Here is a 57,671-nt window from a genome sequence, read left to right on the forward strand (position 1 = left end):
ATAAAATGATTGAGTTCACGGATTCCGAGCTGAACGTAAATCTCGCGGTTTCGCTGCATGCGCCGAACAACGAGCTGCGCACGCGGATTATGAAGATTAACCGGGCTATTCCGCTCGAGAAGTTAATGCCCGCCATCGATTATTATTTGTCCAGGACGAACCGCAAAATTACGCTCGAATATATCCTGCTGAAGGATGTAAACGACCAAAAGGAACATGCGCTCGAGCTTATTGAGCTGATCGGCGACAGGCGCGATCTCGCAACGGTGAACCTGATTCCCTACAATCCGGTCGATGAGCACAGCCAATATCAACGAAGCGGTCGGGAGACGATACTGGCCTTTTACGATACGCTCAAAAAGCACGGCATCAATTGCAGCGTCCGCCTCGAGCATGGAACCGATATCGATGCCGCCTGCGGCCAGTTAAGAAGCAAACAGATCAGGAAAGATACCGTTTTGCAGTAATTCTAATTGGATTGGACGGTGAAACAAGATGAGCAGCGCCCCGGTCGTAAAGGAATATTTCGATGCGTATCAAGCTCAAGTCGTCGATTTGATCCTGCACATTCAGCAGCAGGAATACGATATTCCGATTACAAAAGAGGACCAGCCGGATTTGTTCAACATCGAACGTTTTTACCAGACGGGCAGCGGCAACTTCTGGGTTGCGATTCACGACGATAAAGTTGTCGGGACAATCAGCCTGCTGGACATCGGCCATCATAAGGTTGCACTTCGAAAGATGTTCGTTGCCAAAGAATACCGGGGACCGGAGTTGAAAACCGCCTACCGGCTATTGCAGCATGCGATCGCATGGGCAAAAGAGAAGTCCGTCAAGGAAATTTACCTCGGCACAACCGCCCAATTTTTAGCTGCTCATCGCTTTTACGAAAAGAATGGATTTGCAAGCATTGAGCGCAGCGAGCTGCCGGACCGTTTCCCGGTGGTGCACGTCGACACCGTGTTTTATAAATATGTGGTTGATTGATTCGATTATCAACTGCAGATTCCGGTTTAATTATCGAATCGATATTTCATCGATCTACCCGCTTCGTACAGAGGCGGGTTTTTATCATTTTCTACAAATATCCCCTCTTCTCCCTTCTATTTCTTAAGGTTATAATAGATTGAATGTAAATTAATGTATTGAAAGGGCGAATTATGAATGGTGCAAAGATTTTCTCAAAGATGGATACTGATAGGCATCGCGGCAATGATAATATCCATCTTCTATAACGCCGTACCAGCCGCTCGTGCAGCCGCCTTTTCCCCGGTTGTGTCGGATGTATCGGTCGATGCGGGGTCATTGATCGATACGATGAAGATTGATGAGCAAAGAGGTTATCTTTATGCGTCTGCAAGAGATTCCAATGAGCTATTGTTTATCCGGACGGACACGATGCAGATCGACAAAAGGCTGGCTGTCGGTTCGCGCCCTAGGGGCATGGAGTTGGCGGGCAATAAATTGTATGTTGCGTTAAGCGGAGCCACCTACATTGCCGTCGTCAACCTGGATGACAAAACCGTAGAATCCACCATTCCCACAATTATACAGCCTTCGAAGGTTGCGGTGGATGGGAACAGCTTGTTTTACGCTGACGGAGACCAATGGAGCGATATCCATTGGAAAGACCTCACGAGCGGTATGGATTCCGTCATTGACTCCTACATCTTCCAACCCGAGTTGGCTGTCGACCGGACGGCTCACCGGCTATATGCGGGCGAAACGGGTATTTCCAGTTACCTGCTTAACGCCTACCAAACAACTTCCGGTGCGAAGCTGTGGTCTTTCGAGCCGGATAAGGGCGGTTATGCGTCTTCACTCTTTATCGATAACGGCGATATTTATTATGATAGGATCCGCGTAAATCCCGATTCGCGCAGCATTATTTCCACCTTCAACGGCGGAGTTTTATTTGCAGACTCTGCTTATGTGTATACGAAAACGGGAATTTATACGAAGAATGAAGGAACAACGGTTGCAACCTATGACACCCTGTATAATAATTCAACAGCCGTGGCGGATAGCAGCCGAAATGTATACAGCAATATTTTCGATTCACCCATTATCCATAAACAAGCCTTTAACCTTAATCCGTCTCCGAAAGCCATTGAATACGAGAACGTGGACGGTATGATCCATCTAAATCGCAATATTACTGCCTGGGCAATAGGAGAGAACGAAAAGTACTTATACGCAATCGCGCCAGAGGCGAACCGGCTGCTCCAGATCGATACGGAATCATGGACGGTTGCGGCCGACCGCTATGTCGGTTCCAAGCCTACGGATGTCGATATCCGTGACGGTATTCTATACATATCATTGGAAGGCAGCACGCATATTGCAAAGGTCGATACGAATCACGAAACCGACTTTATGGCGCCCATTACCGAACTGGAAGTCGGTGAGTTAACAGCGGATGTGGCGGCCGGTACGGAGAAAGTCTATTATACGAATACGGGCAGTTGGGGCCGTGTAAGTGTTTGGCAATCCGTCTACACGAACTATGCCGCCACCTACAGCGAGCCCAAGCTGACTATGAGCCCCGACGCTTCGTCATTGTGGATAGGAGAAACCGATTCATCCGGAAGTAACCTTTATAGGATGGACACGGCATCCGGACAGATTGTTCAGCATACAACCGGCGGATTCTATAGTTCGACTAAAGAAATCCTGCAAGATGACCCGTATGTTTATTATGCTGCAAGAAGATTTTCCTCCAGCGATTTAAGCCGGATTTACGGTGAGTATAAAGACGGTTATTATTACGCCCATTTATTGTTTGCGAAAGGTAATCTCGTTATCGGCAGCACCGCTTTTTACGACCGGGATACGTTCAACCCGATTTACAAGCTGCCTTTCCCGATAGGCAATGGCTACATTAAGGATGACGGATCGATTATATTGTACGGCGGAACCGGCTTACCGAGCGAAAACGGACCTTTCATCCTCTATAAATTCGATAGCCTAGAAGACATGAAATCCCAGGTAGAAGAGGGAATGAGACCGAAGGAAGCCGAATTCCTGGATGAGAATCCGGACACGTTGCGGATTGAAGGGAATATTACGTTTAGACCGGGACCGATGGATCTCTTGGTAGATCACTACGAAATCAATTATTATGATATTTCCAATCAAAGAGTAGCTGCGACACGTCGGGATTCTATTTATCCCTATCAGCGTCAACCGGACGGTTCTTATTCTTATTCCATTTGGCAGCAGACCCTTCCACCTGAAGTAAATAAAATCGGAATTGTACCGGTGACCAGAGATGGAATAAGAATGGAAGGCGCCAAGTTGCTTATACGGCTTTGGGATTTCCCTGCCTACTTTGTTGGTAATGCAATTTTAACGGATACTGATCCTGCACCGGGTGTGATCGAAGGCAAGGTGAGCTTTGCGCGTGCGGACGATGAGAGGGCCGGCGATCGCTATGCTGTCTATTTTGCTGATGAAAATGGTTTTCTCGGCGATCCAATCGGGTCGGTTGCCGCTTCCGGTAAACCCGGTTACGAACTTGGCATTCCGAAAGGAACAGCAGTACCGGAAGGGGCTTATATGCTTGCCATTCAGATGCTCGATCAGGATGGACTTGAAGCGCCAGGTTATGTTTTGACCGAGATCCCCGACCTGATGACCCTTGCCCCGGCCGCTGAGCAAATAACCGTCTTCAATGAACCGCCGGGAGCGTCCGATAAAATAACCGTAACCGGCCTTCATGCAGGCGACTTAGTCAAAGCGTATAAAGATAACGGAGAATTGTACGGTCAGGTTTCGGTTGCAACCGGAAGCACATCCGCTGTTATCTCGGGTTTAGCTCTTGATGAGAATGAAAGGCTGTTATATGTTACGGTTACAACGCCAGGCAAGAAAGAAAGCTTCCCGGTCTATAATACGTATCCTCCGTTTGGCGGGACGGGAGGAGGCGCGCCTGTAGTACCTGCACCCGGAGGAGGCGTGCCTGTAGTACCTGCACCTGTAGTACCTGAACCGGGAGTAGGTGGTCCTGTTACACCTGCGCCTGGAGGCGGAGCACCTGTTACACCTGCACCTGGAGGCGGAGCGCCAGTTACACCTGCACCTGGAGGAGGTACGCCGGTTACACCTGCACCTGGAGGCGGAACGCCTGTTACACCTGCACCTGGAGGCGGAGCGCCTGTTGCTCCTGCACCAGGTGGGGGCACACCTGTTGTACCTGTACCTGGAGGCGGAACACCCGACGGCGATCCTGGGGGAGATACAGGCGCGCAGGTTCCTCAAGCTCACGAATCCGGAACAGTTGCTCTAGTCAAGATGGGTAAATCCGCAGACGGAGCATCCTTGGCTGCGGTAACGCTTAACGATGCAGCACTCGATGCCGAATTGAAAAAAGGGAGCAGCGAATCAAATGAACTGAAGCTTAAGGTGAGCAATCCGGCGGATGAAATTCAAGTCACGCTGCGCGGCGATCAGCTGACCAAATTGATGCAATCGAAGGAAAAAGCGTGGGTTCATATTGAAGCCGATGATTCCGGTTTCGTTCTTCCGGCTTCGGCCCTGAAAGCAACCGGCATGAAGATCGACGGGGAAGACCGTGTTGTGGTCAGCATTCGAAAACTGACGGAAGCGGCTGCTGCCCATAAATCGCTGGATAAACAATCGTTTCAAGCGGTAGCCCCGCTGTTCGACTTCTCGATCCGAATCAAGAAAGCGGCAGGCCGTTTGATTGAAATCAACAATACAGCTGTCTATTTAGGGCATATCATCAGGTTCAAGTTATCAAGCGCGCCTGTCGAGACGTTATCGGCCGTCACCATCGATCCGGTCACCGGCACCGTATCGCCCGTCCCTGCGACATTCAAGCAGGAAGGAGACATTGTAACGGCGACCATATATCGCAAAGGCAACTCCGTTTATTCCATTGTTACCAATAAAACCGGGTTTAATGATTTGAAGCCGTCGGATTTCGCCCGGAATGCCATCGATAAAATGGCCACCCGCATGGTCATTCGCGGTTATACGGATGGTTCATTCAAACCTGATGGTTCTGTGACCCGCGCCGAGTTCGCTTCTATGTTGATCAAAGCGCTTGGCATTGTGCCTTCTGCCGAATCTTCCGCCTTTAAAGATGTGAAGAAGGGAGCCTGGTATTATGATGCCGTTTCTGCAGGCGTTCGCACCGGTCTCTTGAAAGGTTATACGGACGGTAATTTCCGGCCGAATCAAACCATCACACAACAGGAGATGGCAGTCGTTTTGTACAAGGCTTTAACCTATGGCGGTTATGAACAGCAAAGTTCGGGAACCAAGCAGTTATTCGACACAGACAAAGGTTATGATGCCTGGTCGGAGCAAGCCGTAGATACTTTGCTTCGGGAGGGTATCTTAAACAAGAGTGAACCATTTAAGATAGAAGCCGACAAGAAGTCGACACGCGCCGAGAGCGCGGAGCTATTGTATCGGGTGCTGAAGACGTTAAAGATGATTTAACGATATATGACGGATATCGGCCTTAAGTTTCGGTCGGTATCCGTTTTTTTATCCGGGAGTTGATTTAAAGGCTAAACGCTGCTTGACAATAGGATGTTCACCTTATCGTAATATCCATCCAATGGAAACCATTGTGCTAAAATAAAGAAAATCGAAAAGGGAAGCGGCTCGAAAGGAGGAAACGATGCTTTTTCTCACCAAATTTTTAATGCGAATCGTACGAATGAACAATAACTTTATTTTTGGCGTTTCCGTGCTCTTCATTGCCTGCAGTTCCTTATTGGCTTATGAACTGGAGCCGGAGACGTTTGGGAACCGCTTTAATGGCTTATGGTGGGTCATGACAACGGTGACAACGGTCGGATACGGGGACTACTACCCCCATACCGCAGCGGGCAAAATGTTGGGTATGGTCGTATACATATTTGGCATCGGGCTTATTTCCGTTACGATCAGCAAAATTGTGGATGCTATGTTTATGTACCAACGCAAGAAGGAGGAAGGCAAATTGCGGTATGTCGGGCAAAATCATTTTGTCATTATTGATTGGAGCAAGCACGCGGAGAATGCCATTAAAGAAATTTTGGACACGGATCCGCAGGCGGAGATTGTTCTGATCGATCTGCTTGAGAAATCCCCGCTTTTCCATGACCGCGTTCATTATGTTCAAGGGAACGCCATGCAATTGGAGACGTTAGAGATGGCCAACATGTCCAAGGCCAGGGCCGTCTTCATTTTTGCCGATGAGGTAACTCAATTTCAGGATACGGTGCGGGATCCATCCTTTATTGATGGAAAAACACTGCTGATCGCGACCATGATTGAACGAAATTTTGGCCATGTATATACCATTGCCGAGGTTAGAAATAAAGAAAATGTTCCGAATTTCCAACATATCCGGATCGATGAGTTTATTTTTGGAAGCGAAACGATCTCCCAATTGGCTGTACGCAGCGCATTTAACCCCGGGAGCTCGAAAATTCTTACGCAGCTGTTAACCCGTTCCTATGGCGAAGATCTTTACGAAATTTCAAAGGATAAGCGCTGGCTGACTTTTAATGATGCATTTCAGGATTTGCTGAGCAAAGGGGCGACATTAATTTCCGACGGCGAAAACCTCAACATCAGCAAGAGGCTTCATGAAGAGATTCCGGCAAATGCACGGTTGTTTGTGATTTGCGACAAGGAAACGTATCAACGGTTGACGTTATAATTCTGATTCCAAAAATTGCTTTAAAAAAAGATTGACACCTCGTTGCGCTAACTTTATTATAGTCTCAGAAGATGTAACCATTCAAGTTACAATGAAGGGGGGTGACGGTCATCAAGATCAGCAGCCGGTTTACCGTAGGCGTTCATATTTTATCGCTTGTTTCGATTCAGCAGTCCAAGGTGCTCTGCACATCCGAGTGGATCGCGGGTAGCGTTAATACGAATCCGGTCGTCATCCGCAAAATTATGGGAATGCTGAAAAAGGCCGGTCTGCTCGAAATACGCCGGGGAACAGGAGGCGCCTTTCTTCGCAAGCCGCTGAGTGAGATTAAACTGCTCGATATTTATAAAGCGGTTGAAGTGGTGGAGGAAGGAGAGCTGTTTCAGTTCCATGATCACCCCAATCCGGATTGTCCGGTCGGCGCCAACATTGGAGCGGTGCTCGAGATCGTGCTGCTGCGCGCGCAGGAAGCGATGGAACAGGTTCTGGCAAACATTTACCTGGATGATATCGTCACCTCCTTAAACAAAAAAATCGGCATCTGATGCCTATTTTTTTAATCGAGATGTAACTATAATGGGTACAACGACAATAAACCGGAAAGGAGATTCAACAAGATTATGTCATTGAAAATAAGCGTCTATTCCGATTATGTTTGTCCGTTCTGTTATCTGGCTAAAGCTCCTTTTGAGGAAGCGATTCGCGGAAAAGACGTGGAAGTGGAATGGAAGCCGTTCGAGCTTCGTCCAAGTCCCGCTCCGCAACTGGATCCGGTTAACGATCCCCAAAAACGGGCCGCGTGGGATTCCTATATCGCGCCTGCAGCTGCAAAGTGGGGCGTAGAGATGAAGCTGCCGAACGTTTCGCCGCATCCATATACCGGTTTGGCGTTCGAGGGGTTCCATTTTGCCGCAGCAAAGGGAAAAGGCGAAGCTTACAACAACCGGATTTTCAAAGCCTTTTTTCAGGAGGAGCAAAATATTGGAGAGCTCGATATTTTGACTCGACTGGCGGGAGAAATCGGTTTGGATGAAGCGGAATTTCGGCAGGCGCTGCAAGCAGGGACTTATCGGGACGCTCAGCGGGAGGCGCTTCAGCATGCCTTCGAGGAAGCCCGAATAACGGCCGTTCCTACCTTTATCATCGGCGAAGAACGATTGCAGGGCGCCGCAGGCAAGGACGTGTTCGAGCAAGTGCTCGCGAAGGAATTGAGCAAACGGACTGCGGATGCGCCGGCTGGCCTGAGCTGCGACGTGAATGGCAGCTGCTAACCGCAGCGGGCAATCTGTCGAATCGAGATGATAACCTGCTAACCGAATGACAATTGCTAAACCGTAACTGAAAACCGCAACCTATTTTAAATAAAATTGGAGGTTTTACGTATGAAAATCGGAATTATCGGAGCAAGCGGCAAAGCCGGAAGCCTTATTTTGAAGGAAGCGGTATCCAGAGGGCACGAAGTGACGGCAATCGTTCGGGACGCGGCCAAAGCGGATGCCGAATCGGCGGCGGTTCTCGAAAAGGATATTTTTGCATTAACGGCAGCCGATATTCAGCCGTTTGACGTGGTCGTCAACGCTTTCGGAGCGCCACTCGGGCAGGAGCATCTTCATGTCGAAGCGGGACGCGTATTAATCGGCGCGCTGCAGGGAGCACCCGCTACGAAATTGATCGTCGTTGGGGGAGCGGGAAGCTTATATGTCGACGAAGCGAAGATCGTCCGTTTGGTCGATACGCCGGAGTTCCCTGAAATATTCAAGGCAACCGCCACAAACCAATTAACAAATCTGGATGAACTGATCAGCTCGACCGGCATCAAGTGGACGTTTATTAGCCCGTCAGCCTATTTCAATCCGGAGGGCAAGCGTACGGGAACGTACACGAAAGGCAAAGACCATCTGCTTGTCAATGCGAAAGGCGAAAGCTACGTCAGCTACGCCGACTATGCCATTGCCGTCGTCGATGAGATTGAACACCCGCAGCACGAGAATGAACGATTCACGCTCGTTTCTGAAGCTGAATAGTATCATAGCAGCGACAAAGTACCAAATGATAAGCTGACTTCGACGGTAATCCATCCATCGAAAGTCAGCTTATTTCATTTTTATTTGGTTTCGTTCCAAGTCGTATCTCGTTGTCAGCCGCATCGCACCCCTCTCGTCGGAATCGGGTCACTGTTCAATAAACCCGCCGCAGGAGCACCCAGCCCCGGTAAGTCCAGCGTAAAAGCGGGTTAAAGATAGGCTCCTTGCCCGACCATCCAAGCTTCGATGTAATCGGCCACTTCTTCCCAGCCCGGCTGCGCAATGATCCAGTGCGTGCGGCCGGGGAATTCCTTGAAATCCGTCACGGCCCCGGACTTGTACAGACGATAATTTTTGCGGACCATCGCAGCGGGGACAATGCGGTCAAACTCTCCGGCGATGATCAGCAGCGGCCCGCGGTTTCCGTTATTGAAATTGACCGCAGCCGGACTTTTTGGACTGAGTGCCGACAGTGCGGCTTGAAAAAAGATCCGGCTCGTCTCCGGTACGACGTGCTGCTCGTAAGCCAGCTCCTGCTCAGCCTTCGGCAACGTATGGACAAAAGAGTACTTGAATTCCTTTAACGACAGCATCCCGGTTTTGCGCCACGGTTTGGACAGGATACTTCCTACCGATTTGACAACGGTCGGATAGGTGCCGGCGATGATGCCCCGGGGTGCGGCCGGGTCGATGGCAATTCCCATCAGTCCGAGATCCCGGTCCATGAGCAGCTGCGTCAGCAGCCCGCCGAAGGAATGGCCGATCAGAATCGGTTTTTCGGGCAGCGCGCGTATAATTTTGGCATAATGTTCCGTCAGCAGTTCCAATGTGATCCGGCTTAATAGCGGAGATGGATCTGCCCGCAGTACTGCCGGCTCTTGTTCATGAAACGGCCATGCAGGAGCCAGAGTAGGATAACCCTTTGCCGTAAAATAACGGATCATCGGATCCCAGGATTTGGGAGTCATAAAAGCTCCATGAATAAAAAGAATCGTCGGTTTTTTCATGTTAATCTCTCCTTAAAGTTTTGTGAAGTTAGGCTACTTGCCTGATCATCGCAACAAAAACTGCTTCGAAAGCATTCGCTTAAGTTTTTGTGAAGCTTGCCTGCATGCTTGATCATCGCAACAAAAACTGCTTCGGAAGCATTCGCTTCGCTATTTAACCTACTAGTAGGTAGGTATTGGTTAAAAAAAATATTTACTTCTCTTTACCGGAACGTGCCGCGTTTAGTTGATCTAATATTTGGCTGGAAATAGCCTGAAATTGGGTTCCGTCATTAAACGTTCTCGCGGCAAGCATTCCTCCGTGAACGGCGGCCAAAATCATCGCAGCATCTTCTTCAAAGGAGCGGCCGGATCGTTCATACTGCTTGGCCTCGGAAGCTTCCCGAAGCAAATTGGCAATCCATCCGGTTAATTCCTGGAAATGCGCTTGAACTTCGCCGCGGACTTCTTCCGGTAAAATCGGAATTTCGGATGCAAGCTGTGCGCATAGACAAATATCAATCGCCTTGTCCTGCAGACATGCGTTCCAATAGTTCAGGTAATGTTCCAGCTTCTTGCGCGGATCATCGGTTAACGAGTCAAGCTGCGATAAGTTGCTTCGCACCCCGCCGCGGTAATGCTGAACGACCTTCTGCACCAGGTTATCCTTTGAAGGAAAATGATAATGGATGCTGGCCTTCTGGATGCCGATGACATCCGCAATGTCCGCGTAGCTGAACGCGCTGTACCCCCTTTCAAGCATCAGTCGGTGAGCTACGCTCACGATTTGCTCCGCTCGGTTCATGTTTATCACCTCAAAGTCATTCTACTTACTGGTAGGTAGAATGTCAACCCTAATTTTTAGTTCGTTCTCGAAGCAGCTCATACGTTTTTCGGGCGATCAACAGCGCTTCATCTGCGGGAATGACAAGCACGCTCACGCCCGAGTCGGCCGAAGAAATGACTTGTTCCGCCGGAGCCGGCGGCTCGCCTTCTCCGAAAGGACCGGTCCCGTTCATCGCATCGTCGAGCCGGATACCGGCGTAGGACAGCTGCCGGCAAATTCGGGCGCGCATGGCGGCGCAGCCCTCTCCAACGTCTCCGGTAAATACGAGCGCGTCGATCCCGTTCATCGCCGCCGCATAGGCGCCGATATATTTGATTATCCGGTACTCATACATATCCAATGCAAGCTGTGCGGACGAATTGCCGCCGCCGGCCGCTGCGATTAATTCTGGAACGTCGCCGCTAATGCCGGAAATGCCTGACAGTCCGCTATGTTTATGGAGCAGGGAGCTGATTTCGTTCGCCGTCAGATCTTCTTTCCTCATCAGAAACAGAAGAACCGCAGGATCGAGATCGCCGGATTGCGTTCCGGTCATCAAGCCTTCCAAAGGCGTCATGCCCATGCTCGTATCGACCGAACGGCCGAACTCAACCGCGGTGCAGCTCGCTTCGTTCCCGATATGGCACGATACGATTTTCAATTGTTCCAGAGGAACGTTCAGCATTCCGGCCGCCCTGCGGCTGACGTACTCATGCGTGCTTCCGTGGAAGCCGTATTTCCGGATGCCGTGTTTGCGGTACAGCGCGTTCGGAATGGCATATCGATAAGCCCGGGACGGCATCGTTTGATGAAAAGCGCTATCGAAAACGGCGACCTGGGGCGTGTCCGCCAAATATTTTTGGACCGCGGAGACCCCTTTCATTTGCGGAGGATTGTGAAGCGGCGCAAGATCGTACAGCTGCTTAATCTTGATCTTCACATCTCCGTCGATCAGAACCGCCGATTTGAAAAATTCGCCGCCGTGCGCGATGCGGTGCCCGACAGCATGAATGTCATGCACGCTTTGAACGGCGCCGTCGGCCCGGTCCGATAACACGCGCAGCAAAAAAGAGACCGCCGCATCATGATCGGCCAGCTCCCGCGTTTCCATTCCGACTGCACCGTCACGCCGTTGTGAGGTATAGAGAGCGTCACCCGTACCGATGCGTTCGATGCTCCCTTTGACGATCCATGCCTCACTGGGCATATCTAACAATTGATAATGAAGCGATGAGCTCCCGGAATGAATGACGAGAATGTTCATAGCGGCTTTTCTCCTCCATGGCATAAAAGCAACCGGTACCGCTATATCGTGCTGGCAGGGGGCGATCGCCGGTTGATTTTATAAGATATAAGGTCTACTACTACAATTGAATTAAAAAAATGAAAGCGTATCCATTAAAGACGGGCGCGAAGTCGAAGGAACCGCCTTTCGATCGGTACAAATCGTCATGCGAAAAAACGGATTGGCGAACGTTCGGCAACCGTATGGAAGAATTATACATCTGCCCGTCGGCGGCGGTCAATTCCTGCGCTGCATGGCGGCTCTCAGATGTGACGGATTGTACTTCGCTTCCGGCAAAAAGAAGGTAAGCTGGTATCAACACCAACGAAGCGGAGGGAGTTCATATGGGCTTCGCGAAACCGGAACAGATCGCACAGCTTGCCGTGGAGGCAGGCGTCAAAAAAGCAAACATGCCGCTCCGCTCTCAAATCCCGCTCGGATTCGCAGCCGGCGCCTTTATCGCGCTCGGGTTTCTGCTCGCGATCCGCGTCAGCGCAGCTCTGCCTGCCGAATGGGGGGGCCTTAACAGCTTGCTCGGGGCCGCCGTGTTTCCGCTCGGTCTCATTCTTTGCCTCGCAGCCGGAGGCGAGCTGCTGACCGGCAACATGATGGCGCTGCCGATGGCCTGTTACGCTGGCAAGGTGTCCGTCAGGCGCTGGCTCGCCAATTGGGCGGTCATTACGGCCGGCAATTTTCTGGGCGCTCTGTACATCGCTTATTTATTCGGACATTTGGGCGGTATGACGGAGCACGGCCCCTACTTGGCGAGAACGGCGCTGCTGGCCCGCAGCAAGCTGGACGAACCGCTGGGCATCGCCTTCATCTCGGGGATCGGGTGCAACTGGCTCGTGTCGTCGGCGGTGTGGATGGCTTACGGTTCCAAGGATGGGGCGGGAATGATTGCGGCGGTCTGGTTTCCAACGATGGCGTTCGTGGCGCTTGGCTTCCAGCATGTCGTCGCCAACATGTTCCTGCTGCCGGCCGCGATTATGGCAGGGCAGGCGACTTGGCTGGAATATGCGCGAAATTTCGTACCCGTGTACTTGGGCAACGCCGCGGGCGGATGCTTGTTTGTAGCCGGAATTTACGGGACGGCTTACTTGAAAAAAGACTGATGCGAGAAGGAGCCGACATTTGCTACATCCGGCAAATTTCTTTCGGACAGCTTTCGCAGCGGCAAATATCTCTTAAATAATTGAGGTTGCGAATGACGATATGTCCTTCTTCCATGGAGATGACGTCCTCCTTCTTCATATCGCTCAGCATCCGGTTCACATTTTCCCGGGTCGTGCCGATCATGTCCGCCATCTCGGTATTGGTCATTTTCATCCCGATTATAATACCGTTGTCGCCCGGCTGCCCGTACGTATTGCCGAGGCGGATCAGAAGCGAGCAGAGCGCCCCCGGCTTTCCGAACATCATCAGATCGCGGAATTTCGTCTGCGTTCGCCGGTGCATCAGCCCCATAAACTTCATAAACTCGATCGCCAAATCCCCGTGCTGCCACAGCAGTACTTCAAGATCCTTTTGCTGAATGATGCCGATTTCGCTGTCTTCCGTCACTTCGGCGTTAAATCCGTGCACGGAATCGCGGAACGGATCGACCTGCCCGAACAAATCGCCCTGCAGATGCAAATACAGCGTCAGCGTACGGCCGTTGTCAGCCGATTTTGTGATGCGCACCTGGCCTTTTTTCACATAATACAATTTGTCCGCCGCATCGCCTTCCCAGAACAGATACGAACCGGCCCGAGCCGATTTCGCATACATGACCCCTTGCAGCCGCTCCATATTTTCCTCTGAAAAAAACGTCGCAATTCCGCTGTTCAAAGCAGCGGCCGTTTCTTCGATCAGCGTGGTGCCCCTTTGTCCGTTCCTCATTCGCCAACGCCTCCTTGGTTGTTCTGCATTCATTGTAAACGATGCCGCCGGGCCGCCGCATCGGGGGAGGGCCGGAATTTGCGCAGGGGAAAATCCTGATTCGGGAAAGGCGTTTCCGAGGGAAACCGGCTCTCAAGCCGAGGCGATTCCCTCATCACGTTTTAAGGGGATTCCCTAACTTACAAATGGTTTGCAACTCTTTACAATAGACCTATGCGAATTGTACGTAAAAGAACGGGGATTGACCGATTGAAAGGGGAGCTTCAGGTTGAATAAGATCTCAACCGGCCAATGGATGACGCAGGAGCTGGAGCGGCTCTGTTTGAGTTCGGACAGCGATTTCGGGGCATTCGCCCAGCCGGTTGAATCCGATCGGCTTATGAGGTGGACCTGTGAAGCGGGGAGCCGGAACCGGCGCATCAGCCAAATGACGGTCAAGCCAGGCGTCGGAGCGGCGGGAATGGCGCTGCGTCTCGGAAGACCTTACATCGTGAACGGCATCGGGAACGATTCTGCGGTCCGCGAATGTCCGGTCATGCTGGCCGAGAAGCTGCTATCGGCGGTCGCCATGCCGATTCCGGCGCTGACGGGGCACTCTGCGGGAGGCGTTCTGCTGCTGGGGAGAAGGAGCGGCTTGAACTATGGGGAGGAGGATGTGCGGCTTCTGTCCGCGCATATTCCCGGGCTGCTCGAAACGATGCGCGCAGGGCTGCAGAAATAACAAAACCGCAGCCACAATCATTGAAGCGGCCGTTTTGTGTTATGATTGATGGAAGATAGTGTCTCAAATAGCAGGAGGTTGCACATGATCAAAATCATCATCGTGGACGACCATGCGATGGTCCGTTCCGGGCTGCGGATGCTGCTGAGCGGCAAAGAAGATATCGAAGTGGTCGGCGAAGCGTCCGACGGGGACGAAGGTATTGCGGCTGCGCGGCAGCTGAATCCGGACGTCGTGCTGATGGATTTGAGCATGCCGCACGGTAAGGACGGGCTTACGGCCGCTTCCGAGCTGAAGACGGAGCTTCCCGGTACGGCGGTACTTTTTTTGACGATGCATGACGACGACGAATATTTGTTCCGGGCCATTCATGCCGGAGCGTCCGGCTATGTGCTGAAGAGCGCTCCTCATGAGGAGCTGCTGACGGCGATCCGGTCGGTGGCGAAAGGCGATCCGTACCTGCATCCGAACGCGACCAAGAGGCTGATGAAGGAATATACGGAGGGTCTGAGGCGCGGCGAGAGCGCGGATCTGTTCGAAACGCTGTCCGAGCGCGAGAAGGAAGTGCTGGAGATGACCGCCAAAGGATACGCGAACAAAGAAATTGCCGAGCAGTTGATCATCAGCGTGAAAACGGTGGAAGCCCACAAAAGCAACGTCATGGAGAAGCTGGGTCTCAAATCGCGGCCCGAGCTTGTTAAATATGCGGTGAAAAAGGGGCTGCTGCAGTTTGACTAAACGGCGGAAAATAACGGAATCCGAGGTGATCGGCCAGCATGTCGGGTCGCTTCTGTCGAAGCTCGACGACAATATTGCCGACGAGGCGTTCCGCAGCGAGCTGAAGCAGTCGCTCAAGCAGCTGACGGATGTCAAGTTCGCGCTGGACGAATCGTCGATCGTCGCCGTCACCGACCGCAGCGGGAAAATCGAGTACGTCAACGATAAATTTTGCGAAATATCGAAGTATGAGCGCGAAGAGCTGATCGGGCAGGATCACCGGATCATCAATTCGGGCTATCATGACAAGCCGTTCATGCAGCAGCTGTGGCAGACGATTCTCGCAGGGGACGTTTGGTTCGGCGAAATCAAAAACCGGGCCAAAGACGGCAGCTACTACTGGGTCAGCACGACCATTGTCCCGTTTATCGGCGAAGACGGCCGTCCGTATCAGTTTCTTGCGATCCGCAACGAAGTGACGAAGCTGAAGAAGGTCGAGGAACAGCTGCAGGAAATGATCGGACAGGTGATGCGCATCCAGGAGGATGAGCGGCGCCGGTTTTCGCGCGAGCTGCACGACGGCATCGGCCAAAGCTTATTTTCGCTGCTGATCCAGATTGACGGGGTTATGTCGGCCGCGGAAAGCGGAGAAGCGCAGCTTGGGCCGATCCGGGAGACGGTGGCGGGCATCATCGAGGAAGTGCGCGGTCTTGCCTGGGAGATGCGGCCGTCCGTACTGGACGATCTCGGCGTTGTGCCGGCGATCCGGACGTATATCGACAATTACGCTTCCCATTACGGGATAACGGTACGTTTTGACTGCAATCTGCGCAAAAGGCTAGGCGTCCAGGCGGAAACTGCCATATATCGGATCATTCAGGAGGCGCTGACCAACATCGCCAAATATGCGGACGTATCGGAGGCGGACGTCTCGATTAAAGAGACGGAAACGGAAGTCGTCGTCCGAATCGCCGATGAGGGCGCTGGTTTCGATACGGCGGCTCCATCCAAAGGCGTCGGGCGGTTCAGCATGGAAGAGCGGGCCCGCGCCGCCGGCGGCAGCCTGCGGATCGAATCTTCCGCGAGCCGGGGGACCGCCGTGACGGTTGTTATACCGAAGTCCGGGTTCTGAAACGGGTCCGGAGCTTCGCTATAAGTGCCGGGAAATCGGGCTCGATCCAACGTTTGCCCGCCCGCTCGATTTGCGGCCGGGATAAACCGAGCGCGAGCAGAACGGCTGCTGCAACGAGCAGCGGTACGGCCATCCTTTCATTTTCGATGACGTCATACAGCCCTGCCGCCAACATTGCCTTGATGACAAAGCCTTGCAGCAGAAAAACATACAGCGTCCGCTTGCCGGGGCCGGTCAGCCTGCCTTCGCTCCAAGGAACGCAGGCCAGAAAGCAGATGGAAGCCGCAGCTTCCAGCACATAGATGCCGAGCCGCTGCAGCCCGGCATACCACTGCGTACTTCCGAGTTCCGCGAAGGTCCGGCTTCCGTATAACCAGCCCGGATCGATGTGGGGCCCAAGCCAGAAGACGGCGAGCACAGCGAAACCTGCTGCAACGGCAAAGGGGCGGATTCGCAGCGCTGCCGCTTGCCAACGCGGAAAGTTGCGGGCTTTGAACCCTGCAAGGAAGAAAGGGAAGAACACAAACGTTCGCGACAAGCTGACCCAGCCGCCTTCCCACGGGATATAACCGGCCGCGACTCCCAGCAGCACGGCTGTGGGCAAGGCATATTTCATGCGGGAGAACAGCGGCAGCAGCAGGCGCCAGCAGAAGTGGCTGCAAAGAAACCACAGCAACGAATAAGGCATGAAGAAGGAGTACACGACTCCCGGCGCATGGAAGAGAGATGCATCGGCAAGCGAATACAAGCTTTGAAAGACGATATATTGATAGGCGATCGCAGTCAGCGCCTTGCTTGCGCGCCCCTCCTGCCTGTAATCTTGGGCCGAGTAGCCCATTGCGAAGGCGAACATCGGGATATGGAACGTATAGATCGTTTCGTAGACTGCCATCGCTCCGGCATGCCGGCTGATGACCGGCTCCAGCATATTCGCCGTGATGACAAGTGTAATCAGCACGTATTTCACGTTCATCATGTAACTGTGCTCTATCGCTTCCGGCCCGATTTTCGTCAACGTCCCCACTCCCGCTCCTTATTTTTCTTTTTCAACATACCCGATTATCCGAAACGGCGAAGTGATGAATATCACCGGTTGAAATCGAGCGGTACTGTGATTTTTATCACAGATGCCCAGAAATACGTATGGTTTAATAGAGTTATATAGGAAACCGCGACGTGACGGGCAGGCTGATTGTGACCCGGAATGAATACTTTGAAGGGAGCAGATGACTGTGATTACCTGCAAAGAGTGCAGCAGAACGAACGGCACGGGCAGTGTGGGGACGAGCTGGATTTGCGAAGACTGCAAAGTGGAAATGACGGAACAGAAGCAGCAGGCCGAACGCGATGAATGGATGCAGGAGCGAAGATTGGAGCAATAGCTGGGCGTAAGACCGGGGAGAAATCCCGGTCTTTTTTTGAAAAATTTCATATTGCGGATCGACCATTTTTTGTTTATAATCAACTTGTATACAGGTTGGGATGTAAATTGGAATTCAAATCGGACGTCAAATTGGCAGCGCGGGAATTCCCATATCATGAAAGACAGGAGGGGTCATCATTGCTTCTTCTTGCAAGGGATACGCACATTTTCAGTTTCTCGAAACATCATACGCCTGTTCTGAACGTAATCAGCGGATCGACGGTCAAGTTTCAAACGATGGACTGTTTTTCGAATACGATCCATTCGCCGGACCAGTCCGTTGAAGCAATTGATTACTCCCGGATCAATCCCGCTACCGGACCCGTATACATTGAGGGTGCCGAGCCGGGCGATGTGATCAAGGCGGAAATTTTGGAGATCCGGGTGGCAGGCCAAGGCGTCCTCGCCTCCATTCCGGGCATCGGAACATTGACGCACACGGCGGAGAGCGCCATCAAGATCTTACCGATTGCGAGCGGTCAAACGGCTACATTCAGCGAACATATTGAATTGGACGTCCGGCCTATGGTCGGCGTCATCGGGGTGGCTCCTGCGGGAGCGGATATTCCGTGCGGACATCCCGGCAATCATGGCGGAAATATGGATGCGACTTGCATAACGTCCGGATCGAGCGTCTATTTGCCTGTCAACGTATCGGGCGCATTGTTTGCGCTTGGGGACTTACATGCGGCAATGGGGGATGGGGAAATATGCGGTGTCGGGATTGAAGTCGCCGGCGAGGTGGACGTCAGGCTCTCCGTGATCAAAGGAGCAGAACTTGATTGGCCGCTCGTGCACCGGGGCAATGATTGGTACACGATTGCCAGCGATCATGATTTGCTGACCGCCATTCGGCTCGCAAGCGAATCCATGCAGCGGCTTCTCGTCAAGGAGTGGGAGCTGTCAAACACGGAAGCGTATATGTTGATGGGAGCCGCGGGGGATGTGCAGGTTAACCAGGCTTGCAAACCTTGTTCCGTCGAATCTGTCGTTCGCTTCCGAATGCCTCAAATGAAATCATTGAAGCCATTAATTCAGGAGTAGGAGTGGAAAGCAAGATGCTTATAGGTGTCCCGAAAGAAAGAAAAAACAACGAAAACCGGGTGGCGGTTACGCCGGCTGTTGCTTCTACGATTGTAAAGGCAGGCCATCGGTTGATCATCGAGGAGGGAGCCGGCGCGGGCAGCGGCTTTACCGATCAGGAATATCGCGATGCCGGTGCGTTTATTGCCTTGCAAGCGTCTGACGTATGGGCCGCGGATATGGTGATGAAAGTGAAAGAACCGCTGCCCTCCGAATACGGTTATTTTCGGGAAGGACTAATCTTGTTTACTTATTTGCACTTGGCGGCAGAGCCTGAACTCGCCAAAGAGCTGACCGCGAAGAAGGTGATGTCGATCGCCTACGAAACGGTTGAGCTGAACGGGACGCGTCCGCTGCTTACGCCGATGAGCGAGGTTGCAGGCAGAATGGCCGTTCAAATCGGCGCCCGCTTTCTGGAGAAGCGGGAAGGCGGAATGGGAATTCTGCTCGGGGGAGTTCCCGGTGTCGGGCGGGGCAAGGTTACGATTATCGGCGGCGGGGTCGTCGGCAGCAATGCTGCCCGAATCGCGATCGGCATGGGGGCGGAAGTGACCATCCTTGACCTCGACGCCGAGCGGTTGCGCGAGCTGGAGCATATTTACGGCAGCCGCATTCAGACCCTGGCCTCTAATCCGGCAAATATTGCAGAGTCTGTTGCTGCTGCGGATCTCGTTGTCGGAGCCGTTCTTATTCCGGGAGCGAAAGCGCCGAAGCTCGTTTCGGAAGCGATGGTTCAAAGGATGAAGCCCGGTTCGGTTATCGTTGACGTTGCCATTGATCAGGGCGGAATTGTGGAGACGGCCGACCGGATCACCACTCATGACGAGCCGACATATGTGAAGCACGGGGTTGTCCACTATGCCGTGGCGAATATGCCGGGAGCGGTGCCGCGCACATCGACGATTGCGCTAACCAATGTTACGCTGCCGTACGCGCTGCAGATTGCGAACAAGGGTGTCCAGCAAGCGCTCCGTGAATCGGTTCCGTTACAGCTTGGATTGAATACGGCATACGGCTATCTCACATGCGAGAAGGCGGCGCGGGATCTCGGCTACGAATATGTCAACCCTTTAGGAGCACTTGTAGTATAATGTATTGCAAACCGGGTGAACTACTTTTATAATCAAGTTGTATACATAATTGTATACATATTGGTATATAAAAACTCCCGGATAGGTGTGACACATTTGATCGATAAAAATCCGAAGATGCTGCTGAAGGATATTGCATACGAAAAAATTAAAGAAAAAATGATGAAAGGCAATGAAGGGTACACATCCGAGAATACGTTGGTCCAGGAGCTGGAAATGAGCCGAACGCCGATCAGGGAAGCGCTCAATCGTTTGCAGCACGAAGGCTTTCTGCGCATTATGCCGAACAGGGGAATTATGTTCACCGAGCTGACCGTCGATGAGCGCAACGAGCTGATCGATATGAGAATCGCGGTCGAAACCTATTCGTTGAAGAAAGCGGTCCAGCGGATGGACGACCGGCATATCGAACAATTGAAGCGTATTATTGCGATGCAGGAGGAAGCGTACCAAAAAGACGATTTTTATGAATTGTTGGAAAAAGACTCGCTTTTTCATCAATATTTGCTGGAAATCGTAGGGAATTCTCATTTTATTAAAATGTACCGTCATGCCAGAGACAGACAGTTCACCGTACGGGCCGGGAATTGGCTGCGAAACAAGCCCGATGTGTTAAAGGTCTTTATCGAAGAGCACATGGAAATCCTGAATGCCATTATCGAGGGGAATGTCGAGGCTGCCGTGCAGCTACTCGAAGAGCATTTGAAAAAAGGGAAGTTGTAACAGGAGATTACCGAGCAGGAAAATGGTCAGCGCAGCTTTTACTTTTTTACATTCCGCGGCTGATCACTTGCTGGCCGTTTTCCTTCCATATTGGTATCGCTTCGGCATCCGACAATTGCAGCAAGATTGGCAGAACGATGTTTATATTGTGAAGATAAATAAATTATTTTATAATAAACTTGTATACAGGTTGGGATTCATGTTTTCTGAAAAACCACGTTTGTTGCTCGAAGACCCGTTTATTTGAGGAGGGATTAGGTGAAAGTTCGGATTGTAATGGCGCAATTGGAGTCGACCTCGGATAAACACGTTAATTATAAAAAAGCTGTAGCCGCCGTTCACGATTCAATCAATAACTACAACGCCCAGATGATCGTGTTTCCGGAAATTTTCATGAGCTTTTTTCCTGTAGACACTCCGCTGGATGTCATTGTGGAAGATGCGGAGCCCCTTGACGGACCGTTTGTTGCCGGCATGAGACAACTGGCGGCCGAAACCGGAACCTGGCTTGTGTTCGGAATGAAGGAGACTGCACCGGATTCGCGGAAAGACCGGGTTTATAATTCGGTTGTCGTCGTTCGTGACGACGGATCGATTGCCGGCGTATACCGGAAAACGCATCTTTATAATGCGTTTGGCTTTAAGGAATCGGACACGATTGAACCGGGGTCGCAGTTATTCGAGCCGATTGAAACTCCTTTTGGAACGATAGGCCTGTTCGTTTGCTATGAACTGCGTTTTCCCGAAATTGCGCGTCATCAGGCGGCTTTGGGGGCAGACATTATTCTTGTCCCTTCGGGATGGGTGCGCGGACCGATGAAAGAGCACCACTGGAACCATTTAGTAACGACAAGGGCGCTCGAAAACACGGTCTTCGTCGTTGCTTGCAATCAAGTCAGCGATTTTTATACCGGCCAAAGCCTTGTTGTCGATCCGATGGGCGTACGACTCGTTGCCGGACCCGAAACGGAGGCGCTCATTCCTTGCGAAATCGATTTGAGCCGGATCGGGAGCGTTCGCGAAAAGCTTCCATCGCATCGTCATCGGAGAGCGGAATTATACGCCCCAAACTAAATTAAGCGGAAAAGGAGCCCCCTCATATGAGCAGTTTTCGTTCTCTGTTGAACAAACGGCAATCCGCCTACGGAATGATCGTGACGTTAAAGGACCCCGCAGTTGTCGAGATGCTTGGATATACAGGGTATGACTTCGCCATCATCGACATGGAACATACGACATTTGATTACGGGCTTGTGCAGCATATGATTCGCGCAGCGAGGTGTGTGGATCTTCTATCAATCGTAAGAACGGGGCATAACGATTACGGAGCTATACTTCGTGTGCTCGATGCCGGGGCCGATGCCATCATGGTTCCTCATCTGACGACACGCGAGCAGGCGGAAATGACGGTAAACGCCGCCAAGTACCGTCCGCTCGGAACAAGAGGATTGGACGGTTCGTCAAGGGCCGCCGGGTACGGATCGATACCGTTCCAGCAGCATATACGCCGGCAAAATGGAGTTGTGACCGTCATCGGAATGATCGAAGATGCGGCGGCTGTCGATAATCTGAAGGAAATTGTCGGCGTCAAAGGACTGGACCTGCTCTTTCTCGGTCCGGCAGATTTGGCCGCCTCGCTCGGATATCAGGAGCAATTCGATCACCCTGTCGTGATTGAGGTGATGAAAGAAGTGATCCGTATTTCGCGCGAAGCGGGAATAGGGATCGGCATTCCGGCCTTCACGGCCGAAGATGTAAACCGCTACACCGAATGGGGAGCGAATTTCTTTACCGTACCTCCGATCGATACGCTCCTATTCAGTCAGACATTGGCATCGCATATAGCCGGTATCAAGAGCGCAAGCCTTAAGATACAATAAATTTTCATTTAAATTGGGGAGGTTGGAAGGAATGAAAAGGGTGTATAATGCGAGAAAGGCATTGGTTTTTGGACTTGTTTTTGTATTCATGGTGATCACGGCTTGTACGGGCGGAAACACGGCAAAAACGGAACAACCGGCCGCTGAATCGACAGGGGGTCAGGAAGCAGCCGCTAAGACGGAAGAGGGAGGGCCGCAGCCGGGCGGTGAAATCCGGATTGCATTTGAAGCGGATCCGCCTGCTCTCGACTGGGCCAGCTCCGGCTCCTTCTCGACGGCTAACATTGCGTACCACATTTTCGAACAACTCTTTGCCCTGGATAAAGATTTGGCTGTCAAGCCGATGCTTGCCGACAGTTATGAAATGAGCAGCGATCAAACAACGTATACGATCAAGCTGAGACAAGGCGTGAAATTCCATAACGGCGCCGAAATGAAGGCGGACGACGTCATCGCATCGATTAAACGTTGGACAGTCATTTCCCGTTTCGGAAAGATCGCGGCCGAGAAAATCGAATCGATCAATAAACTGGATGATTATACGATTGAAATCAAGCTGAAAGAAGCGTTTACGCCTCTTATTCGCTTCTTCGCGGGTCCGCAAAACGCGCTTGCGATTATGCCTGCCGACATTGCTGCAAAAGCCGGGGAAGAAAGATTTACGGACGATGCGCTCGTAGTCGGTACAGGTCCATACAAGCTTGAAAGCTGGAAGAGAGGACAAAGCCTTACGTTAATCCGGTTCGACGATTATGTTTCCCGTGAAGAGGATTGGGGTGGACTGACCGGTAAAAAGGTTGCTTTTGCGGATAAAATCAGATTCGATATCATCTCGGATGCGCAAGTGAGAATGAACGGCTTGAAAACAGGGCTGTTCAACTATGTGATGGCGGTACCGCAAGATTTGTACGGCGCGGCTAAGGCGATTCCGGGCGTTCAAACGCAAGTGAATGAAATGAAAAAGTTTATTACCCTCATTCCGGATAAATCCGAAGCGCCTTTCAATGATGTCCGCCTGCGTGAAGCCGTTAACTATGCCCTTGACCGGGAAGCGATCGGCAGCGTTACGTACGGCGATCCGAACTTCTACAAGGCCGATGGATCGATCTTCTTCCCGCCGCAAAAGGAACTGTATTCGACCACGGGAACCGAGGCTTACAAATACGATCCGGAAAAAGCGAAGCAGCTGTTGAAAGAAGCGGGCTACAACAACGAGCCGATCCGCCTGATCGCATCCAACAGCTATGAGGACCATTTGAAATCCGCGCAAATTGTCATGCAGCAGCTGCAAGAGGTTGGCTTTAAGGTCGACTTCCAGACGTATGAATATTCTGCGCTGACGGAGCTGATCAAGAACCCGAAAGAATTCGATTTGTTCGTCCTTGGTTTCGCACCTGTATTCGATTTGTCGCTGACGTTGTGGCTGGAACCGGATTATGCGGGCTCGACCAATTATACAAGCGAGAAAATGAACGCTGCTTTGAGCGCATGGAATAAATCCACCGATCCTGCCGAGCAAATGAAAATTTTAACGGATGTCAACAGCATCGTTTACGGAGAATTCCCGATTATCAAGATGGTCAACGAAGTGGGACTTGATGCGTACAGCGACAAGCTGCAAGATTTTGAACCGTGGATGGGCATCAAATTCTGGAATACGTGGTTGAAAAAATAAATCCGTGCGGTTGATACTGCAACACGGGGAGGTGGATTGTTATTACACAATATATCGCCCGCCGGTTGATTTCCTTAATTCCCGTCATCCTCATCGTTAGTCTGATTTGTTTCTCGCTTATTCACATTACTCCCGGGGATGCGGCGTCAGCTATTCTGGGAGAGACGGCAACGGAAGAGCAGCTCGCGAAGATGCGGCAGTCTCTGGGGCTCGACGCTCCGCTTTATGAACAGTTTTTAAGGTGGCTTGGCGATGTTGCAGTCGGCGATTTCGGGGTGTCCGTTTTTTCGGGCGAACCGGTTATTCAAATCATCTGGGAGAGCTTTAAGACAACGTTCGGCCTCTCCTTGATCGCCATGCTACTGAGTCTTGTCATTGCAATCCCGCTGGCGATCCTTGCCGTATGGAAACGGAATTCGTGGATGAATTGGATCTTCATGTCCTTCTCCTTGCTGGGCGTTTCCATACCGGCATTTTGGCTGGCGCTGCTGCTCATTATCGTGTTTGCCGTAACGCTCGGCTGGGTTCCGGTTGCAGGCTACATGCCGCTTAGTCAAGGCTTCTGGCCTTGGCTGAGCCACCTGCTTCTGCCGGCTGTCGTGCTCTCCGTCCAGCAGGCCGGGCTTATTGCCCGGATGCTGCGCGACGGAATGCTGGAGGTCATGAACCAGGACTACATTCGCAGTGCACGCGCCAAAGGAGCAAAGGAATGGATCATCCTGCTGGGTCATATTTTGCCGAATGCGATGATTCCGACCGTGACCGTTATCGGCGTCACAATTGCCGAGCTGCTCGGCGGCGCCATCATCGTTGAATCGATCTTTGCCATTCCGGGTTTGGGACAACTGATCGCGGAATCCATCTCGCGGCGCGATTTTCCCGTCCTTCAGGGCGGCGTATTGTTCATTGCCGTCATCTATGTGCTCGTAAACTTATTGGTGGATCTGGCCTATGCCTTCTTTGATCCGAGAATCCGATACGATTAAGAAAGGGAGATAGGCAATGTCCGCACTGCATTCGAAACGAAGGAGCAAGCGTATTTCCGGATATGCGGCGGGGGCGGTATTATTTACGATTGTGATGGCGGCCGTCACGGCACCGTTATGGGTCCCCCATTCTCCGACTTACATTGATCCTACGCAGCGTTTATTGCCTCCGTCCGGTCAGCATCTATTCGGAACGGATCATTTTGGCCGTGATATTTTTAGTAGAGTGATCTATGGAGCGCAAATTTCGCTGGGCGTTGGATTCATCGTTACACTGCTGTCGATCGTTTTGGGAACGATCACCGGTTTGCTGGCAGGTTATTTTCCGAAGGCCGACTCCTTCCTGATGCGAATCATCGACGGTATTATGGCGTTCCCTTCGGTCCTGCTCGCCATCGCAATGGTTGCGGCTTTAGGGGGCAACATGTTCAACCTGGTGACGGCCCTCGTAATCGCCTTTTGGCCGAATATGACGCGGGTTGTTCGATCATCGACCCTGCTCATTGTCAATATGCAGTACGTGGAAGCGGCCAAGGCGATCGGAACGAAGCATACGGCGATTATGATCCGGCATATTCTTCCGAACTCGCTGACGCCGATTATCGTACAAGCAACCTTCATCTTTGCAAAGGCCATTCTTGCGGAAGCATCCCTTAGCTTTTTAGGACTGGGGATTAAACCGCCTACGCCGACCTGGGGCAGTATGCTTGGAGAATCGCAAGTCTATTTGACGACTGCCCCGTGGTTTTCCGTTCTGCCGGGTATCGCCATCCTGCTGACGGTGCTCTCCTTGAATGTGTTTGGGGATTTGTTCCGGGAGATGGTCAATCCTCATCTGTCCCGCAGGAGAGGCGGGTTCCTCTTCAAGAGGATGTCCATCAAACCGGCAGGGAAACTGGAAGAGAATGGAGGTGGGTAGCGGGCATGGCATTGCTTGAAGTAAAAGGCCTAAGAACACATTTTAATACGCTGGGCGGGATCGTTAACGCGGTAAACGGCGTTTCGTTTACCGTCGACCGCGGCGAAACACTTGGAATTGTCGGTGAATCGGGCTGCGGGAAAAGCGTCATGTCCCTTTCTCTGATGCAGCTCAATCCGGTGCCGATGACCTCTTACCCGGAAGGCGAGATTCTTTTCGACGGACGCAATCTGATCGAAATGACCGAATCTGAAATGCGAAAGATGCGGGGCAACGATATCGCGATGATCTTTCAGGACCCGATGACAAGCATGAATCCCGTCATGACCGTCGGCAAGCAGATTATGGAATCGATTCGGTTTCATCAGAAAGTGTCCAAAAAAGAGGCGGCCGCACGGGCGCTGCAGGTGCTGCGGGACGTCGGAATCGCCAATCCGGAAAAACGGTTCCATGAATATCCGCACCAATATTCAGGGGGCATGCGGCAGCGGGCTATGATCGCCATGGCGCTAGCATGCAATCCGAAAGTACTCATTGCCGACGAACCGACAACGGCACTCGATGTGACGATCCAGGCGCAAATCTTGGAGTTGATCGCGTCGATTCAGAAACAATACGGGATGGCCATTCTTTTGATTACCCATGATCTTGGCGTTGTGGCGAGGTCGGCCGACCGGGTGATGGTGATGTATGCGGGGGAGGTCGTTGAAGAAGGCAGGACCGAAGAGGTGTTTAGCCGGCCGCTCATGCCGTATACCTGGCTGCTGCTCCGTTCGCTGCCGCGTATGGACGATGACGGGGCCGACCGTTTGCAGTCCATATCCGGCTCCCCCCCCAGTCTCCTTAACCCTCCGGAGGGCTGCTCATTCTACTCGAGATGTCCGTTTGCGATGGAAATTTGCGGGCAGATTAAACCGGCGCTTGTAGAAAAAATGAGCGCCCATCGCGCGGCATGCCACCTCTCCTTTGAAGAGATGGAGCAAAACGCGCCAATGGAGGAAAGAGATGAGGTGATCAGCCCGTGAGTTCTTATCTGCTGGAGACGCGCGGTCTTAAAATGCACTTCCCGATCAAAGCCGGATTGTTGAAGCAAACCGTCGGTCACGTGAAAGCCGTCGACGGCGTCGATCTGAAAATCCGGGCGGGGGAGACGCTCGGTATCGTAGGCGAATCCGGATGCGGAAAAAGTACGCTTGCCCGGCTTATTCTCCGGCTGCTTGAGCCGACCGGCGGAGAAGTGCTGTTTGAAGGGGAAAATATTCTAAAGTACAGTGCAAGGCAAATGCTACAAATCAGGCGGGAAATGCAAGTGGTGCTTCAGGATCCGATTGCCAGCCTCAATCCGCGGATGACCGTCGGCGATATTATTGCCGAACCGTTCGTATCCCATCGGGTCAAGGGGAATATCAAGCTGCGGGTTCAGGAGCTTCTGGAAACAGTAGGCCTTAAGCCCGAACATTATACCCGGTATCCGCACGAATTTTCCGGAGGGCAGCGCCAGCGGATCGGAATCGCCCGGGCGGTTGCCTTAAAGCCAAAGCTGATTATATGCGATGAACCGGTCAGTGCGCTCGACGTCTCCATTCAAGCTCAGATTGTGAACCTGTTTCAGGACCTGCAGAAGGAATTTGGGCTGACGTATGTTTTTATCGCGCACGATCTTTCCGTCGTCAAACATATATCCGATCGCGTGGCGGTCATGTATTTGGGGAAAGTGGTGGAGTCGGCTGAATATAACCGTCTCTTTAAACAGCCCAAGCATCCGTACACGGAAGCGCTTCTGTCCGCCATTCCGCTGCCTGACCCGCGCAAAGAGCGGGAACGACAGCGGATCGTCTTAACGGGGGAGATGCCTTCTCCGAGCAATCCGCCGTCAGGCTGTGCCTTTCATGCCCGGTGTCCGTACGTCACGCAGCATTGCGATACAAAGGTTCCGGAGCTGGAAGGGAAAAACGGGCATCTGGCAGCGTGTTTTTATCCGAGAGCATAGGAGGCAGCCTCATGGATCCATTGCAGCAAAGACAGCGGTTGGAGAAAGGGGCGACGACGCTCTACGCTTCGCAATTCGATCAACGATTTTCGTATTGCGCGTATGTCCCGAAAAGCTTTGACGCCGAACACCCGCAGCATGGGCGTCTCATTGTCCTTATTCACGGCACCGACCGCAATGCGCAAATCTACCGCGACGCTTTCAGCGACTTGGCCGAACAAACGGGAGCAATGGTGCTGGCTCCATTGTTTCCGGCCGGAATCATCGAGGCGGGAGAATTGAATGCTTATAAATTCGTCCGCTTCCACGACATTCGGTTCGATCACGTCCTCTTGTCCATGATCGATGAATTTTCGTCAAAATACGGGGTTGCCTTCGAACGCTTCCTCCTTTTCGGATTTTCGGGCGGTGCCCAGTTTGTCCATCGTTTTTATTATCTTCATCCCCAGCTTCTCGAAGGGGTTTCGATTGCTTCCCCGGGAAATGTCACCTTGCTGGACGATACGCGGGATTGGTTCGTCGGAACGCGCGGCTTCGAAGAACAGTTCGGGTCGAAGCTCGATCTGGAGAGGCTTCGCGAAGTTCCGGTACAGCTGGTAATCGGCTCATTGGACTGCGAGATTCAAAAAACAGGCAAGGAAAATCCGTTTTGGCAGGAGGGTGTGGAAGTGGCGGGAGACAGCCGCCTCGCCCGGATCAGAACGTTAAGGGACAATATGATCCGCAACGGAATCCGCGTGCGGTACGACGAAGTCGAGGATGCCGCCCATGAAGGGAAAAAGCTGTTTCCCGTGGTCCAGTCGTTTTTTGGAGAGATTTTAGCGGAAGCTGGAGGCTGGGAATGATGTTCCGAATGAACCCAAGAGTGCAAGGTGTAAACGAAGAACTGATCGAACTGTATGATCAGGTGATGCCATCCACAATCGGTCACATGACGGATTTTGGTTTTCTGAAAGGGCTTCGTCCGCTGGTTACTCCGATCCGCATCGTCGGCAATGCGGTAACGGTAAAAATCCCCCACATGGATTCTTCGGCCGTCCACCAGGCGCTTAGTATCGTTCAAGCGGGCGATGTGCTCGCGATCGATATGTCCGGTGACGAAGAACGCTCCTGTTGGGGAGGAGTACTCTCTTATATTGCCAAGCAAAAACGGTTGTCCGGCGTTATCGTTGGAGGCTGCGTGAATGATGTTGCCGAGATTCTGGAATTGAAGCTGCCCGTTTTCTCGCTCGGGACAAGTCCTTTGACGACCCGGATTGTGGGAATTGAGGGGGAAATCAATACAGTCATCAGCATCTGCGGCACAAGTATTCATCCCGGCGATTTAATTGTTGCCGATGATGACGGCGTATTCGTCGTCAGCCCAAGCGATGCGGAACACTATGGACGGGAAGCGATCCGGATTCAACAAGCGGAAGTTGAACTGAAGCGGAAATTGGATTCCGGTATATCCATTGCTTCCATCAGCGGCGCTGAAAACTACTTTTTATGAGCTGTCAAAAATTCAAACGAAGAAGCTTCCAAACCCGCTGTTTAAAGCGGGACTGGAAGCTTCTTTTGTTATGGGCGGTAAATCATTGCGGCTGTGACAAATATTACTTTTTTATGCCGGGCCGTTTAGTAAGCTTAGGAAATAAGGAAAAGCGGAAGGAGACGATTGGGATGATGACAGGCCTCATACTTGCGGGGGGACCGAGTAAAAGAATGAACGGAAAGCGCAAAGCGCTGCTGCCGTTCGGCGGTGAAATTTTGCTGCAGCGGCAAATTCGGGAGCTGCGTAAGAGCTGTGCCGAGATCATCGTTGCGGCTGAAGATCCGAAACCTTATCTCCGACTTGTCGATACGGACGTGCGCATCATAACGGACTATTATCACGGCAAAGGACCGCTTGGCGGCATGCATGCCGGATTAAGTCTGGCCCGGCACGATTCCGTCTGGGTCGTCGGCTGCGGCATGCCCTTTATTTCGGCGCGGGCGGCCGTGCTGCTCGATCAGCTTCGAACATGCGGCGCCGAAGCCGCGATCCCGCTCATCGAAGGGCGGGAATACCCGCTGCACGGCGTTTACGGCAAAAGCTGCGCCCGTCAAGCGCTGGCGCTGATGGAGAGGGGCGAAAGGCATGTCTCCGCCTTGATGCCGGCGCTGCGCTGGATCAAAGCGGACGAAACGTTTTTGCTGGAGGCGGGAATCGATCCCCTGTTCACCATGAATATCGTGACGGATGAACAATATGAACACGCGCTGCAATTCGCCGAGAAGCTTGCGATGATGTAGTCCGGTTCCTTTTTCAAAAATATTCCTGGGAGTGATTTATTGCATAGTGGAGGGCGCCGACTCCGGCGTACGATAGAGTCAAGCAAGTGAGGGAAGTGAGTGCCGATTCGGAAATCTCAAGGAGGAAGAGACGATGGCTGTAAAGGAAATTAACGTGCAGGAACATCAGTCCGCCCAAGACGAAGTGAACCGGTTGGTCGCCCGCGCTAAGCAGGCGCAGGCAACATTCATGAACATGACCCAGGAGCAGATTGACCGTATCGTACAGGAAATGGCGCTTGCCGGACTCGACCGCCACATGGCGCTTGCCAAGCTGGCCGTCGAAGAAACCGGACGCGGGGTTTACGAGGACAAAATAACAAAAAATCTGTTCGCGACGGAGTATATTTATCACAGCATTAAAAACGAAAAAACGGTCGGCGTCATCGAAGACAACCCCTATGAGAGCTACCAGAAGGTAGCGGAGCCGGTAGGTGTCATTGCCGGCGTCACTCCCGTCACCAACCCGACGTCCACGACGATGTTCAAGGCGCTGATCGCAGCCAAGACGCGCAACCCGATCATTTTCGCGTTCCATCCGTCCGCGCAGAAGAGCAGCGCCGCGGCGGCAAGCGCACTGCTCGAAGCGGCCGTACGCGCCGGTGCCCCGCAGTACTGCGTGCAGTGGATCGAAACGCCGTCCGTGGAAGCGACGCAGTTGCTGATGAACCACCCGGACGTTGCGCTTGTGCTGGCGACCGGCGGCTCCTCGATGGTTAAGGCTGCCTACAGCACCGGCAAGCCGGCGCTCGGCGTCGGGCCGGGCAACGTGCCGTGCTTTATCGAGCAGTCGGCCGATTTGCGCCAGGCGGTCACCGACCTGGTTCTGTCCAAGACGTTCGACAACGGCATGATCTGCGCTTCCGAGCAGGCTGTCATAATCGAAGAGCCGGTATACGGGCAAGTGAAAAAGCTGATGCAGGAGGCAGGCTGCCACTTCCTGACGACGGAGGAGACGGAAGCGGTATCGAAGCTCGTCATCAACAAGGAAAAATGCGCCGTCAACGCCATTATTGTCGGCCAGCCGGCCGTCAAAATCGCCGATCTGGCGGGAATTGCGGTGCCTGCCGATACGAAGATTCTCGTTGCCGAGCTGCAGGGCGTCGGCCCGGATTACCCGCTGTCAGCGGAGAAGCTGAGCCCCGTGCTCGCCTGCTACAAGGTGCAAACGGCCGCGCAAGGCATTGAGCGCGCGGCAGAGGTCGTCGCTTTCGGCGGACTTGGGCACTCCTCGGTCATCCATTCGAAGAACGAGGACGTCATCGCCGCTTTTGCCGCTAAGCTGCAGACCGGACGCGTCATCGTCAACTCTCCGTCGACCCACGGCGCCATCGGCGACCTGTACAACACGAACCTGCCGTCGCTTACGCTCGGCTGCGGATCGTACGGCCATAACTCCACCGCTTCGAACGTGTCGGCCGTCAATCTGCTCAACATCAAGCGCGTCGCATACCGGACGGTCAACATGCAGTGGTTTAAAATTCCGCCAAAAATCTACTTCGAGAAAGGCGCAACGCAGTACTTGGAAAAAATGCCGGATATCTCGCGCGTCCTGATCGTCACCGACGCGGTAATGGAGAAGCTCGGCTACGTGGAGAAGCTCGAATATTATCTGCGCAAGCGGCAGCTGCCGGTTTATGTGGAAGTGTTCTCGGACGTCGAGCCCGACCCGTCTGTGGAAACGGTGGAGAAGGGCCGGAAGCTGATGGAAAGCTTCCAGCCGGACTGCATCATCGCCCTTGGCGGCGGCTCGCCGATGGACGCGGCGAAGGCGATGTGGCTGTTCTACGAATATCCGGACACGAGCTTCCATTCGCTGAAAATGAAGTTTTTGGACATCCGCAAACGAGTGTACAAATATCCGCGTCTTGGCCGGAAAGCGAAATTCGTCGCCATTCCGACCACGTCGGGCACCGGCTCGGAAGTGACGTCTTTCGCCGTCATTACCGACAAGAATCAGGGCAATACGAAATACCCGCTTGCCGATTACGAGCTGACACCGGATGTGGCGATCATCGACCCGGAATTCGTCTACAGCCTGCCGAAGACAGCGGTCGCCGACACGGGGATGGACGTTCTGACACACGCGATCGAAGCTTACGTCTCGGTTATGGCCAGCGACTACACCGACGGTCTGGCGCTGCAGGCAATCCGGCTCGTGTTCCAGAACCTGGAGAAGTCGTACCATACGGCCGATCCGGCGGCTCGGGAAAAAATGCATAACGCTTCGACGCTCGCCGGCATGGCGTTCGCCAACGCGTTCCTCGGCATCAACCACAGTCTGGCTCATAAATGGGGCGGGCAATACCATACGGCACACGGACGGACCAATGCGATTCTGATGCCGCACGTCATCCGCTACAATGCGCAGAAGCCGACGAAATTTGCATCGTTCCCGAAATACGGCCATTTTATCGCCGACCAGCGGTATGCAGACATCGCCCGGATGCTCGGCTTGCCTGCGCGCACGGCCGAGGAAGGCGTCGGCAGCCTGATCGACGCGATCCGCAAGCTGAATCATTCGCTCGGCATTCCGGAATCGTTCCAGGCGCTCGGATTTGATCCGGCCGATTTTGAGGAGAAGGTGGGGTATCTCGCCGACCGCGCATTTGAGGATCAGTGCACGACGGCGAACCCGCGCATGCCGCTCGTTACGGAGCTGGCAGACATTTACCGCAACGCGTTTTACGGGAAATTTTAATCCAAATTAACGGGAGGTGTTCCGTCATGGCGATGACGGAAACGGAAGTGACAGGCAGCCGGCCGCAAGCGGACAGTTGGAGATCGTTCAAAGGCGGCAAATGGCAGCGGCACATCGATGTAAACGATTTTTTGGAGCGAAATTTGACACCTTATTATGGAGACGAGCGGTTTTTGGAGCCGCCGTCCGCGGCGACGAAGGAGCTATGGCGGCAGCTGCTCGAGCTGATGCGGCAGGAGCGGGAGGGCGGCGGCGTGCTCGACGTCGACGTAAACACCGTTTCCACGATTACGTCCCATCAGCCGGGGTATATCGATAAAAGCATTGAACGGATTGTCGGCCTGCAAACCGACGCTCCGCTGAAGCGCTCCGTCCAGCCGTTCGGCGGCATCCGGATGGCGGTCGATGCTTGTGAAGCTTATGGGTTCAAGCTTCCGGAAGAGATGGTGCGGCTGTTCACCGACATTCGCAAGACGCACAACCAGGGCGTATTCGATGCTTATACGACCGAAATGCGGGCTGCGAGGAAGGCGGGCATCATCACCGGCCTGCCCGACGCCTACGGCCGCGGCCGGATCATCGGCGACTACCGGCGCGCGGCGCTGTACGGTGTCGATCGTCTGATCGGGGACAAAAAGGAAGATCTGCTACAGCTGGAAGTCGAAACGATGAGCGAGGACGTCATCCGCCTGCGCGAGGAGCTGTCGGAGCAAATCCGCGCCCTCAAGGAGCTGAAAGCGATGGCAGCTTCCTATGGATACGACATTTCGGCTCCGGCTGGCAATGCGGCGGAGGCGGTGCAGTGGCTCTATTTCGCTTACCTCGCCGCCATTAAAGAGCAGAACGGCGCGGCAATGAGCCTCGGGCGCGTATCGAGCTTCCTCGATATTTACATCGGACGCGACCTGGCCGAAGGGACGCTGACGGAGGCGGAGGCACAGGAGCTGATCGATCAGTTTGTGATGAAGCTGCGGATCGTAAAATTTCTGCGGACGCCCGATTACAACGAGCTGTTCAGCGGTGACCCGACATGGGTAACCGAATCGATCGGCGGCATGGGACTAAGCGGCGCAACGCGCGTGACGAAAAACTCGTTCCGCTTCCTGCATACGCTCTACAATCTCGGTCCGGCACCAGAGCCTAACCTCACGGTGCTCTGGTCGGAGCAGCTGCCGGAGCCGTTCAAACGGTACTGCGCGCGGGTGTCGATTGAGACGAGCTCGATCCAGTACGAGAGCGACGATCTGATGCGTCCGCTTTACGGCGACGATTACGGGATCGCCTGCTGCGTATCCGCCATGCGCATCGGGAAGCAGATGCAGTTTTTCGGGGCGCGGGCGAACCTGGCCAAAGCGCTGCTTTATGCGATCAACGGCGGCGTGGACGAGAAGCTCGGCGTCCAAATCGGTCCGGCAGCAGCACCGATTACGGCCGATGTGCTTCGGTTTGACGAAGTGATGAGCAAGTACGACGCCATGCTCGAATGGCTGGCCGGACTTTACATGAATACGCTCAACGTCATTCATTACATGCACGATAAATACAGCTATGAACGGATCGAAATGGCGCTGCACGACCGCGACATTTTGCGCACGATGGCCTGCGGCATAGCCGGTCTGTCCGTTGTGGCGGACAGTCTGAGCGCAATCAAGCACGCTGTTGTTCGTCCAGTCCGCAACGAGCGGGGCCTTGCCGTCGATTTCGTCATCGAAGGTGAATACCCGCAGTACGGCAACAATGACGAGCGCGTTGACGGCATCGCCGTCGCGCTGACCGAATCGTTCATGAACAAGCTGCGCAAGCATGCGGCTTACCGCAATGCACTGCCGACGATGTCGGTACTGACAATCACGTCGAACGTCGTCTACGGCAAGAAAACAGGCAGCACGCCGGACGGCCGTAAAGCCGGAGAGCCGTTTGCGCCGGGCGCCAACCCGATGCACGGCCGGGACCGCAAAGGGGCGCTGGCATCGCTCGCATCCGTGGCGAAAATTCCGTATGAGTACAGTCTCGACGGCATTTCCAACACGTTCTCGATCGTACCGAAGGCACTCGGCAAAGAGCGGGAGCAGCGGATCGGCAACCTCGTCTCCCTGCTGGACGGTTATACTGCATCCGGCGGACATCACTTGAATGTGAACGTGTTCGACCGCGGGCAGCTGCTTGATGCGATGGAGCATCCGGAAAATTACCCGCAGCTAACGATCCGCGTTTCCGGTTATGCGGTCAACTTTATTAAGCTGACCCGGGAGCAGCAGCTGGACGTCATCAACAGGACCTTCCACGGTTCCGTATAGTCCCGCGATTGACAACAACCGTTCGGACCTTCTACGGATCCGTATTAATTCCGCGAAAAAAGAAGGAGCGTGGCTCTCATGAAAGGACGAATCCATTCGATTGAAACGTTCGGCACCGTCGACGGACCGGGCATCCGTTTCGTGCTGTTCATGCAGGGCTGCGCGCTTCGGTGCGCGTACTGTCACAATCCCGACACCTGGGATACGGGCGAAGGGAAACTCGTCGACGTGGACGAGATATTAAGCGAAATCGAGCCGTATGTGCCTTATTACCGTACATCCGGCGGCGGCATTACGGTTACGGGAGGAGAGCCAACGCTGCAGGCGCCCTTCGTCGCAGCTTTGTTTATGGCATGTAAAGAGCGATGGGGACTTCATACGGCGCTCGATTCCTCGGGCTTCTGCGAACCGGAGCATGCGGAAGAGCTGATAGCGGCGACCGATCTCGTGCTGCTCGACCTGAAGCATACCGACCGGACGAAGCACACGGTGCTAACCTCTCAGCCGAATGACCGCATCTTGCGCTTTGCCAGATGGCTGGCGGAACGGAAGCAGCCGGTCTGGATCCGGCATGTGCTCGTTCCTGGCTTAACCGATCATTACACCGATTTGATCGCACTCGGGCAGCTGATTGGTGAGTTCTCGAATGTTGAGAAATTCGAGCTGCTTCCTTATCACCGTATGGGCGTGTACAAATGGCAGCAGCTTGGGAGAGCCTACCCGCTTGAAGGCGTCCGGGAGCCGTCTGCTGAACAAATCAAGCGGGCTCATGCACTGATCGAGAGAGGTCGGCTGTCAAGCCAAACGGTCGAAATCTAGCGTTCCTCTGTACCGTCTCCGTCTGCTTGGAGTATTGCGGAGGACCGCCGACCTAAAGAACCATTAGAATGCTATGCCGTCAGGGGGGTTATTCCCTGACGGTTTTTATGCATGGGTTAGGGTTCTCTTTTCAGAATCTTTTGTTCACTCTCCCATCGGCTCAGGAAATAAACTCGGCCCGTACACCATCGGACATTCAACCTCGGCTAAATAATTCGCCTACGGTCATTCACCTACGGTCGTTCACCTACGGTCGTTCATCTACGGTCGTTCACCGTCGGCGTGTTCACAGTCTACCCACTCACTTTTCGGACATTGACCATCTGCCAGTTCACGGTCTGCCCACTAACTTTGGACATTCACCGACTGCCTGTTCGAGATCTTGCTCGCTAACTTTGGACATTCACCGACTGCCTGTTCGAGATCTCGCTCGCTAACTTTGGACATTCACCGACTGCCTGTTCGAGATCTTGCTCGCTAACTTTGGACATTCACCGACTGCCTGTTCGAGATCTCGCTCGCTAACTTTGGACATTCACCGACTGCCTGTTCGAGATCTTGCTCGCTAACTTTGGACATTCACCGACTGCCTGTTCGAGATCTCGCTCGCTAACTTTGGACATTCACCGACTGCCTGTTCGAGATCTTGCTCGCTAACTTTGGACATTCACCGTCTGTCAGTTCACGGTCTGCCCGCTAACTTTGGACATTCATCGTCTGCCTGTTCACGGTCGGCCTGCTCACATTGGACATTTACCGTCTGCCTGCTGACCTCTGTACATTTATCCTTCGGCTGTTCCGAGCGTGCTGAAGAAAATCGAAAGAAAACGAAAGCATTATTTTAGTGACGAAAGAGAACTGGGGACCGAAAAAGTTGATTGTTCGAAGTGGGAAGCTTAACAAGTTGATTGATTGAAGTTTGATCGAAGTTTTCAAAGTTTGATCGAAGTTTCGAAGGTTGTTCAAGTGGGAAGCGGTTACAAAAGTTGATCGGAGGTTATAAGAAAGTAATCCATAGCTGCTAGCAGATGTAGAAAGTAATTAATTCCAAATATTGATGAATGGAAGCGATCGAATGCTGGTCGGATGTGGAAAGTGATAAATAGTTCAAATAGTTCCCCTAATGGTCTCCTTAGAAATTTAGGAACTGGGATTGAAACAAGGTTAAAATTATTTATATGACTTTCTGTGAAAGGCGGGCATTCGGACAAACGCTCAAGCAAAAGGAAACCAGCCGGCTTAAAGCCTCATGCGGTCGATCTCTGAATTGAAACCGGAAGCAGAATTCATCCAAATAGAGTTGAAGGTGCCGCCGTCCAATACCATGGAAGGTACGGTTGATCCAAGCTTCCGCAGAACGAAAAATAGCGATTAATGAACGATTACGATAAAAAATGAATCGTTTGGCGCAAATGTGCTCTTCTAGCATGCCGGCATGCCCCCATTGTTCGATAAAGTGCCGTTTCCCGGAAGGGAACAGATGATGGCCGCTCATATGATTTTGCGGCACGATTTTTAGTTTCAGTTGTACGGGTTCCTCATTCACATCGTAGCCGACGCCCAAAATGAGCGGATGTTTGGAAACCGGTGGATTGGCGGGGAGGGGACAAGTAGCCGAGTCGCAAGTTTTGACTTGACGCCCGTAAAGAACGAGACCGGCCTGTACTTGGCCGAGTAGCGGATCTGCATGATCGGCAATGGAGATGGCCCTGCGTATTTTATGCAGCATGGACCAGGCTGTTTTGTAAGTAACGTCCAGCACGTCGGCAAGCTGTACGGCATTAATAGCCGAATCAGGGCAGGAAACCAGCGACAGGGCCGTGAGCCATTTATGGAGGGGAGTACGGCTTTTTTCCATCATAGTATTGGCTGTAAGTGACGTTTGATGCCCGCAATAGGAACACTCATAAAGTGGAAGACGCCGTGTTGTAATCGTATATGCGTGTGAACAGCCACACTTTGGGCAGAGATATCCTGCAGGCCACTTCAGGCGAAAGAGAAATTCGATACACTCCTCCTCGATGGAAAAAGCCTGCTGCGCTTCAATAACACCCTTTACGATACCAGTTATACTTGGGTGATCGTTTTCGCCAATCATTCTCAAAGCCTCCCCAATGAACCGCCCTTTTTTCAATAACATTAGATTGGAACAAATGTTCCCTTTTGTGATAATTATACCAAACATATGTTCTTATTTCAATGAATTAATTAAAGATGTTCGAAAACTTTTTTCTGCTTCCTGAGTCATTGGGAGAGTGGAGAAAAGATACTGGAGAGACATACACCTTTGAAAAGGGAATGCCTTCGAATGGATGGGGAGAACATTCATATGGGGAAAGCATTCATATGGGGAAAGCATTCGAATGGGGAAAGTCTAAGAAACGAGATGCGGAACTGCAAATCAATGGGAGGCATAGTTGGTCCATGTCCGACCCGACCATCGTCTGTGCTGTAAGCCAAGCTTTGGACTTGACGGTTGTCTTGGTTTTGCGTATAAATCGCGACAAGTAACGATTTTTTTGGCCATTATAGACCGCCCGGAAACGTTTTTGCCCAGCAGCTCTCCAGATCACCCTGACCCTTTACATTTTCTAAAAACAAAATAAACATTGCTCGAACAAATTATTTTTACAATAAACTTGTTTGAAGTGTTAGACAGAGCCCAGTGAACAAACAATTGGAATTTGGGGGAGGATTATAAATTGCGCAGCGTAAAAAACAGGTTTGTATTTGCCGTACTCATCGCCATCGTCATCCTCAGCGGCTGCGGTTCGCAAAAGAATGAGACGACCGCTTCCGGCAATGCGGCGGGCGGAAACGAGAAAACGGCGGCTGCTTCCGGCAACACCGCAAGCGGCGGCGAGAAAACGGCTCCCGAGGCGGGCCTTTCGGGCGAATTGTCCTTCTATACTTCGCAGCCTGAAGACGATGCGGCGAAGTTGACGGAAGCTTTTACTGCAAAATATCCGGACGTGAAAGTGAATGTGTTCCGTTCCGGCACGGAAGAAGTAACGGCCAAAATTCAAGCGGAAAAACAAGCGGGCGAAGTGCAGGCCGACGTGCTGCTGCTTGCCGATGCGGTAACGTTTGAAGGATTGAAAAAGGAAGACCTGCTGCTGTCTTATAAGTCGCCGGAATTAAGCGGAATTCCGCAGTCGCTCGTCGATCCGGACGGAACGTATGCCGGAACGAAAGTGATCGCGACCATCCTGGCTTCGAATACGAAAAAGGTAGCCGCGGCGCCTTCATCCTGGAAAGTGCTGGCCGCTGCGGACAGCAAAGGCGCGGCCATTATGCCGAGTCCGTTATATTCCGGCGCGGCAGCTTATAATATCGGTGTCTTCTCGCGCACGGATGGCCTGGGCTGGGAATTTCTCCAAGGCTTGAAAGACAACGGGATGACGGTCATTAAAGGAAACGGAGCCGTCATGAAAGCGGTGGCGAGCGGTGAAAAATCATACGGCGTCGTTGTTGATTTTATGGTTGCGCGCGAAAAAGCGAAAGGCTCGCCGGTAGAACTGGCGTATCCCGAAGAAGGGGTTCCGATCATTACCGAGCCGATCGCGATCGTGAAGAACAGCAAGCACGAAGAGCTTGCCAAGGCGTTCGTCGATTTCGTTCTGTCCGAGGAAGGCCAGAAGGTTGCCTCCGAGATCGGCTATACGCCGATTCGCGAAGGAGTGGCGCCGCCGCAAGGCTTGAAAGGCATTGCCGACATGAAAATTCTGTCGGGCGATATGGCTGTCTTGACGAACGAGCGCGATGCGGACAAGCAGAAATTTACCGAGCTGTTCGGAAAATAACGAATGGAAGTTAACGGTATGGAAAAACAATCATCGTATCACATCCGTATATCGGAAAGCGGGAAGGGAAACCTTCCCCGCTTTTCCATTTCTTCGCTAGGAACGAAGCTGCTCCTTTTGCTCGGAGCGGCCGCCGTTCTCTTTCTGTTTGTAATGCCGGTATTCAAGCTGGCTTCGCTGAGCGTGCGGAGCGAAGCGGGATTCACCTTATCGCACTATAATGAATTGTTTCAAAGTCCAAGGTTTTGGTCGAGCCTCTGGAACACCGCCATCGTTGTTGCCGGGTCGACCGTCCTTTCGCTGCTGCTCGGATTTGCGGCCGCCTGGCTGATGGCTTATACGGATCTAAAACATAAGCGGATGCTGCATATGGCGCTGCTATTATGTTTTATTTTGCCATCGTATGTGCTGACATTGTCATGGTCTTCGTTCATGGGCCCGCAAGGCTTGCTGGCCGGGATGCTTCATCTTGTTGTTCCCGGAGCTTCGCCATGGAGCATGTACAATTACGGCGGCATTATTTTCGTCATGGGTATCCACCATTTCCCGCTCGTCTATTTGTTCACCCTGAATGTGCTCAAAAAAATTCCGCGCGACCTGGAGTGGGCCGCACGGGCAGGCGGAGCGGGCAAGTTCAACACGTTTCGAAAAGTAACCGTGCCGCTTGCGCTGCCGGGATTAACTGCCGGCGGGCTGCTTGTGTTTCTCGCTTCGCTCGATAATTTCGGCATTCCCGCTTTTCTCGGGACGCCGGCCAACATTACGGTGCTCAGCACGTTAATCTATGAAGAAATTATCGGTTTCGGGCCATCCGCCTTTGCCAGAGGAGCGGCCTTGTCCGTCCTGCTTGGACTTGCGGCCGTAACCGGCACCTTGGTGCAGTGGCTGCTGCTGCGGAAAAGCAGCATTTCCGATACGGTTCTGCTCGATCACGGGCCGCGGTATTGGCTCGGCGCGGGCAGAAAATGGGTCAGCGCGGGAATGTGGGCATTTCTGCTGATCGTAACGGCGGTTCCGCTGCTGGCAATGGTTTCGCTATCGTTCAAGAAAGCGTATGGACTCGGACTGCAGTTTTCCAACCTGACGCTGGACAATTATAAATTTATTTTACTCGGCAATGGGAAAGTATGGAAGGCGATCCAAAACAGCTTCATGCTGGCGCTGGTTACGCTGGTCGTCTGTCTTATCGCCGGCTCGATCTTCGCTTATATACGTGTACGGAAGCCTTCGCTGCTTATGAAAGCGGCCGAAATCGCCATTTCCATCCCTTACACGCTGCCCGGCATCGTCTTCGCGTTATCGATGATCCTCGTATGGATGGAGCCGGTGACGGGATGGAATCCCGGCATATACGGCACCGTTTATATTTTGTTCATCGCTTATATTTGCCGCTTTCTTATATTGCAAATCCGCGCGGGCATTACCGCTTTCATGCAGATCGACCCTTCGATGGAAGAAGCGGCGCGGGCGGCGGGGGCCGGCACATGGCGCAAATGGAGAGCGGTCCTGCTGCCGCTGCTGCTGCCGGGCTTGTTAAGCGGGGCGGTGCTCGTATTCCTGATGTCGCTCACGGAATTAACGGTATCGGCGCTTCTTTATTCATCGGGCACGCAGACGATCGGCGTTACGGTATTCAGCTATGAACAGGCGGGCAGCACCCTGTATTCAACGGCTTTATCCAGCCTCATCGTCTTCATGATCCTGGCGGGCGGCGGGCTGCTGGTATGGCTCCAGGGGCGCGTACAACGGAGGGGAGACAGAGCATGAGCATTATGTTAAAGGACGTCGGCAAATCGTTCGGACGCTTTCAAGCGCTCCATTCGATAAATCTTCATATTGAAGCCAGCGAGTTTATTGCGATTCTTGGACCGTCGGGGTGCGGCAAAACAACGCTGCTCCGCATGTTGGCCGGATTCGAGCAGCCGTCCTCTGGAGAAATCCATCTGAACGGCAAATGTGTGGCCGCGAGCGGTTTCAGCCTTCCGCCGGAGAAACGGCGGATCGGAATGGTGTTCCAGGCTTTTGCGCTATGGCCGCATATGAATGTGGAGGAGCATATTTTGTTTCCGATCCGTTCCCACAAAGAAACGCCCGCCCATATCAAACGAAACGAGCGGGAGCGGGTGGGCCGCGTTCTGGACCTGGTCGGTCTGTCGTCCATGGCTTCTCGCATGCCGCATCAATTGTCGGGCGGGCAGAAGCAGCGCGTCGCCATTGCCCGGGCAATAGCCCCGGAGCCGTCGCTACTGCTCATGGACGAGCCGCTCAGCAGCTTGGACGCCATGCTGCGCATGGATATGCGCCGCGAAATTCAGAACGTGCACCGGCAAACCGGTTCGGCGATCGTATATGTAACCCATGACCAGAGCGAAGCGCTGGCGATGGCCGACCGGATCGTCGTCATGAAAGACGGCAGGATCGAACAGGTTGGCACGCCCCAGGACATTTATTTGCGTCCGCGGACGGAATTCGTTGCGAGGTTCGTCTCCAAGGCGAATCTCGTTAAAGGGCAGTGGCAGCAAGACCGCTTCCTTCCCGAAGGGCACTATAGAAGACCGATCGGATGGCCGGGTGAACGAGTGGGCGAATTTTTCAAGGAGAACGGTTTGTACCCGGTTCGGCCGGACCAATTTGTCCTTGGCGAAGAGTCGGGGGAGGAGCCCGGCATCCGGGGCGAAATCGTGAACGTGCAGTTTCAAGGCAAGGAATTTCGCTATCATATCCGCGCCGGCAGCGAGCAGTGGGAGGTTATTTGCGCGCAGCCGTACAAGCTTGGCGATCGAGTTGTTGTCAATCTGGCCGAGACCGGCACATAGACGAATCTTTCACTCCAATCCCGGTGACCGTTCAATGGTTGCCGGGATTTGTTCGGTTTAAGCTCAATTGCGGAACCCGGCCCGAAAACCTATAATCTTGAACAAACGGTCAAAGCATTCGAGTGAAAGGTATAAAGGAGAGGGTGATATGCTTCACGATCAGCTTTATACGATCGGCCATACGGCGCGGATATGCGGCATCTCCATTCAAACGCTGCGCTACTACGACAAGATCGGCTTGGTTCACCCCAGTCATACCGATAATCAGTCAAATTACCGCTACTATTCCAATCGCGACATTTTGCAAATCAAAGTCGTTCAGGATATGAAACGGCTCCATTTCTCGTTGGATCAAATCGGACAAATCATCTCAAGCGGCGGATTGGAAGGGTTAATGGCCGTCATGCGGGATAAGCATAACGAAACGAAAGACGAAATCGAACGTCTCCGGCAAACGGCCGTCTCCATCGAAAAAAGAATGGATCAAATCGAGTCGCTGCTCCGCGTCAACGAAAAATTCGGCACCGCCGATTTTCTGATCGATTTAAAGTCGCTGCCCGCGAGGACCGTCGCGTTCGACCGCAGAAGATCCGAATGCGGCATGGAGGCATCAATCGTCCGGTTTACCGGGCTGTTCGGTACAATCGAATCGCATGGACTGGCCTCACAAGGTTTCATGATGACGATATATCATGAAAACATTTTGACGTTTGACCGCTCCGATTCCGATTTGGAGCTCTGCATTCCCGTATCGGGCGGGGCGCCGGCTTCACTCCCTTTTATCCGGGTGATTCCCGGCGGAACGTATATTACGGCCGTCTATTCCGGCACGCCTAACGAGGAATCATGCAAAAAAATATACCGGGAGCTCACGGATTGGGCGAGAACGCACGGTTATTGCGAGTCCGGTCCGGCCATCGAGCAATATCTCGTCGATTTAAGCCAAATGCTCGATCCGGACGAATATATCGTTGAGCTTCAGCTTCCTGTCACAAAGTGTTGACCCTATAGCCGCTATAGGGTTTATTTTATTGGTATTCGAATGAGACAGGAGGCAAAAAAATGCATGTCATATTAGGTACCGGTCCGCTTGGACTGGCAGTGATGAGGGAAATCGAAAAACGCGGGGAACCGTTTCGTTTCGTTAACGTTTCGGGTACTCTGCCGAAGGGCATCAATGCTCCGTTAAGGCGCGCCGACTTGATGGATGCAGAGCAGGCGCGCGAGGCAGCTCGCGGGGCGACGGTGATCTACCATTGCGTTCAGCCTCCGTATCACCGCTGGGACGGCTTGTTCGAGCGGCTGCAGGACAATATCATATCCGCCGCCGCAGCTAATGGGGCGAAGCTTGCAGTGGCCGAAAATCTTTATATGTACGGGGAAGTGAACGGTTCTATCCATGAACGTCTCCCATATAAGGCTGCGACCCGGAAAGGGCAAATTCGGGCGAAGCTGACCCGGCGGCTGCAGGAGCTGTATCGAACAGGCGACTTGCAGGCCGTTATCGGAAGAGGGGCGGATTTCTTCGGCCCTTATGTAACGGACTCGTCTGTGGGGGAACGCTTGTTTAAACCGTTGATCAACGGTAAACATGCAACGGTGATGGGAGATCCGGACAAAAAACATACGTATACGTTTATTGACGATTTTGGCAAAGCGCTTGTCATGCTGGGAGAAGCGGAGGATGCGTACGGTCAGGCTTGGCATGTCCCCAATGCGGATACAGTAACGACGCGGCAGTTTGTCGGAATGGCCGCTCAGGCGGCCGGCTGCGGAGCAAAGGTTCGAACGATGGGAATCGGAATGCTGCGGTTTGGCGGCTTATTTATTCCTGCGGCCAGGGAAAGCATCGAGATGTTTTACCAATATGAGCGCGATTTTGTTGTCGACAGCTGGAAATTTAGCGACCGCTTTAAGATGGCGGCCACCCCACTGGCTGACTCACTGGCGGCAACGATTGACTGGTACCGGAGCCGTTATCAGGCGATTCAGGAATAGCCCCTGCTTCTCTCCGCTTTTTTGTTTTTGCTCCCGGACGCCTTCCGTATCATGTAACATATGTACAAAATAAAAGAAAAAGAGAGGGCATTTTGTTACACATTGTAGTATGAAATCATATTGATTCCCTTTACAGTTAACCTATATAGTTAGTAAATATAACAGGGTCGTTTGGACGCAACAGATCACATGAATCCTTGAAATTGTTCGAAAAGTTCAACAAGTTAAAGGGAGTGGGTTGAATGCAGCGGCAAAAGCTGTTTATAAACGGCGGAAGATTGAAAGATACGATCGAAAAATTTGCGGACTTCGGACGAACGGACAAAAACGGCGTCACCCGCCTCGCTCTATCGAAAGAAGATATATTGGTGCGCGATTATTTTAGTTCCTGCTGCAAGGAATTGGGGATGACGATCAAGGTCGATGATTTGGGCAACATCTATGCGACGCTTGCAGGCACTTCCGACAAACCTCCGATTGTGATCGGCTCCCATATGGATTCGGTGAAAAAAGGCGGCCGCTTTGACGGCGTATTAGGCGTCATTTCCGGGCTGGAAGTGGTGCGGACGCTCGTGGACAACGGGATCAAGCCGGACATTCCGGTTACGGTGATGAATTTTACGAACGAGGAAGGCGCCCGGTTCGAGCCGTCGATGATGGCATCGGGCATTTTGTCCGGAAAATTCGATAAAGATGTGATGATGAAGAAAAAGGATCCGGAAGGCATCACATTCGGAGAAGCCCTTCAGGCAAGCGGATATGAGGGCGACGCGGCCAACCGGTTGACGGAAGCATGCGCCTATTTGGAGCTCCATATCGAGCAGGGGCCGATTTTGGAAAAAGAAGATTTGTCGATCGGCGTCGTGGAATGCGTCGTCGGCATGGTATGCTACGAAATCGAAGTGACCGGCGAATCGGATCATGCCGGGACGACCCCGATGGATATGCGCAAGGACGCGCTCTTTGCCGCCAATGATTTGATCGCGGAGCTTCGCGGCAAGCTGGGCGCCCTTGACAGCGAGCTCGTCTTTACGATGGGAAGGATGAACGTTCTCCCGAATATTCATACTGTGATCCCGAATAAAGTCGTGTTTACGATCGAGGCGAGACATAAGAACGAAGACGTGATCCGGGAAGTGGTGGACATTATCCATGGGCTGCCAACGGTATTGGAGGATTGCGAGGTTCAAATCACGAAGCTGTGGGGACGCGACACCGTTTGGTTTGATCCGGCGGTTTGCGCTGCGGTCGAAGCCTCGACAAATTCGTTCGGCTATTCATACAAACGAATGGTCAGCGGGGCGGGGCACGACGCCCAATTTGTCGCCAGCTACATTCCGTCCGCGATGATTTTCGTGCCGAGCGTAAACGGAAAAAGCCACTGCGAAGAAGAGTTCACCCCTTACGAAGCGTGCGAAAAAGGAGTCAACGTCCTGCTGGAAACGGTCATGTCGCTGCTGCCTTGACTTGCGATGCGTGAATCATCGGACAGGTGCCGGTCAGGCGCCTGTCCTTTTTGCGATGCCGTGCCAGGCTGCAGTTGTCGGCTCATCGTTACAGCTTCCATAGATAGACGAGCACGACGTCGATGACCGCTACGATCAGAAAGGCAACGGCGAGCGTTTGCCGTGCCGATGCATATAAAGCTAGTGCGGCCAGGCTGAATACGAGCAGCTGCAGCAGCGAGCGTACCGGAACGGGCACGGGAAACGACGCTTTAGGCGAAACGACCATCCCCCAGAAGACGGCGACAAGAAGCGGGGTGCCGATGCCGAGCACGATTTTCAGCAGCTGGCCATTGCCGGTCTGGAAGCCCCAATAGCCGAACGCGGCCAGTGCGGACAGCTCCAGCAGGAAAAGTACGGCAAGCAGCCCACTTTGAACGATAACCAATTGAAACACCTCATTTTCCTTAACTATTTTTCTCATAAGTAACCTTTGGTTAATAATCTAGAATAAACATAACCAATGGTTAATTACCTGTCAAGAAAAACTTTTCCATGAAATCTCGCCGTCGCGTGCAGCGCCGATCGTATCCGCAGATGAGGGATTATTTGTCCACTTGCGACCGTTCCTGCTTACGGAGGATATGGTATAATTTATAAAAAAGAGGAGGGGAAGCCATGCTTAAGCGTCCTTCGAGCGAAGAATATAATCCTTATTTTACGGGATATATTTCACTTGTACCGGAAGGAAACGTTACGGAACACATTGCCTCACAGCTTCAGGTCACGACGGATTTGCTTTCTTCTTTAACGGATAATGAAGCCGTTTACCGCTATGCGCCCGAAAAATGGAGCTTGAAGGAAGTTATCGGACATGTGACGGATACCGAGCGTGTAATGAGTTACCGTCTGCTTCGCATCTCGCGGGGCGACACGACGCCTCTTCCAGGCTTCGATCAGGATGAGCTAATGAAAGGAGCCCAATATCACGAATGGTCTGTTTCGGATCTGCTCCAAGATTATGCTGCCGTACGGCGCGCAACGCTGACTTTGCTGCGGGGGATTCCCGAGGAGGCATGGCTGAGAACGGGGACCGTCAGCGACCGTAACTGTTCCGCAAGAGCGCTCGCTTATATCATTGCCGGGCATGAGCTTCATCATCTGAACGTTATTCGCGAGAAATATTTACCTGCTACAGTATAAGCAGAGAAAATCGCCGTACCTGGCTGTTATAGGCCGGGCAATGGCGATCTTCGCCCGCAAAAGTCATAAAGTCATATTATCGTTTATGCGCAAAAAAAGGACGACTCTTATTCATTTTTGAATAAAAGTCGTCCTTTTTACTAATTTAGATTGCGTTTACTATACACTGACGTATCTTGTCAATTTCGATCACGATGCCGTTGTGGGCGACCGACAAGCCTTCGTAATAATTGTGGCGGCCAGAGCGCATGCGGGAGCACGAATTCATTTATCTGGGCATAGACTCATAATGAGCTAAGCCGACATGGATGGCACTTCCATTCAAAAGGCAATATTTTTTAGCCAAGCTTGGGCATAAAGAAAGGAATTATTTATATGGATATTCCTTCCAAAAAGAATCTTTTTAACAGTAAAACGGCAATATTACTTGCAGCTATGAGCTACCAGACATATCCATTTTTCTTAGAAGGAAAGCTTATCTTGCCAAGAGGATTCAGGCTTCGATATACCATTCGTGCATTTGCAGACGTAGAGAATCCTACGGAAGCAGTATACGGTTTTATTGCCGAGTCACAAGATCAAATCATTATCGCGTTTAGAGGATACGCTGCATATCCTGCGGATCTTTTAGCAGCCTATGACATTTTTCAAATCCCCTATCCTTTTGTTAGAAATGGGGGGGGAACCTCGCGCGGGTTTACATGTATTTATCGATCAACAAGAAACCAATTAATCCGGGAATTAAACAAGCTGCCTGCAACAAAAAAGCTGTTCATTACCGGTCACAACTACGGCGGAGCTTTGGCCACGTTAGCGGCTTTAGATATTGCAGTAAATACCGCGTTTAAAAATCCCTTCGTATATACTTATGGCAGTCCGCGTGTTGGAGACCCCGATTTTGCTTTCCGATTCAACAAAGAGGTCAAAAATAGTGTTCGAATTGTAAATATTCATGACTCTTATCCTACTTTCCCTGCTCAAACGTATCCGCCTCCTTTTACAAAGGAAGGAATAACCTATCAGCATGTAAAAACAAAGTATCCAATCTCTTTTCAACTGAATAATGTGCCGCGTAATGACGGAATTGCCTGTTATTTTAAAAACCTCAGCCCAAAGAACCCTGATTTTGCCAAAGCATTGTGTAATGAAAATCCGGGTTTTTGTCCCGATACCAAGATGTGTTTTCCGTTTCGAGGAACATGCTAGCGTCTGAAGTTTAACTGCAAGAAAGGAGCTGCAGAGATGAATGTCTCAAGCATTAAGTATATTTTTAACAGTGAAGATGCGATATTGCTTTCGGTCATGATCCATCAGTCATATCAACTTTTTGAAAAAGGAACGCTTAACTTGCCACGAGGCTTTAACCTTCGATATATCATTCGCGCTCTTGCTGGTGTTGAGGAGCCGGAAGCGGAAGTATTTGGTTTTGTTGCCGAATCACAAGATCAAATCATTGTCGTTTTTAGAGGAACCCGAACCTTTAAGGACAATGAGTCGGACCAGGACTTGTATCAAGTACCGTATCCTTTTGTCAGAAATGCGGGAAAAACCCATCGTGGATTTACATGTATTTATCAATCGACAAGAAATGAACTGATCCGAGAATTAAACAAGCTTTCTACAACAAAAAAACTATTTGTTGCAGGCCACAGTTTAGGAGGAGCTTTGGCCGTATTAACTGCTTTGGATATTGCGGTGAACACCGCGTTTAAAAATCCCTTCGTATATACTTATGGCAGTCCGCGTGTCGCAGACCCTGACTTTGCTTCCCGGTTCAACCAAACGGTCAAGAATAGTGTTCGTATTTTTAATATCCATGACATTATTCCTACTTTACCGGCTCAAGCGTATCCGCCTCCGTTTACTAAGAAAGGGTTAACCTACCGGCATGTAAACATGAAGTATCCGCTCTCTTTCCAGCTGAACAGTTTACCTGTTCGCAATCATGAGATTGTCTGCTATTTTAAAAACCTCAGCCAAAAGAATCCTGATTTCACCAAAACGTTATGTGCTAAAAACCCGGGATTTTGTCCCGATACGGGATTATGTGTTCCGTTTAAAGGAATATGCAGTTAGAAAAAAGGTACAGCCTCCTCATTTTTGTTGAGTGGCTGTACCTTTCCTGCATCAAATGAACTTTTTTATTTCGGAACCGTTCCGACAATGCCTTTGACGAACCAGGTCATGCTCAAAATGTCTTCGTCTTTCAACGGCTCGCCTTCGGCTAGCCGTTGTTTGCCGTCCTGGTCAAAGATCGGGCCGTTGAACACGTTGAATTTGCCGTCGAGGATTTCCTGGCGCTTCGCTTCGACCAATTTCTTAACGTCTTCCGGCACGTTTTTGCCGAGCGGGGCGATGTCTACAATGCCCTCTTTCATTGTTCCCCAATAGCTTTCGGACTTCCATGTTCCATCCATAATGCTCTTGACCGCATTGACATAGTAAGGGCCCCAGTTGAATACGTTGTTCGTAATGTAATGGTCCGGAGCGTATTTGTTCATGTCGGAGTCGTTGCCGATTCCGAATTTATCGCGTTCTGCCGCCGCCTGCAGGCTTGCGGGGGAATCCTGATAAGCTGCCAAAATATCGACGCCTTTATCTAGCAAGCTTACCGCCGCTTGACGTTCGACGGTCGGATCGAACCACGTATTCGACCATACGACGTCGACTGTGATGTCCGGATTGACGCTTTGCGCGCCGAGCGTGAACGCGTTGATCGTATAAATAACTTCCGGAATCGGAAAAGCGGCGACATAACCGATTTGGTTGTTTTTCGTCATTTTGCCCGCGGCGAGTCCGACGAGGTAAGCGCTCTGGTATTCGCGGCCCATATAAGTGGACATGTTTGGCGCCGTTTTGTAGCCGGTGGCGTGGAGAAACTTCACCTTAGGAAATTTCTGCGCTACGTTGTACATCGCATCCATATAACCGAAGCTGGTGCCGAAGATAATATCATTTTTTTGCGCCAGCTCGGTGAAAACCCGCTCCGCGTCCGCTCCTTCCGGCACATTCTCGACGACCGTCGCCTTAATGCCGAGCTCTTTCTCCAGCATGAGCCGGCCTTGGTCGTGCTGGTACGTCCATCCCCCGTCCCCGGGTACACCGATGTAAACGAAAGCGACGCGGGGAAGCTGCTTATCGTCCGCGGCCGGCTCATTCGCAGCCGGCGTTTCCGACGTTTCCGAAGGTGTAGTGGATGATGCTCCCGTTGTTTCGTTGGACTTGCCGCTGCTGCATGCGGTAATCGCGAATATAATCGCGATCATGATGCACAACAGTCCTTTTCTCATGCGTGACCCCTCCTCGAAATAACTGCATTTGATAGAAAAATATCCCTTAACAACACAACTTTACGAGAGCGTCATGATTATGTCAATAACTATGACATCTGTCATTTTCCAAGGAGGGGAACTGAAAGCGTTACTCGATGAGCGGCATTACCTTGAATGGGAGAAAAAAATAACGGCCATTCTTCAGTGGAATGGCCTTGTCGTCAAATATGATCGATTGAACGGGTTTTCGAGATCTTCATCGCCAGCTGTCCAAGCTGCTCATAACTCATCGCGGTTAATTTGTCTCTCAGCGCTTCCGACGCCTGCTCATCTCCGGTAATTTCTTTAATGATATCGATTACCGCATCTACTCTCTCCTGATGCCGGGACTTGGTGACTTCGTTCATTCATTTCAATCTCCTTTTACGATGCGTTTTGCTCGAGCAGCCGAACGGATTGTCCGCTTATTACGGTACCGCCTCACCGATCGGGCCGCGTCTAGACCGTAAACAGATGGTTGCCGATTTTCGTTGTGGCGGTGCGGGTTTTAAACCAGCTCGATTTGGAAATTTTCGGATTATAATAAAACAGGGCGTTGCCGGTCGGATCCATTCCTTTAACCGCAGCTTTGGCGGCTTTGATCGATGTTAGATCCGGAGTGAGCAAGTACTGCCCGTCGTCTATAACCGAGAAGGCGTTCGGCTCCATAATGATTTCCTTTATCGTATTCGGAAAAAGCGGCGACTGCAGCCGGTTCATGATGACGGCGCCTACCGCAACTTGTCCTTTAAAGTGTTCTCCTCTGGCCTCGCCGTAAATGACGCGCGCCATCAAGACAAGCTCATTGCGGCTGACCGATACTTTCTTTAGTTTTGCCCATGTTCGCGGGCCTGCAACGCCGTCGGCCGAAAGTCCGTGATGCTGCTGGAACCGTTTGACGGCGCCTTTCGTAATCGTTCCATATGTAGTCGTGAGCGGCACATGGAAAAAACCGAGCGTCTGAAGCCGAAACTGAAGATCTTTAACTTGCGGGCCCTTGCTGCCGACTTTCATAACCGGCGCAACCGCTGCGGAAGCTTTGTCATGGACGGTGGCCGCGGCAACAAGCACGATCAGCGCAAGCAGTGCAAAAAATCTGTGCATGATGATTGGTATCCCTCCGTAACTTTGGTCAATTCTGGAACGCGGTTAGCGATGGATTTGATTCTAACATTGCCGCCGCACGTTTGGTACAATACTGAAAAGATTGTAATGCTTCTTTCATTTTTCTCATTGGGAAAAGCTTGAAGGAATGGGGGCTGCGGATGACGTAATAGTTGACGGTTTGAGATCGGCTGACCTATAATGATGTCAAGGTTGTATCCTGTATCCAGAGTTGGATTCGGCATATGTGGAGGGATCGACGGAGTTGAATGCACGAATTCAAAATCATACCAGAAACGTGCTGCTTATATGTATGGGCAGCTTTATTTTTGCCTTCGGCATGAACTACTTTATTATTCCGAATCAGCTTTCGGAAGGCGGAATTGCCGGTTTAACGATCGTCGCTTATTACCTGTTTAAGTTTCCTCCATGGATCGTGACGTTGGTATTAAATATCCCGATCTTTATTATGGGGTACAGAATGCTTGACAAACGGACGATGGTATATACGGTTATTGGCACGCTGGCATCTTCCTGCTTTTTGTTTCTCACCCATGGCTGGGGAGAAGCGATTCCGGACGACCCGCTGCTGGCATCGTTATACAGCGGAATTTTTGTAGGCGGAGGCTTGGGCATTGTGCTTCGTGCAGGAGGGACGACAGGCAGCTCGACGATTTTGGCGCGCTTATGCCAAAAATATTGGGGCTGGACCATTGCGAACGCCATCTTGTTTTTTGATATTGTCGTCATCCTCGGTTCTTACTTTGTCATACGATCATTAACCGGAGAGAGCTGCCGAAGCTTAAGGCGGTCATCCAGGAAATAGACCCGCATGCTTTTGTGGTGATCCATGAAGTCAAGGAGGTACTCGGGCAGGGCTTTACGTTTAAACGAAGTTTAACCCGTTTCGATTCCGAAGAAATGAATGGGATCGAGAAGTAAGCTTAGAAATCAAGACCTTTATGCTCCGGTTTAATCTGCGGCTGTAAAAGGTCTTTTTTGCTGCAAATGCGAAGTTATATTCGATGACATTGCAAGCAGCTCGGTTGACTGCAGCAATCGGCTGCCCTATAATGACAAAAAGTGGATTATTGTATACAGGATACAATTTCAATATCCAGAGCTTTCGGAGGGGATTGCCAATGTTAGAAAAACTGAGTCAGCCGGAAAGTTTAGCGGACCGGGCCTATCTGGAAATCAAGCAGGCCATTATTCAGGGCAAATTTATGCCCGGAGAGCTGCTGCCGGAAGAAGCGGTTGCCTCGATGCTTGGCATTAGCCGGACACCGATCCGCAAAGCGGTGGCGAAGCTGCATTACGAAGGCTTGGTCGAGCTGGAGAACGGCAAGGTGGCCCGCGTAGCGCGTATTACAGAGAAAGATCTGCAGCATTTCATGAGCCTTCGCCAGCATCTCGAGACGTTTGCGGCCGAGCAGGCCGTACCGTATGTGACGGAGTCGTTCATCCATCAGCTGCAGCAGTTGATGGTTGCACAGAAACAAGCCATTGCAGATGCGAACTGGGACCAATTTATCGATATTGACTTTCGCTTCCACCAGGCTATCGCCGTCATAACCGAAAATCAAAAGCTGGCCGAATTCATCGGTCAGATTAATAACAATCTGCACCGTTACTTGACGCTTTCCGGGACGCTGTCGCAGAGCGCTCACGAAGCCTATGAAGAGCATCTCGTCATTATCGATTCTCTTCAGCGGCGCGATGCTGCCAAAGCGAAAGAGGCCATGTTCAATCATTTACAGCATGTTCATTTCAGATCCCTCTTGAAAACGGATGCTTCCGAAAATGCGACAGACAAACAAGATGCCAAATCTTAAAAAAACAACAACTAAAAGCATCAATAAATAGGCAAAAAGACGATTCTCTTTTGTAATAAAAGGAGAGTCGTCTTTTTTTACCACATAGGAAAGTTTAATTTCGCTAAAGCATTAAAGCGAAATTGACTTTCCTATTGGCGAATAAACCTACATTTGAACGCGGTCGCTCATCTTCGAAAGGACCTCGATAGAGGTTTATCTCATTCCAAGATAAACACGGATAACGTTTCCCTTAATCGTATAAAAACAATAAATCCTTTAAGTAATATTTCATAACATTCGAAGTTATTATAGTTGACTGAATAAGTGGACTAAACTATAATAAACCACAAGTATGTATCCTGTATCCAGGATTCAAAATGCAGAATGCAGTTTGAGCAAGGAAGTTCATTTAGGCTTAACCATTAACTTGACTCAGGGGGAATCGCAATGCGGAAGAACGTTAACAAGATTATGGGAGTAATTGGAGCTTCTGTTTTAAGCCTCAGCTTGCTGGCAGGCTGCGGAGCGAAAGGAGTCGGACAAGCCGATTCATCGAGTGCGGAAGAAAGCGGCGGCAGCGAGATCAAAATCGGTTTTGTCGCGGCGCTTTCCGGAGGCGGAGCTCTTTATGGCAAACAAATGCAGCAGGGAGCCCAGCTTGCGGTGGACGAAATCAATGCGGCGGGCGGCGTGATCGGAAAAAAACTAAAGCTGGTTGCGCAGGATGATCAGGCCAACCCGAGCGAATCGGTGAAAGTGACGCAGCGTCTCGTAACCGAGGAAAAAATCGATGCTTGGATGGGCACGCTCAAAAGCTCGGACACGCTCACCGATCTCGGAATTACGTCGAAGCAGAACATTCCAAGCTTCGTTCCGATCGCCGTTGCGGACAAAATTACAACATCCGGCTTCCAAAACGTTTACCGCAACGTTGCCGATAACACGATGCAGGTGCAGGAGCTTGTCAATTACATTTTGAACAGCCGCCCCGATAAAAAAGTAGCTTTAATTTCGGAAAACTCCGATTACGGACGCGGCCTGGCGGAAACGTTCGCGAAGGAATTCGAGAGTAAAGGCGGGCAGGTGCTGACAAGCGAATTTTATAACGTCGGCCAGAAAGAATTTACGGACCAGCTGACCAAAATCAAGAAAACAAAACCGGATGCGATCGTCATTGGAGGTCTGGTTGCCGAAGGAGCGCTCATTTCCAAGCAGGCTCAAGATTTGGGCTTGAAATACCAGCTGTACAGCTACGGCGGATTTATGGGCTCCGCGCCGATCGATTTGGCGGGCAGCGCCGTAAACGGGCTCATTCATACGGAATACTTCACACCGGTTGAAGGCGACAAGAAGATTGAGCAGTTTGTCGATGCGTATTCGAAACAATACGGCCAGAAGCCGGACAGCTATTACTCCGCCGCCACTTATGATGCTGTCTATCTGTACGCGGAAGGCGTAAAGATGGCTAACACGACCGAACCCGGCAAAGTGAACGAGGCGCTTCATACGGTTAAAGACTTCCAAGGCGTCATGGGTAAAATTACGTTTGACCAAAACGGCCAAGCCGACAATAAAGTGTGGATCGGCCAAATTCAAGACGGGAAGCAAGTCGTCATTCACCGTCCGCAATAACCGCTCCCGCGCCGCCATCCCTCATCTTGAGGGGCGGCGGCGCGGTTCACTAACTTTGGTTAATGGAGTGATACCATGTTGGAATTTTCGCAGACGCTTGTTAACGGGCTCGTTACGGGCGCTTTGTATTCGCTGGTCGCGATAGGATTGACGCTCATTTACGGTGTGCTCCACCTGTCGAACTTTGCGCAAGGCGAGTTTGCCATGATTGGAGGCGTGGCAGCATATTTACTCGTCCGTGAAGGGCTGCCTTACCCGGTAGCCGTCATTTTTGCCTTCTTTGCAGCCGGACTAATCGGACTCGTGGTTCATTTCCTCGCCTTCCATCCGCTGCGCAAGGGCGAACATATCAATATGATGCTTAGTTCGCTCGGCGTCTCGCTTTTTCTCGTCAATCTGGCGCAGTATTTCTTTTCTCCGACTCCACAAGTTGTCGAAAGCGCGCTTTCGGGTCGCACGATGCAGTTGGCCGGCATTTACGTATCGCAGCAGCGGTTGCTTATTGTTGGTGTCAGTATTGTGCTTTGTCTGCTTGTTTACTTTCTGCTCGAATATACCCGGTTTGGCCGGGCGGTGCGCGCCGCTTCACTTGATCCGGAGACCGCGACGCTGTACGGCATTCCGATTTATAAAATTTCGTTTTTGACGTTTATTTTGGGCGTGGCTCTGACAGGAGTAGCCGGAGCGCTGATCGGGCCGCTTTATTATGTCTATCCGACAATGGGCATTTCGCTGACGCTTAAAGCGTTCGTCGTTGTTGTGCTTGGCGGGATGGGCAATGTGCCCGGAGCGATTGTGGGCGGACTCATCGTCGGTGTAATCGAAAGCTTCGCGGGAGGTTACATTTCATCCGGCTTCCAGGATGCGATTGTGTTTGGCGTGCTGTTCCTGGTTCTCGTCTTCCGTCCGCAAGGCATATTAACCAAAGTGCAGGGGGAAAAAGTATGAACACCAAACGGCTGCTATTTTGGTTCCCGCTTCTGGGCGGATTGCTGTGCGTTTTCGCCAGCCCCTACATTCAAAATCTGTATTTGCTGAATGTGCTCAACCTGGCTGTAATCAGCGGCATACTTGCCGTCAGCGTTAATTTGCTGGTCGGTTATACAGGCCAATTATCGCTTGGACATGCCGGCTTTTACGGCATCGGAGCGTATACGGTTGCGCTCTTGACGACGAAACTCGGCTGCCCGGTATGGCTGAGCTTCATTGCGGCTTTTGTGATTTGCAGCTTGACGGGGCTTGCGCTGGGCCTGCCTACGACGAAGCTGAAAGGCCACTTCCTCGGCATTGCGACGCTTGGCTTCGGCATCATCATTAACGTTGTGATCAATAACTGGATAGGACTGACGAACGGGCCGATGGGCGTACGCGACATTCCGTCGCCTACCGTGCTGGGCATTTCAATGGAATATCCGAATTATTTCCTGGCGTTTGCCGCTGCGTTTCTGCTGGTCATTGTGCTCATCGTTCATTTTATCGTGAATTCTTCCGTCGGCCGCGCCTGGAGATGCTTGCGCAAGGACGAAATTACCGCTCAAGTGTGCGGCATTAACGTTTACGGCTATAAGCTGCTCGCGTTTTCGATAAGCGGCGGCATCGCGGGAATCGCAGGCGCATTATATGCTTCGTTCATGCAATTTGTCAGCCCGGAAGCGTTCGATTTGAACCAATCCATCACAATCGTGACGACGACGATTCTCGGCGGGGCCGGTACGTTGTTCGGTCCGCTGCTTGGAACCGGCATTCTGACGTTCATTAGCGAATGGCTCCGGGATTTCCAGGAGCTGCGTCTCGTGTTCTACGGCGCGATCCTGGTCGTGATGATCGTATTTATGCCGCAAGGCGTATACCCTTATCTCAAGTCAACGTTGGCCAAACTGTTCGGATCGGGCAAAAAGCGCCGCGTGGAGGGAGTGAGAAGCGATGAAAGACGCGCTCATTAAAGCGGAGCAAATATCGGTGCAGTTCGGCGGGCTGTGGGCGGTAAAAGATGTGAATATGCACGTCGGCGCCGGCGAAATTGTTGGTGTTATCGGGCCAAACGGGGCCGGCAAATCGACGTTCTTGAATGTATTGACCGGATTGCAGCGCCCGTCGGCAGGACATTTGCAGATCAAGGATCAGAAGCTTGTGAAGCCGCAGGCATGGCAGATGGCCAAGCTCGGCATTTCCCGCAGCTTCCAGACGATCCGCCTGCTTGAGGATTTGAGCGTGATCGAGAACGTCATGATCGGTTCGCATCGGTTCTCCAACCGGAGCGTTATCGGGGTTCTTGGGCGGACGCCGAAATGGCGGAGAACGGAGCGGATGTTAAACCAGCAGGCGCAGGAAATGCTGAAGTGGCTTGGTATCGGCGAATTGGTAAACGAGAAGATCGGCAATATT

The 57,671-nt window shown here is 52.0% G+C and carries 53 protein-coding genes and 1 pseudogene (2 of these 54 only partly in view); 44 read left to right on the forward strand and 10 right to left on the reverse strand.

Going from position 1 to position 57,671, the window contains the following annotated elements; genetic code table 11:
- The 7 genes and pseudogenes from rlmN to VN24_RS13370 all read left to right on the forward strand — a co-directional run.
- Nucleotides 1–467, forward strand: the final stretch of a protein-coding gene (gene rlmN, locus VN24_RS13340; RefSeq protein WP_045670802.1) for a dual-specificity RNA methyltransferase RlmN. 604 nt of this gene lie to the left of the window's left edge; the window shows 467 of its 1,071 coding nt (coding positions 605–1,071); the start codon falls outside the window, past its left edge; it ends in the stop codon at nt 465–467.
- Nucleotides 468–495: 28 nt separating this feature from the next.
- A complete protein-coding gene (locus VN24_RS13345) occupies nt 496–990 on the forward strand; it encodes a GNAT family N-acetyltransferase (protein WP_045670803.1) in 495 nt (164 codons plus the stop codon).
- A 945-nt stretch (nt 991–1,935) separates the two neighbouring features.
- Nucleotides 1,936–5,472 carry an S-layer homology domain-containing protein gene (locus tag VN24_RS13350; RefSeq protein WP_148505237.1) on the forward strand — a complete coding sequence of 1,179 codons (3,537 nt, stop codon included), beginning with the start codon at nt 1,936–1,938 and terminating at the stop codon, nt 5,470–5,472.
- Between the two features lie 178 nt (nt 5,473–5,650).
- Nucleotides 5,651–6,685, forward strand: a pseudogene (locus VN24_RS13355) (potassium channel family protein); the annotation flags it as partial.
- 110 nt (nt 6,686–6,795) lie between these two features.
- Nucleotides 6,796–7,230: an Rrf2 family transcriptional regulator gene (locus VN24_RS13360; protein WP_045673265.1), complete on the forward strand. Its 435-nt coding sequence runs from the start codon at nt 6,796–6,798 to the stop codon at nt 7,228–7,230.
- A gap of 75 nt (nt 7,231–7,305) precedes the next feature.
- Nucleotides 7,306–7,956, forward strand: a complete 651-nt coding sequence (locus VN24_RS13365; protein ID WP_045670806.1) for a DsbA family oxidoreductase — start codon at nt 7,306–7,308, stop codon at nt 7,954–7,956.
- Nucleotides 7,957–8,067: 111 nt separating this feature from the next.
- Nucleotides 8,068–8,709, forward strand: a complete 642-nt coding sequence (locus VN24_RS13370) for an NAD(P)-dependent oxidoreductase (protein ID WP_045670807.1) — start codon at nt 8,068–8,070, stop codon at nt 8,707–8,709.
- Nucleotides 8,710–8,918: 209 nt separating this feature from the next.
- Here VN24_RS13370 and VN24_RS13375 read toward each other — a convergent pair whose 3' ends face one another.
- The 3 genes from VN24_RS13375 to VN24_RS13385 form a co-directional block, all read right to left on the reverse strand.
- Nucleotides 8,919–9,716, reverse strand: coding sequence for an alpha/beta hydrolase (locus VN24_RS13375; protein WP_045670808.1), 798 nt, complete (start codon nt 9,714–9,716; stop codon nt 8,919–8,921).
- Nucleotides 9,717–9,909: 193 nt separating this feature from the next.
- Entirely contained in the window at nt 9,910–10,500 is a 591-nt protein-coding gene (locus tag VN24_RS13380) for a TetR/AcrR family transcriptional regulator (RefSeq protein ID WP_052702931.1), read from the reverse strand.
- A 49-nt stretch (nt 10,501–10,549) separates the two neighbouring features.
- Nucleotides 10,550–11,785 (reverse strand): acetate/propionate family kinase, encoded by a 1,236-nt coding sequence (locus tag VN24_RS13385; protein WP_045670810.1) that lies wholly within the window; start codon nt 11,783–11,785, stop codon nt 10,550–10,552.
- A 365-nt stretch (nt 11,786–12,150) separates the two neighbouring features.
- On the opposite strand from VN24_RS13385, the gene VN24_RS13390 reads away from it, so the two are divergent.
- Complete coding sequence (locus VN24_RS13390; RefSeq protein WP_045670811.1) at nt 12,151–12,921, forward strand: formate/nitrite transporter family protein; 771 nt, start codon at nt 12,151–12,153, stop codon at nt 12,919–12,921.
- 22 nt (nt 12,922–12,943) lie between these two features.
- On the opposite strand, the gene VN24_RS13395 is transcribed toward VN24_RS13390, so the two are convergent.
- Nucleotides 12,944–13,687: a Crp/Fnr family transcriptional regulator gene (locus VN24_RS13395; RefSeq protein ID WP_082083753.1), complete on the reverse strand. Its 744-nt coding sequence runs from the start codon at nt 13,685–13,687 to the stop codon at nt 12,944–12,946.
- Nucleotides 13,688–13,955: 268 nt separating this feature from the next.
- Between VN24_RS13395 and VN24_RS13400 the strand changes: the two genes are divergently transcribed.
- The 3 genes from VN24_RS13400 to VN24_RS13410 all read left to right on the forward strand — a co-directional run bounded on the left by VN24_RS13400 (nt 13,956) and on the right by VN24_RS13410 (nt 16,257).
- Entirely contained in the window at nt 13,956–14,408 is a 453-nt protein-coding gene (locus VN24_RS13400; RefSeq protein ID WP_045670812.1) for a GAF domain-containing protein, read from the forward strand.
- Nucleotides 14,409–14,492: 84 nt separating this feature from the next.
- Nucleotides 14,493–15,146 carry a response regulator transcription factor gene (locus VN24_RS13405; RefSeq protein WP_045670813.1) on the forward strand — a complete coding sequence of 218 codons (654 nt, stop codon included), beginning with the start codon at nt 14,493–14,495 and terminating at the stop codon, nt 15,144–15,146.
- Entirely contained in the window at nt 15,139–16,257 is a 1,119-nt protein-coding gene (locus VN24_RS13410) for a sensor histidine kinase (protein ID WP_045670814.1), read from the forward strand. The genes VN24_RS13405 and VN24_RS13410 overlap by 8 nt, the downstream gene beginning before the upstream one ends.
- Here the strand turns inward: VN24_RS13410 and VN24_RS13415 are convergent.
- On the reverse strand, nt 16,235–17,272 hold the full coding sequence (locus tag VN24_RS13415) for an acyltransferase family protein (RefSeq protein WP_052702932.1): 1,038 nt from the start codon (nt 17,270–17,272) through the stop codon (nt 16,235–16,237). The two genes, VN24_RS13410 and VN24_RS13415, sit on opposite strands and share 23 nt — an antisense overlap.
- 211 nt (nt 17,273–17,483) lie before the next feature.
- Here VN24_RS13415 and VN24_RS27700 point away from each other — a divergent pair, with 211 nt between their 5' ends.
- The 17 genes from VN24_RS27700 (at nt 17,484) to pflA (ending at nt 36,157) form a co-directional block, all read left to right on the forward strand.
- A complete protein-coding gene (locus VN24_RS27700; protein WP_158453672.1) occupies nt 17,484–17,639 on the forward strand; it encodes a hypothetical protein in 156 nt (51 codons plus the stop codon).
- A gap of 179 nt (nt 17,640–17,818) precedes the next feature.
- Nucleotides 17,819–18,724: an acetamidase/formamidase family protein gene (locus tag VN24_RS13420; RefSeq protein WP_045670815.1), complete on the forward strand. Its 906-nt coding sequence runs from the start codon at nt 17,819–17,821 to the stop codon at nt 18,722–18,724.
- Between the two features lie 14 nt (nt 18,725–18,738).
- On the forward strand, nt 18,739–19,854 hold the full coding sequence (ald, locus tag VN24_RS13425) for an alanine dehydrogenase (RefSeq protein ID WP_045673268.1): 1,116 nt from the start codon (nt 18,739–18,741) through the stop codon (nt 19,852–19,854).
- Nucleotides 19,855–19,950: 96 nt separating this feature from the next.
- Nucleotides 19,951–20,577, forward strand: a complete 627-nt coding sequence (locus VN24_RS13430) for a GntR family transcriptional regulator (protein ID WP_052702933.1) — start codon at nt 19,951–19,953, stop codon at nt 20,575–20,577.
- A 258-nt stretch (nt 20,578–20,835) separates the two neighbouring features.
- Nucleotides 20,836–21,651, forward strand: coding sequence for a carbon-nitrogen hydrolase family protein (locus tag VN24_RS13440; RefSeq protein WP_052702934.1), 816 nt, complete (start codon nt 20,836–20,838; stop codon nt 21,649–21,651).
- Between the two features lie 26 nt (nt 21,652–21,677).
- Nucleotides 21,678–22,457 (forward strand): HpcH/HpaI aldolase family protein, encoded by a 780-nt coding sequence (locus VN24_RS13445; protein WP_052702935.1) that lies wholly within the window; start codon nt 21,678–21,680, stop codon nt 22,455–22,457.
- A 31-nt stretch (nt 22,458–22,488) separates the two neighbouring features.
- Nucleotides 22,489–24,132, forward strand: coding sequence for an ABC transporter substrate-binding protein (locus tag VN24_RS13450; RefSeq protein ID WP_045670817.1), 1,644 nt, complete (start codon nt 22,489–22,491; stop codon nt 24,130–24,132).
- Nucleotides 24,133–24,185: 53 nt separating this feature from the next.
- Complete coding sequence (locus VN24_RS13455; RefSeq protein WP_274520448.1) at nt 24,186–25,118, forward strand: ABC transporter permease; 933 nt, start codon at nt 24,186–24,188, stop codon at nt 25,116–25,118.
- 16 nt (nt 25,119–25,134) lie between these two features.
- A complete protein-coding gene (locus tag VN24_RS13460; protein WP_082083755.1) occupies nt 25,135–26,037 on the forward strand; it encodes an ABC transporter permease in 903 nt (300 codons plus the stop codon).
- Between the two features lie 5 nt (nt 26,038–26,042).
- A complete protein-coding gene (locus VN24_RS13465; RefSeq protein WP_045670819.1) occupies nt 26,043–27,062 on the forward strand; it encodes an ABC transporter ATP-binding protein in 1,020 nt (339 codons plus the stop codon).
- On the forward strand, nt 27,059–28,027 hold the full coding sequence (locus VN24_RS13470; protein ID WP_045670820.1) for an ABC transporter ATP-binding protein: 969 nt from the start codon (nt 27,059–27,061) through the stop codon (nt 28,025–28,027). The genes VN24_RS13465 and VN24_RS13470 overlap by 4 nt, the downstream gene beginning before the upstream one ends.
- Nucleotides 28,028–28,038: 11 nt before the next feature.
- Nucleotides 28,039–28,872: an alpha/beta hydrolase family protein gene (locus VN24_RS13475; RefSeq protein WP_045670821.1), complete on the forward strand. Its 834-nt coding sequence runs from the start codon at nt 28,039–28,041 to the stop codon at nt 28,870–28,872.
- On the forward strand, nt 28,869–29,519 hold the full coding sequence (locus tag VN24_RS13480; RefSeq protein WP_238590684.1) for an RraA family protein: 651 nt from the start codon (nt 28,869–28,871) through the stop codon (nt 29,517–29,519). Before VN24_RS13475 ends, VN24_RS13480 begins: the two co-directional genes overlap by 4 nt.
- Before the next feature lie 170 nt (nt 29,520–29,689).
- A complete protein-coding gene (gene mobA / locus VN24_RS13485; RefSeq protein WP_045670823.1) occupies nt 29,690–30,301 on the forward strand; it encodes a molybdenum cofactor guanylyltransferase in 612 nt (203 codons plus the stop codon).
- A gap of 133 nt (nt 30,302–30,434) precedes the next feature.
- Nucleotides 30,435–33,041, forward strand: a complete 2,607-nt coding sequence (adhE, locus tag VN24_RS13490; RefSeq protein WP_045670824.1) for a bifunctional acetaldehyde-CoA/alcohol dehydrogenase — start codon at nt 30,435–30,437, stop codon at nt 33,039–33,041.
- A gap of 26 nt (nt 33,042–33,067) precedes the next feature.
- A complete protein-coding gene (gene pflB, locus VN24_RS13495) occupies nt 33,068–35,338 on the forward strand; it encodes a formate C-acetyltransferase (protein ID WP_045670825.1) in 2,271 nt (756 codons plus the stop codon).
- A 78-nt stretch (nt 35,339–35,416) separates the two neighbouring features.
- Nucleotides 35,417–36,157: a pyruvate formate-lyase-activating protein gene (gene pflA, locus VN24_RS13500; protein ID WP_045670826.1), complete on the forward strand. Its 741-nt coding sequence runs from the start codon at nt 35,417–35,419 to the stop codon at nt 36,155–36,157.
- A 1,174-nt stretch (nt 36,158–37,331) separates the two neighbouring features.
- Here pflA and VN24_RS13505 read toward each other — a convergent pair.
- A complete protein-coding gene (locus VN24_RS13505; RefSeq protein WP_045670827.1) occupies nt 37,332–38,255 on the reverse strand; it encodes a transposase in 924 nt (307 codons plus the stop codon).
- 604 nt (nt 38,256–38,859) lie between these two features.
- Here VN24_RS13505 and VN24_RS13515 point away from each other — a divergent pair.
- The 6 genes from VN24_RS13515 to VN24_RS13540 all read left to right on the forward strand — a co-directional run bounded on the left by VN24_RS13515 (nt 38,860) and on the right by VN24_RS13540 (nt 46,240).
- Nucleotides 38,860–39,960, forward strand: coding sequence for an ABC transporter substrate-binding protein (locus tag VN24_RS13515; RefSeq protein ID WP_045670829.1), 1,101 nt, complete (start codon nt 38,860–38,862; stop codon nt 39,958–39,960).
- A gap of 18 nt (nt 39,961–39,978) precedes the next feature.
- Nucleotides 39,979–41,727, forward strand: coding sequence for an ABC transporter permease (locus VN24_RS13520; RefSeq protein WP_052702936.1), 1,749 nt, complete (start codon nt 39,979–39,981; stop codon nt 41,725–41,727).
- Nucleotides 41,724–42,776 carry an ABC transporter ATP-binding protein gene (locus VN24_RS13525; protein ID WP_045670830.1) on the forward strand — a complete coding sequence of 351 codons (1,053 nt, stop codon included), beginning with the start codon at nt 41,724–41,726 and terminating at the stop codon, nt 42,774–42,776. The genes VN24_RS13520 and VN24_RS13525 overlap by 4 nt, the downstream gene beginning before the upstream one ends.
- 148 nt (nt 42,777–42,924) lie before the next feature.
- Nucleotides 42,925–43,779: a MerR family transcriptional regulator gene (locus VN24_RS13530; protein WP_045670831.1), complete on the forward strand. Its 855-nt coding sequence runs from the start codon at nt 42,925–42,927 to the stop codon at nt 43,777–43,779.
- Nucleotides 43,780–43,838: 59 nt separating this feature from the next.
- A complete protein-coding gene (locus VN24_RS13535; protein WP_045670832.1) occupies nt 43,839–44,774 on the forward strand; it encodes an NAD-dependent epimerase/dehydratase family protein in 936 nt (311 codons plus the stop codon).
- A gap of 242 nt (nt 44,775–45,016) precedes the next feature.
- Nucleotides 45,017–46,240, forward strand: coding sequence for a Zn-dependent hydrolase (locus VN24_RS13540; protein WP_045670833.1), 1,224 nt, complete (start codon nt 45,017–45,019; stop codon nt 46,238–46,240).
- Between the two features lie 88 nt (nt 46,241–46,328).
- Here the strand turns inward: VN24_RS13540 and VN24_RS13545 are convergent, their stop codons facing one another.
- A complete protein-coding gene (locus VN24_RS13545) occupies nt 46,329–46,703 on the reverse strand; it encodes a YrdB family protein (protein ID WP_052702937.1) in 375 nt (124 codons plus the stop codon).
- Nucleotides 46,704–46,897: 194 nt separating this feature from the next.
- Between VN24_RS13545 and VN24_RS13550 the strand changes: the two genes are divergently transcribed.
- From VN24_RS13550 to VN24_RS13560, 3 genes are all read left to right on the forward strand, one after another.
- Nucleotides 46,898–47,422, forward strand: a complete 525-nt coding sequence (locus tag VN24_RS13550) for a DinB family protein (protein WP_045670835.1) — start codon at nt 46,898–46,900, stop codon at nt 47,420–47,422.
- A gap of 375 nt (nt 47,423–47,797) precedes the next feature.
- Nucleotides 47,798–48,628: a lipase family protein gene (locus VN24_RS13555; protein ID WP_045670836.1), complete on the forward strand. Its 831-nt coding sequence runs from the start codon at nt 47,798–47,800 to the stop codon at nt 48,626–48,628.
- Between the two features lie 36 nt (nt 48,629–48,664).
- Complete coding sequence (locus tag VN24_RS13560) at nt 48,665–49,498, forward strand: lipase family protein (RefSeq protein WP_045670837.1); 834 nt, start codon at nt 48,665–48,667, stop codon at nt 49,496–49,498.
- Between the two features lie 65 nt (nt 49,499–49,563).
- On the opposite strand, the gene VN24_RS13565 is transcribed toward VN24_RS13560, so the two are convergent.
- From VN24_RS13565 to VN24_RS13575, 3 genes are all read right to left on the reverse strand, one after another.
- Nucleotides 49,564–50,712 carry a BMP family ABC transporter substrate-binding protein gene (locus VN24_RS13565; RefSeq protein ID WP_045670838.1) on the reverse strand — a complete coding sequence of 383 codons (1,149 nt, stop codon included), beginning with the start codon at nt 50,710–50,712 and terminating at the stop codon, nt 49,564–49,566.
- 203 nt (nt 50,713–50,915) lie between these two features.
- Nucleotides 50,916–51,101, reverse strand: coding sequence for a hypothetical protein (locus tag VN24_RS13570; RefSeq protein WP_045670839.1), 186 nt, complete (start codon nt 51,099–51,101; stop codon nt 50,916–50,918).
- Between the two features lie 91 nt (nt 51,102–51,192).
- Nucleotides 51,193–51,837 carry a cell wall hydrolase gene (locus VN24_RS13575; RefSeq protein ID WP_045670840.1) on the reverse strand — a complete coding sequence of 215 codons (645 nt, stop codon included), beginning with the start codon at nt 51,835–51,837 and terminating at the stop codon, nt 51,193–51,195.
- Between the two features lie 265 nt (nt 51,838–52,102).
- On the opposite strand from VN24_RS13575, the gene VN24_RS13580 reads away from it, so the two are divergent.
- From VN24_RS13580 to VN24_RS13605, 7 genes are all read left to right on the forward strand, one after another.
- Nucleotides 52,103–52,663 (forward strand): YitT family protein, encoded by a 561-nt coding sequence (locus VN24_RS13580; protein WP_045670841.1) that lies wholly within the window; start codon nt 52,103–52,105, stop codon nt 52,661–52,663.
- Entirely contained in the window at nt 52,651–52,779 is a 129-nt protein-coding gene (locus VN24_RS28585; RefSeq protein WP_338012240.1) for a DUF2179 domain-containing protein, read from the forward strand. Before VN24_RS13580 ends, VN24_RS28585 begins: the two co-directional genes overlap by 13 nt.
- 200 nt (nt 52,780–52,979) lie before the next feature.
- Entirely contained in the window at nt 52,980–53,672 is a 693-nt protein-coding gene (locus VN24_RS13585; RefSeq protein ID WP_045670842.1) for a GntR family transcriptional regulator, read from the forward strand.
- A gap of 429 nt (nt 53,673–54,101) precedes the next feature.
- Nucleotides 54,102–55,286, forward strand: coding sequence for an ABC transporter substrate-binding protein (locus tag VN24_RS13590; RefSeq protein WP_045670843.1), 1,185 nt, complete (start codon nt 54,102–54,104; stop codon nt 55,284–55,286).
- Between the two features lie 75 nt (nt 55,287–55,361).
- Nucleotides 55,362–56,234: a branched-chain amino acid ABC transporter permease gene (locus VN24_RS13595; protein WP_045670844.1), complete on the forward strand. Its 873-nt coding sequence runs from the start codon at nt 55,362–55,364 to the stop codon at nt 56,232–56,234.
- Nucleotides 56,231–57,229: a branched-chain amino acid ABC transporter permease gene (locus VN24_RS13600; protein WP_045670845.1), complete on the forward strand. Its 999-nt coding sequence runs from the start codon at nt 56,231–56,233 to the stop codon at nt 57,227–57,229. The genes VN24_RS13595 and VN24_RS13600 overlap by 4 nt, the downstream gene beginning before the upstream one ends.
- Nucleotides 57,210–57,671, forward strand: partial view of an ABC transporter ATP-binding protein gene (locus VN24_RS13605; protein WP_045670846.1) — the 5' portion only. It continues 312 nt past the right edge of the window; only the first 462 of its 774 coding nucleotides appear in the window; its start codon is at nt 57,210–57,212; its stop codon lies beyond the right edge, outside the window. The genes VN24_RS13600 and VN24_RS13605 overlap by 20 nt, the downstream gene beginning before the upstream one ends.

Source organism: Paenibacillus beijingensis (assembly GCF_000961095.1).
Classification (GTDB): Bacteria; Bacillota; Bacilli; order Paenibacillales; family Paenibacillaceae; genus Paenibacillus_O; species Paenibacillus_O beijingensis.

What these genes read in the sequence shown, in the direction of transcription:
- VN24_RS13345 (WP_045670803.1), top strand. Translation starts at nt 496, where the DNA reads ATGAGCAGCGCCCCGGTCGTAAAGGAATATTTCGATGCGTATCAAGCT.
- VN24_RS13365 (WP_045670806.1), top strand. Translation starts at nt 7,306, where the DNA reads ATGTCATTGAAAATAAGCGTCTATTCCGATTATGTTTGTCCGTTCTGT.
- VN24_RS13370 (WP_045670807.1), top strand. Translation starts at nt 8,068, where the DNA reads ATGAAAATCGGAATTATCGGAGCAAGCGGCAAAGCCGGAAGCCTTATT.
- VN24_RS13375 (WP_045670808.1), bottom strand. Translation starts at nt 9,716, where the DNA reads ATGAAAAAACCGACGATTCTTTTTATTCATGGAGCTTTTATGACTCCC.
- VN24_RS13380 (WP_052702931.1), bottom strand. Translation starts at nt 10,500, where the DNA reads ATGAACCGAGCGGAGCAAATCGTGAGCGTAGCTCACCGACTGATGCTT.
- VN24_RS13385 (WP_045670810.1), bottom strand. Translation starts at nt 11,785, where the DNA reads ATGAACATTCTCGTCATTCATTCCGGGAGCTCATCGCTTCATTATCAA.
- VN24_RS13390 (WP_045670811.1), top strand. Translation starts at nt 12,151, where the DNA reads ATGGGCTTCGCGAAACCGGAACAGATCGCACAGCTTGCCGTGGAGGCA.
- VN24_RS13395 (WP_082083753.1), bottom strand. Translation starts at nt 13,687, where the DNA reads ATGAGGAACGGACAAAGGGGCACCACGCTGATCGAAGAAACGGCCGCT.
- VN24_RS13405 (WP_045670813.1), top strand. Translation starts at nt 14,493, where the DNA reads ATGATCAAAATCATCATCGTGGACGACCATGCGATGGTCCGTTCCGGG.
- VN24_RS27700 (WP_158453672.1), top strand. Translation starts at nt 17,484, where the DNA reads ATGACTGTGATTACCTGCAAAGAGTGCAGCAGAACGAACGGCACGGGC.
- ald (WP_045673268.1), top strand. Translation starts at nt 18,739, where the DNA reads ATGCTTATAGGTGTCCCGAAAGAAAGAAAAAACAACGAAAACCGGGTG.
- VN24_RS13445 (WP_052702935.1), top strand. Translation starts at nt 21,678, where the DNA reads ATGAGCAGTTTTCGTTCTCTGTTGAACAAACGGCAATCCGCCTACGGA.
- VN24_RS13450 (WP_045670817.1), top strand. Translation starts at nt 22,489, where the DNA reads ATGAAAAGGGTGTATAATGCGAGAAAGGCATTGGTTTTTGGACTTGTT.
- VN24_RS13460 (WP_082083755.1), top strand. Translation starts at nt 25,135, where the DNA reads ATGTCCGCACTGCATTCGAAACGAAGGAGCAAGCGTATTTCCGGATAT.
- VN24_RS13465 (WP_045670819.1), top strand. Translation starts at nt 26,043, where the DNA reads ATGGCATTGCTTGAAGTAAAAGGCCTAAGAACACATTTTAATACGCTG.
- VN24_RS13475 (WP_045670821.1), top strand. Translation starts at nt 28,039, where the DNA reads ATGGATCCATTGCAGCAAAGACAGCGGTTGGAGAAAGGGGCGACGACG.
- VN24_RS13480 (WP_238590684.1), top strand. Translation starts at nt 28,869, where the DNA reads ATGATGTTCCGAATGAACCCAAGAGTGCAAGGTGTAAACGAAGAACTG.
- mobA (WP_045670823.1), top strand. Translation starts at nt 29,690, where the DNA reads ATGATGACAGGCCTCATACTTGCGGGGGGACCGAGTAAAAGAATGAAC.
- adhE (WP_045670824.1), top strand. Translation starts at nt 30,435, where the DNA reads ATGGCTGTAAAGGAAATTAACGTGCAGGAACATCAGTCCGCCCAAGAC.
- pflB (WP_045670825.1), top strand. Translation starts at nt 33,068, where the DNA reads ATGGCGATGACGGAAACGGAAGTGACAGGCAGCCGGCCGCAAGCGGAC.
- pflA (WP_045670826.1), top strand. Translation starts at nt 35,417, where the DNA reads ATGAAAGGACGAATCCATTCGATTGAAACGTTCGGCACCGTCGACGGA.
- VN24_RS13505 (WP_045670827.1), bottom strand. Translation starts at nt 38,255, where the DNA reads ATGATTGGCGAAAACGATCACCCAAGTATAACTGGTATCGTAAAGGGT.
- VN24_RS13520 (WP_052702936.1), top strand. Translation starts at nt 39,979, where the DNA reads ATGGAAAAACAATCATCGTATCACATCCGTATATCGGAAAGCGGGAAG.
- VN24_RS13525 (WP_045670830.1), top strand. Translation starts at nt 41,724, where the DNA reads ATGAGCATTATGTTAAAGGACGTCGGCAAATCGTTCGGACGCTTTCAA.
- VN24_RS13530 (WP_045670831.1), top strand. Translation starts at nt 42,925, where the DNA reads ATGCTTCACGATCAGCTTTATACGATCGGCCATACGGCGCGGATATGC.
- VN24_RS13535 (WP_045670832.1), top strand. Translation starts at nt 43,839, where the DNA reads ATGCATGTCATATTAGGTACCGGTCCGCTTGGACTGGCAGTGATGAGG.
- VN24_RS13540 (WP_045670833.1), top strand. Translation starts at nt 45,017, where the DNA reads ATGCAGCGGCAAAAGCTGTTTATAAACGGCGGAAGATTGAAAGATACG.
- VN24_RS13545 (WP_052702937.1), bottom strand. Translation starts at nt 46,703, where the DNA reads ATGAGAAAAATAGTTAAGGAAAATGAGGTGTTTCAATTGGTTATCGTT.
- VN24_RS13550 (WP_045670835.1), top strand. Translation starts at nt 46,898, where the DNA reads ATGCTTAAGCGTCCTTCGAGCGAAGAATATAATCCTTATTTTACGGGA.
- VN24_RS13555 (WP_045670836.1), top strand. Translation starts at nt 47,798, where the DNA reads ATGGATATTCCTTCCAAAAAGAATCTTTTTAACAGTAAAACGGCAATA.
- VN24_RS13560 (WP_045670837.1), top strand. Translation starts at nt 48,665, where the DNA reads ATGAATGTCTCAAGCATTAAGTATATTTTTAACAGTGAAGATGCGATA.
- VN24_RS13565 (WP_045670838.1), bottom strand. Translation starts at nt 50,712, where the DNA reads ATGAGAAAAGGACTGTTGTGCATCATGATCGCGATTATATTCGCGATT.
- VN24_RS13570 (WP_045670839.1), bottom strand. Translation starts at nt 51,101, where the DNA reads ATGAACGAAGTCACCAAGTCCCGGCATCAGGAGAGAGTAGATGCGGTA.
- VN24_RS13575 (WP_045670840.1), bottom strand. Translation starts at nt 51,837, where the DNA reads ATGCACAGATTTTTTGCACTGCTTGCGCTGATCGTGCTTGTTGCCGCG.
- VN24_RS13585 (WP_045670842.1), top strand. Translation starts at nt 52,980, where the DNA reads ATGTTAGAAAAACTGAGTCAGCCGGAAAGTTTAGCGGACCGGGCCTAT.
- VN24_RS13590 (WP_045670843.1), top strand. Translation starts at nt 54,102, where the DNA reads ATGCGGAAGAACGTTAACAAGATTATGGGAGTAATTGGAGCTTCTGTT.
- VN24_RS13595 (WP_045670844.1), top strand. Translation starts at nt 55,362, where the DNA reads ATGTTGGAATTTTCGCAGACGCTTGTTAACGGGCTCGTTACGGGCGCT.
- VN24_RS13600 (WP_045670845.1), top strand. Translation starts at nt 56,231, where the DNA reads ATGAACACCAAACGGCTGCTATTTTGGTTCCCGCTTCTGGGCGGATTG.